Genomic DNA, 57671 nt, shown 5'->3' with positions numbered 1-57671 from the left:
TTATTGATAAACAAGAATACAACATTCAACCTATTATTAATAAATTGTATTTAGGACAAACATTAACCCAAAATGAGAGTAAAATTCTATTTAATCTTATTATTCAAGGCAAAATTGAACCAACCGTTTTAGCAACTGCGGTGATTAGCATGAAAGTAAGGGGTGAAAAACCTGATGAAATTGCTGGCGCTGCTCAAGCCTTGCTGGAAAATGCGGATAGTTTTGATATTCCCGATTATGACTTTACCGATATTGTGGGAACCGGTGGCGATGGCACCAATAGTATTAATATCTCCACAGCAAGCGCTTTTGTTGCAGCAGCATTAGGCTATAAAGTGGCTAAGCATGGTAATCGTGGTGTATCAAGTAAATCGGGATCGTCCGATGTATTATCCGCTTTAGGGATAAAGTTAAATATGCCTGCGGAAGCATCTCGTAAAGCATTAGATGAATTGGGGGTCTGTTTTTTATTTGCTCAACAATATCATTCAGGCTTTCGTCATGCTGCGCCCGTACGTCAGCAATTAAAAACAAGGACTATTTTCAATGTGCTTGGGCCGTTGATAAATCCGTCCAGACCAAAACGTATTTTATTAGGAGTTTATCATCCCGATTTAATCAAACCAATTGCTGAAACGCTAAAAATGCTCGGTTATACTCATGCTTATGTCGTTCATGGCTCTGGAATGGATGAAGTTGCTATTCATGGTGAAACCCAAGTGGCTGAAGTTCGAAATGGCGAAATTCGCTATTTTACTTTGATGCCACAAGATTTTGGGCTAAAACAGTATACCTTAAAAGACATTGAAGGCGGCACACCAGAAATGAATCGTGATATGTTAATTGCCATTTTACAAGGGCATGGTAAACCGGCGCATGAAGCAGCCATTGCTGCTAATGTCGCCATGTTAATGAGCCTGTTTGGTCAGTCAGATTTAAAACAAAATGCGCAGCAAGCAATTGATATGATGCATAGTGGCAAAGCCTATACGCTGTTACAACAATTAGCAGCAAGGTAAAATGGAGAGTAACATGGTTGTAAATACATTAACCGAAAATGTTGAAATGGCGACTGTTTTAAAACAGATCATTGATGATAAAAAGCAATGGCTAATCGAACAAAAAAAACAAAAACCACTAGACACATTTCAATCAGAAATTAAACCAAGTGATCGTGATTTTTATCAAGCCTTAAATCAGCCTAAAACGGTGTTTATTTTAGAGTGTAAAAAAGCGTCGCCTTCAAAAGGCTTAATTCGTAACGATTTTGATCCAGCGAGTATTGCTAAAGTCTATAAAGATTATGCTTCGGCTATTTCTGTACTGACTGATGAAAAATACTTTCAAGGTCGTTTTGAATTTTTGCCAATTGTTCGCAACGAAGTGACACAACCCGTTCTATGTAAAGATTTTATTATTGACGAATACCAAATCTATTTAGCGCGTTATTATCAAGCAGATGCTATTTTATTAATGCTATCTGTTGTTACCGATGATGAATATCGTCATTTAAGTCAGATTGCTCATCAACTTAATATGGGTGTACTAACTGAAGCGAGTACTGAAAAAGAAGTCGAACGAGCCATTGAACTTGGTGCTAAAGTCATCGGTATAAATAATCGTAATTTACGTGATTTAAGTGTCGATTTAAATCGGGTCAAGAATTTGTCTAAAACAATTCCGACGGATCGCATCATTATCAGTGAATCAGGTATATACACCCATAATCAGGTGAAAGAACTCAGTCAATTTGCTAATGGTTTTTTAATTGGAAGTGCATTAATGTCGGAATCTAACTTAGCGATAGCGATTCGAAAAGTTATGCTAGGTGAAAATAAAGTATGTGGTTTGACGCGAACAGAAGATGCTATTGCGGCTTATCAAGCTGGCGCTGTTTATGGTGGATTAATTTTTGTCCCCCAATCACCACGCTATATTTCACCCATTAAAGCGCGTTCGCTTATGTCAGTGGCTCCACTTAATTGGGTCGGTGTTTTTAAAAATGAAGACATCGAAAAAGTAAGTCAAATTGCAAAACAAATATCACTTTATGCCGTTCAATTGCATGGCGATGAAAACGAAGAGTATCTACAAACCTTACATCAACAGCTGCCTCAATCCTGTCAAATCTGGAAAGCGCTAAGTATTAGCGATGTCATCCCAGAACATCATCATCCGCTAATTAGTCGCTATATCTTTGATCATGGAGCAGGGGGAACAGGACAACGTTTTGATTGGTCATTACTAAATGGACTGGATTTAAATAATGTGATTTTAGCGGGTGGTATAAATCCACAAAATGTCAAATCTGCATTAGCCACTAAAGTTATTGGCGTTGATATTAATTCCGGTGTGGAAATGTCTGCTGGTATTAAAGATAAACAGAAAATTAAAGCCGTATTTGAACAAATTTAATTAATTTTAAAAAGGAATGGTTATGTCTAAATTAAATCCTTATTTTGGTGAATTTGGCGGGCAATATGTCCCTCAAATATTGATGCCTGTACTTGAACAACTTGAGGATGCTTTTATCTCTGCGATCAACGATCCCAGCTTCCAAAAAGAGTTTAACAATTTGTTAGTTAACTATGCAGGTCGACCTACAGCACTCACATTATGTAAAAATTTAACGGCGGGTACGAAAACCAAACTCTATTTAAAACGAGAAGATCTTGTGCATGGTGGGGCACACAAAACAAATCAAGTATTAGGGCAAGCTTTACTAGCCAAAAGAATGGGAAAAACGGAAATAATCGCCGAAACCGGTGCAGGGCAACATGGCGTTGCGTCGGCTTTAGCGTGCGCACTATTAGGTCTAAAATGCCGCATTTATATGGGGGCAAAAGATGTTAAGCGCCAAGCACCCAATGTTTTTAGAATGCGTTTAATGGGCGCAACAGTCATTCCTGTTGAAACAGGTTCTGCAACATTGAAAGATGCTTGTAACGAAGCATTACGAGACTGGTCAGGTAGTTATGAAAAAGCACATTATATGTTAGGCACAGCTGCCGGACCGCATCCGTTTCCGACCATTGTCCGAGAGTTTCAACAAATGATCAGCCGTGAAGCAAAACAGCAAATTTTAGAAAAAGAAGGTCGCTTGCCTGATGCTGTCATTGCTTGTGTTGGAGGGGGGTCAAACGCTATTGGAATGTTTGCCAATTTTATTGAAGATAAATCGGTCAGATTAATTGGTGTTGAACCGGGAGGTCATGGTATTGATAGTGGCGAGCATGGCGCATCATTAAAACATGGTAAACTAGGCATTTATTTTGGGATGAAATCGCCAATGATGCAAACCGATGAAGGACAAATTGAAGAATCTTACTCGATATCTGCGGGTTTGGATTTTCCGTCGGTAGGGCCTCAACATGCATATTTAGACAGTATTGGACGGGCTGATTATGTATCGATTACTGATGACGAAGCATTAGCGGCCTTTAAAGCTCTATCACGTAGTGAAGGCATAATCCCCGCATTAGAGTCATCGCATGCCTTAGCGTACGCTATTAAGATGATCAAAGAAAATCCAAACAAAGAACAGTTATTAATTGTCAATTTATCTGGTCGTGGGGATAAAGATATCTTTACTGTTTATGATATTTTAAAAGCAAAAGGAGAAGTTGAATGAGCCGCTATCAAAAACTATTTGATAAGTTAAAGCAAGAAAAACGAGGTGCATTTGTTCCTTTTGTTCCCGTTGGTGATCCCAATCCAAAGCTCTCATTACAAATAATTCAAACATTAATTGATGCGGGTGCTGATGCGTTGGAACTTGGTATTCCATTTTCAGATCCTATGGCGGATGGACCCACCATTCAAAACGCTAATATACGAGCATTTCAAGGTGGTATCACCGTTGATAAATGCTTTGAAATTTTAACCAAAATTCGACATGATAATACTCATATTCCTATTGGATTACTCATCTATGCTAACTTAGTGTTCAAAAATGGTATTGATAACTTCTATGCCAAGTGCGCTAAAGCAGGGATAGATTCAGTATTGATTGCAGATTTACCTGTTGAGTATGCGCAAGAGTTTATAGGCTCAGCTGAAAAAAATGGTATTGCCCCTATATTTATTTGTCCACCTAATGCCGATGATGAAGTGATTAAAAATATTGCTAAATATGGTAAAGGGTATACTTATTTGGTGTCTCGCGCTGGTGTTACAGGAACTGAAAATCGTGCCAATAAACCCCTTACCCATTTATTGAAAAAACTCATTGAATTTAATGCACCTCCTGCTATTCAAGGATTTGGTATATCTGATCCTAACCAAGTAAGTGAAGCAATTAAATCGGGAGCAGCGGGAGCAATTGCTGGTTCTGCGACAGTCAAAATTATTGAGCAACATTTGGATAACCCTCAAAAAATGTTGCATGAATTAGCTATTTTTGTCAATAAAATGAAAAATGCAACTATAAAATAGCCTCCAAAAATCGTTATTTAATATTAATCACAAAAACACGTTTTTCCGCTGAAAAATCAGCGGAAATCCTTATGATTTCATTAGAAAATATTATAATGTAATTTAATGTGAGTAATTAAAAAAATAAGACAAAATGACTATCTGAAATATTTCAATAACTTCAAGTAAAACTGTTAAAAAAGCGTGATTTTCAGTTGCATTTTTTTCAAAATATAGTATACTCATCAACCATCTATCGCGGGGTGGAGCAGCTTGGTAGCTCGTCGGGCTCATAACCCGAAGGTCGTTGGTTCAAATCCAGCCCCCGCAACCACTTAACTTTTCATCCATAACCATTTATCCTGTTATTATTGCATGAAAGTTCGAAACAAGTGGCTTCATTATAGTTAGTTTTAAATGTAAGCCTCGCATGTCGAGGTTTTTTTACGTTTTGATTTAAGCGTAAGTTTTTAAGGAATGTTGGGCTTCATGCCCTTTTTTATTTTCTGCAGTGGAGGTTTGTTTGGCTAATATAGAGCAACAATTGACCGATATCATTCAAGAGCCTGTTAATGCGCTTGGTTTTGAATTAGTCGGTATTGAATATATCCGTGGCCGTTACCCAGTGTTACGAGTTTATATTGATAGTGAAGAGGGTATTTCTGTTGATGATTGTGCTGATGTTAGCCGACAAATTAGTGCGGTACTTGATGTCGAAGATCCTATCAAAGATGCCTACAATCTTGAAGTCTCATCGCCAGGTATGGACAGACCATTATTCACGCTTGAGCATTATAAACGTTTTATTGGTGAAGAAATTACGATGAGTTTACGTATCCCTGTTGCTAATCGTCGTAAATGGAAAGGACATATTAAATCCATTGATAATGAGATGATTACATTAACAGTTGATAATAATGATGAGGTATTTGCTTTTAGTAATATACAAAAAGCAAACATTGTACCTAATTTTAACCTTAAATAGAGTACGGGTGTAAAGGATGAATAAAGAAATTTTAGCTGTTGTTGAAGCGGTATCAAATGAAAAAGCACTTACGCGAGATAAAATTTTTGAGGCGTTAGAAACCGCATTAGCGACGGCAACCAAAAAGAAACATACAGTTGATATTGATGTTGTCGTTAAGATTGATCACAAAACGGGTGATTATGACACATTCCGTCGTTGGCTTGTTGTGAACGAAGTTACTCAACCGACGAAAGAAATGACTTTAGAAGCTGCGCAATACGAAGATCCTTCAGTAAAAATTGGTGATTACGTTCAAGAGCAGATAGAATCGGTTGCCTTCGACCGTATTACTACGCAAACAGCCAAACAAGTGATTGTGCAAAAAGTTCGTGAAGCTGAACGTGCGATGGTTATCGACATGTTTAGAAATCGAATTGGAGATATCGTAACAGGTATTGTTAAAAAGACTAATCGTGATAGCGTTATCCTTGACTTAGGAAATAATGCTGATGCGATGATGTCCCGCCATGATATGTTACCACGTGAAAACTTTCGTATAGGCGATAGGGTTCGCGGGATCTTATATTTAGTTGAACAAGATAATAAACCGGCACAACTTTGTATCAGTCGTTCAAATCCACAAATGATGGAAGAGTTATTCCGCATTGAAGTACCAGAAATTGGTGAAGAAATGATTGATATTAAAGGTGTTGCTCGTGATCCAGGCTCACGCGCTAAAATCGCAGTAAGCAGTAATGATCGTCGTATCGATCCTGTTGGTGCTTGTGTTGGGATGCGTGGTGCGCGTGTTCAGGCTGTATCCAATGAATTTGGTGGTGAGCGTATTGATATCGTTTTATGGGATGACAATCCGGCACAATTTGTAATTAATGCTATGGCGCCTGCCGATGTAGTTTCTATTGTTGTTGATGAAGATAAACATACAATGGATGTTGCTGTCAATGCCGACACTTTACCACAGGCAATTGGTCGTAACGGTCAAAATATTCGTTTAGCTTCGCAGCTGACCGGCTGGACATTAAATGTCATGAGTACCGAAGATTTGCAAGAAAAGCATCATGCAGAATCATTTGCAGCAATTAATAATCTGATTAAACATCTGGACATTGATGAAGAGTTAGCAAAACTTTTAGTAGAAGAAGGATTTACTTCACTGGAAGAACTTGCTTACGTTCCTGTTGATGAATTGCTTGAAATTGAAGAACTTGATGAAGAACTCGTTGAAGCATTAAGAAATAGAGCCAAAGATGCATTAACTACAATAGCATTAGCTAATAGTGGTGATAAACGACCTGCGCAAGATTTATTAGATTTGCCAGGTATGACACAAGAATTAGCCTATCAATTAGCCCAACATGATGTAATCACCTTGGAAGACTTAGCTGAACAAGGTACAGATGATCTAGTCGGGATTGAAGGTTTAACAAGTAATCAAGCTGGCGACTTTATTATGGCTGCTCGTAATATTTGTTGGTTTGCAAATGAATAATTGAGGGATAGTAATACATGACCAAAGTATCAATCGAAACACTGGCTCAAGAGATAAATACTCCAGTGCAAACACTTTTGCAACAGTTTGCTGATGCAGGTATTAAAAAAACTGCAACAGATACTGTTACACAAAAGGAAAAAGAAGCTTTGCTTGCGCATCTAAATCCTCAGCAAGGCCCAACAAAATTAACGTTACAACGTAAAACACATTCTACCTTGAATGTATCGAGTGGCGGTGGCAAAAGCAAAGAAATTAAAATAGAAGTACGCAAAAAACGTACAATTGTTAAGCAAGATCCTGCTGAACTTGAAAAAGCACGACTTGAAGCTGAACGCAAAGCCAAACAGGAAGCTGAATTAAAAGCACGTAAAGAAGCTGAAGCGCAAGCACAATTAGCTGCTCAAGAAGCCAAAAAACGTGAAGAGGCCGAAGCTGAAAAACGTGCACAAGAAGCAAAAGCGAAAGAAGCTGAAAAAGCAGCAGAACAATCAGTGACACCTAAGGTAAAAAAAGCACAAGAAGAAAAAGCGCGTCTTGAAGCCGAAGCTAACGAAATTAAACGTAAAGCTGAAGAAGAAAATCGTCGCAAACTAGAAGCCGAAGCTAAACGCATGGCTGAAGAAGCGCGAAAATTAGCAGAACAATATAGTGATGCTGATGATAATGACAATGACAACAATGGTGATGAAGAAGATTATCATGTTACTACGTCTAAATTTGCACGCGCAGCAGAAGACGATACAGACCGTGAAGTTGAAAGCGCACGTGGTCGAGGTCGTAATGCAAAACAGACCAAACAGAAAAAAGGCAGCAAATTATCTGAAGGTAAAGCAGAACGTGAAGAAGCACGTGCTGTTACTCGTGGTAATAATAAAAAGAAAGGTAAAAGTACCTTACAACAAAGTTTTAATAAACCTGTACAAGCGGTTAACCGAGATGTAGTTATCGGTGAAACGATTACCGTTGCTGAACTCGCTAACAAAATGGCAGTAAAAGGTTCAGAAGTTATCAAAACGATGATGAAAATGGGGGCAATGGCAACCATTAATCAGGTTATCGATCAGGAAACAGCTCAGCTAGTTGCTGAAGAAATGGGACACAAAGTCGTTCTTCGTCGTGAAAACGAACTAGAAGAATCTTTAATGAGTGATCGTGATACGGGTGCGGAAAAAGTGTCACGGGCTCCGGTTGTGACCATTATGGGACATGTAGACCATGGTAAAACTTCATTGCTTGACTATATTCGTAAAGCAAAAGTTGCCTCAGGTGAAGCAGGTGGTATTACTCAGCATATCGGTGCTTATCATGTTAAAACAGCAAATGGTGAGATCACTTTCTTAGATACACCGGGACATGCGGCATTTACTTCAATGCGTGCTCGTGGTGCAAGAGCAACTGATATTGTTGTTCTTGTCGTGGCAGCTGATGATGGCGTCATGCCTCAAACTATCGAAGCAATCCAACATGCTAAAGCTGCAAATGTACCTATGGTTGTTGCCGTAAACAAAATCGATAAACCCGAAGCCGATCCAGAACGTGTAAAAGGTGAACTTGCACAATATGGTGTCATGTCAGAAGATTGGGGTGGAGACACACAATTTGTTCATGTATCAGCTAAAGCAGGAACAGGTATAGATCAACTGCTTGAAGCCATTTTGTTACAAGCGGAAGTACTTGAACTCACAGCTTACGAAACCGGTATGGCTAGTGGTGTGGTTATTGAATCATTCCTTGATAAAGGTCGTGGTTCTGTTGCTACAGTACTTGTTCAATCAGGAACATTACGTAAAGGCGATATCGTTCTATGTGGGTTTGAATATGGTCGTATTCGTGCAATGCGCAACGAATTAGGTAAAGAAGTGACTGAAGCAGGTCCATCAATTCCTGTTGAGATTTTAGGTCTATCGGGCGTACCTTCTGCTGGTGATGAAGCAACAGTTGTACGTGATGAAAAGAAAGCACGTGAAGTGGCATTATATCGTCAAGGAAAATTCCGTGACGTTAAACTTGCTCGACAACAAAAAGCGAAACTCGAAAACATGTTTACTAACATGACTGAAGGTGATGTATCTGAACTTAATATCGTGCTAAAAGCCGACGTTCAAGGTTCGGTTGAAGCGATTTCTGACTCACTACTTAAACTCTCAACCGATGAAGTTAAAGTTAAAATTATTGGTTCGGGTGTTGGTGGAATTACCGAAACGGACGCATCGCTTGCAGCAGCATCGAATGCCATAATTTTAGGCTTTAACGTACGTGCCGATGCTTCAGCTCGTAAAGTGATTGAAACAGAAAATTTAGACCTTCGCTACTATTCAGTTATTTATGATCTGATTGATGAAGTGAAACAAGCCATGAGTGGTATGCTAGCTCCAGAGTACAAACAAGAAATTATTGGTCTTGCCGAAGTCCGTGATGTGTTTAAATCACCTAAATTTGGTGCAATCGCTGGTTGTATGGTTACTGAAGGTGTGGTTAAACGTCATAATCCAATCCGTGTTTTACGTGATAACGTGGTTATTTATGAAGGCGAACTTGAATCACTACGTCGCTTTAAAGATGACGTTAATGAAGTTCGTAACGGAATGGAATGTGGTATTGGTGTACGTAACTATAATGATGTTCGTGTTGGGGATTCAATCGAAGTCTTTGAAACTATCGAAATCAAGCGTACAATTTAATAACGATGACATTACCATGTTATAAGCAAGGTTTATGCCTTGCTTATTCATATTTTAAGGAAAATAGATATGGCAAAAGCATTTAATCGCTCTTCTCGTGTTGGACATGAATTGCAAAAAGAGATTGCAATCATACTACAACGCGAAATCAAAGATCCACGTCTAGGCATGGTTACTGTTTCGGGTGTTGATATCTCACGCGACCTTTCCTACGCGAAAGTATTTGTAACTTTTTTAAATGATGATGATCCGCAAGTTATTGAACAAGGTCTAACCGTACTCAATGATGCGAAAGGATATATTCGAACTTTAATAGGCAAAGCAATGCGTTTACGTATTATTCCTGAAATCAAATTCTTTTATGATGAATCATTGGTTAAAGGTATGCAAATGTCTAGTTTAGTCTCTGATGTTATCAAACAGGATAACGAACGTCATAAAGATTAACATAAAAAATGCCATGATTTTGAACTAAATCTAGTTGGTTTTATTTTTTAAGATAAAGAAATTAACAATGAATATTAAAAAAATTCGCCGTGAACTTCACGGCGTTTTGTTATTAGACAAGCCGCAAGGCATGACCTCGAATGATGCTTTGCAAAAAGTCAAAAGACTCTTTAACGCTAAAAAAGCAGGGCATACAGGTGCGCTCGACCCTTTAGCGACAGGCATGTTACCCATCTGTTTTGGTGAAGCGACCAAATTTTCTCAATATTTGTTAGATTCTGATAAACGATATCAAGTTATTGCTAAACTAGGTGAACGAACAGATACGTCAGATGCAGACGGTCAAATCATCTGTTCTAAACCTGTCAATATTACTCAATCACAAATTGATGAAGCGTTAACGCATTTTCGTGGGGATATTTTACAAGTGCCAACCATGTTTTCGGCATTAAAGCACCAAGGTAAACCACTTTATGAATATGCTCGGCAAGGCATTGTCATTGAACGAGAAGCAAGACCCATTACTGTTTACGAAAATCAATTTATCCAATTTGATGCCAATACTCATGAATTAACTTTAGAAATACATTGCTCTAAGGGAACGTATATTCGAACGATTATTGATGATTTAGGAGAATTACTGGGTTGTGGTGCACATGTCATTTATTTAAGACGTCTGCAAGTTTCTAATTATCCTATTCAACAAATGGTAACTTTAGATGCACTACACAATTTAGCTGATAAAGATGCTTTATTAATGCCAGTAGATAGCCCAATGAATGCGTACCCAAAGGTCACACTCACTGAACAACAAGGTAAGCATATTTTATTAGGTCGAACGATAGAAATAGATACGGTCATTAACGATGAGATAACTTCACCTCAAGAAACGTTAGTCAGGATTTATCAAGATCAAACATTTATCGGGGCGGGCATTCAGATAAAAAATAAACTCTCACCAAAACGATTGATATCATCATAGTCATAAAACAGAATCCAACAGAAATAAACGTTCTGCCACTATTAATAGTAGCGACGATGTTTAATTATAGACTAGTTAATAAATAGGGATTCTGTTTCAACAAGGTGGTATTGCAATGTTGATGCAGTTTTTTGTTTGAGTATGTCACAAAGTAAACGGGCTGATTTTCTTCCCATTTTAGCTAAAGGTTTATAAATTCGGCTAAGCTGGTCTAATTCATTATATTGACGATCTTTTGAATGATTAATATAAGTAATAGCGATAGGGGTCGTTAGCTGATCCTTGCTTTGATTCACTTGATGCAATATTCCCAGTACCGCAGCAAAAGGGGGGTGAGAATTTTTTCGATCATAATATTGTTCATCCAAATAATTTAAATGAATATTATCCGAGCAAATAATCGCAGTGGGTGGTTTGTTACTTTCAATTAATTTTTTGATAGCCGAACGCCCTTGCTCATAACTAAAGCAATGATGAATTAGGTAATTAGGATCAAACTTAATGTTAGACCTCAGAAGGGCTTGCTGATAACCTTGTAAAAAAAGAGTTGAACTCTTTTTATGACTGTCATTGATGATAACTGCAATTTTTTTATGTATTTGATGCACTAAATATTGAGTAATATTATAGGCTATGGTCAAGTGATCGAAATAAACGCAATTAAAATCAAGCGAAAAATGGTTAACTAAAATAATAGGTGGTAAGGTGGATTTGTAGTTTTTGAGGATATCTAAATAGGGAGCATCATTAATGATCACGATACCATCAAAAATGTTTTGGGTTGCATATCGAATTAAATGATGAATATCATTTGGGCTGGAATAGGCGAAGCGTAAATAAAAAAATTGGTATCCCGCTTCTTTTAAACCACTTTCTAAACCAATATTGATTAAACTTTGCGAGAATAATTGATTATCAATAATTAAAATTTTTTGCGTTTCACACTCTACATGATAGGGTTTAGTATTAAAGGGTGTATCAATCCCCAACTCCTCAATTGCTTTATAAACACGTGATTGTGTTAATGCAGAAGTTAAATTGGGCGTGTTTAATACTCTTGACACGGACGCAATTGATAAATTTGCCTTTTGGGCAATCACAGCTAAAGTAACTTTATTCATAAAATAGGATTTTAACGTGTAACATGGTGCATCACTTTAATCATAATTTTATAATGTGTAACGGATAAAAAATGAATTTGTCGATCTTGCTTCCAAAATTAATAGCTCTTTTTTTTCAGCTATCCTCACAAATATAATGTTATAATCTTTGATAAATTTTATTGATTGGGTTTATATATGTCAGCATGGAATATTGCCATTGTTGGTGCGACAGGACAAGTAGGTTCTGCGCTCATTGAGTTACTACAAGAGTATACTCAAAAAAATCATAGTATTGAAATTGATAATCTCTACCTAGTCGGCAGTGATAACAGTGCTGGCGAGATTATTCGATTTGCAGGTAAAAATTTAACGGTTATTGATAGTGCTCAAATGGACTTTAGTCAATGCCATTTTGCTTTTTTTGTCGCGGGTGCGAAAACCAGTGAAAAATATGCTCAACAAGCAGCACAAGCAGGATGCATTGTGATTGATGCAAGTGGCTACTTTGCTGATCAAGATCATATTCCACTGATTGTGCCACAAGTGAACAATCATGTTTTGGCTGAATACCGTAACGAAAACATTATTGCGGTAGCCAGTGCCCCCGTTTCTCAATTACTTCGCTGTGTTGCACCTTTAACGGATATCGAGTTACTCACTAATTTGCATGTAACAAGTTTCATTCCCTCTTCAATGTATGGCAAACCAGGCGTTGAAGAACTGGCTGGTCAAAGTGCTCGATTATTAAATGGAATGCCTGTTGATAATGACTTATTCGACAAACAGCTTGCTTTCAATCTGTTGCCTATTTCACATGAATCTGATAATTCATCATACGGTGAAAAATCACTGATAAATCAGATTCGTAAAGTTATCAATAATTATCAGCTGCCAATATCGATTGAATCTGTTATTGTTCCGGTATTTTATGGACTTGCTCAAGCGGTAAATGTTTCTAGCAGTTTACCGATTGAATTAGATATGGCACGTTTTAGCGAATATAGTGTTGAATTACAAGGGGATACGCTTTCAACTCCTGTTACTGAAGTTAATGCCGAATCAGAATCTAATTTGACGATTAAATTATCCAATTTAAGGCATAGTTTTGGTCATTATGAACAAATCCAATTTTGGTCGGTTGCTGATAATATTCGCTATTTAGGTGGAATAATGCTCATCCAGACGCTTGAGATGCTGATTAATGACTACCTCTAAAATTGCACTGGGTATTGAATATGATGGCAGTGGATATTTTGGTTGGCAACGCCAACAATCCGTTGATTCAGTCCAAGAAAGATTAGAGTCTGCTTTATCGGTTATCGCCGATGAGCCTATTACGGTTTTTTGTGCAGGTCGAACGGATGCGGGGGTCCATGCAACAGGACAAGTTATTCACTTTGAAACAAAAGCACAACGATCTCATAGTGCTTGGACAATGGGGGTCAATTCCCACTTACCATCAAATATTGCGGTGCGGTGGTCTCAACCTGTTGCGGAAAGTTTTCATGCAAGATTCAGCGCAACTGCTCGACGTTATCGTTATGTGATTTATAATCACCGTTACCGTCCAGCAATTTTATCAAAAGGGGTTACGCATTACTATTTACCCCTTAATGAAAAGCTCATGCATGAAGCTGCACAATATCTGTTAGGAGAAAACGACTTTTCATCATTTAGAGCCGCACAATGTCAGTCGTTAACGCCTTGGCGAAACATTCATCAAATTAGTGTAACCAGACAGGGTGACTATGTGATTGTGGATATAAAAGCGAATGCATTCGTACATCATATGGTAAGGAATATCGTCGGCAGTTTGCTAGAAGTTGGCGCTGAAAATCAAAAGCCGCAATGGATTGATGATTTATTGAAAGCTAAAGATAGAACACGGGCGGCAGCAACAGCAAAACCGGAAGGTTTGTATTTAGTTCAGGTGGATTATCCACTAGAATATCAAATACCTAATCTTGCATTAGGCCCCTTATTTTTGAGCTAGCTAAATGATAAGCTTAAATATGAATTAAATTAAAAAAGATGAATCTAATGAATACTGATGAAATCATTACCAATAAAGACGGTAATAATCAAAATGCGAAAAACGCAAAACTACATAGCTTAAAATTGCCTCCCCATTCCATAGAGGCAGAGCAAGCTGTTCTCGGTAGTTTAATGCTGGATAATCAGCGTTGGGATGTCGTTGCTGAAATGATAACCGAACGGGATTTTTATTCACGTCATCATCAACTTATCTTCGCTGAAATGCATATTTTAGTGGGTAAAGGAACACCAATAGATTTAATTACGCTTTCAGAAAGTTTAGAAAGTAAGGATTTGCTTGCTGACGTGGGGGGATTTGCTTATTTAGCTGAATTATCAAAAAACACCCCGAGCGCCATCAATGTTGTGGCATATAGTGATATTATTCGGCAACAAGCTATATTGCGTGAACTTATCAGCGCATCAAATGAGATTGCAGATAACTGTTATGCGACAGAAGGGCGAGACAGTAGTGAAATATTGGATTTAGCTGAAAGTAAAATCTTTCAAATTGCTGAAAGCCGTACCAAGCAAGGAGAGGGGCCAAAAAGCATAACTGAAGTGCTGGAAGCGACGGTTGCTAAAATCGAAGAACTTTTCCAACGCCCACATGATGGTGTCACTGGTGTTTCTACAGGTTTTCTTGATTTAGACAAAAAGACAGCTGGCTTGCAACGTTCAGATTTAATCATTATTGCCGCACGTCCTTCTATGGGAAAAACAACTTTCGCCATGAATTTGTGTGAAAATGCAGCAATGATGCAAGAAAAACCGGTATTAATATTCAGTTTAGAAATGCCTTCAGAACAAATTATGATGCGTATGCTCGCTTCACTTTCTCGAGTAGACCAAACACGTATTCGTACTGGTCAATTACAAGATGATGATTGGGCTCGTATTTCAAGTACCATGGGTATTTTGCTTGAAAAGAAAAATATTTACATCGATGACTCTTCCGGATTAACGCCAATGGAATTACGTTCACGTGCCAGACGTATTTATCGGGAACATAAAGGGTTAAGTATGATCATGGTCGATTATCTACAGCTGATGCGTGTACCGAATATGTCTGAAAATCGAACGTTGGAAATTGCTGAAATATCACGATCATTAAAAGCATTAGCAAAAGAATTACAAATTCCGGTTGTTGCACTATCACAGTTAAATCGTAGTCTTGAACAACGGGCAGATAAAAGACCAGTGAATTCGGATTTACGTGAATCCGGATCGATTGAACAAGATGCCGATGTAATCATGTTTATTTATCGTGATGAAGTGTATAACGAAGCATCTGAACACAAAGGAATTGCCGAAATTATTTTAGGTAAACAGCGTAATGGTCCAATAGGTAAAGTAAGATTAAAATTCCAAGGTCAATTTTCACGCTTTGATAATTATGCTGATTCCAGCAAATATATGGATGATGAATAGTTAAAAAATTCCAAAGCGAAAATTGCGTAAATGTCATGACGACTAACAAGTCACATTTACGCAATTTTATTAATGGTTAATTTTGACGGCTTTTAATATAGACATAACTTTGTGTAAAAACAAAAATAGTAGCTTGTAGAATCACAATGCAAGCACTGGTAGATGCATCTAAATGATAACTGATCAATGTTCCCATAACGGTTGAAAAGACAGAAATTAACACCGCAATAACTAACATTCTTTCAAATCGTTTACTGATTAAAAAAGCAGTAATACCCGGTGCAATCAACATAGCAATGACCAATATAACCCCAGCTGCTTTTAGCGATCCTACAATAGTTAAAGCTAGAATACTCAGTAATCCATAATGTAATAATCGAACGGGTAATCCAACCACTCTTGCTTGAACAGGATCAAAACAATAAAGCATGAGATCACGACGCTTAATGATAACAATAATAGACACAACAGCAGCAATAAAAATAATCTGTATTAATTCTGCATAACTTGTACCAAGTACACTACCAAATAAGATATGGTTCAAATGTTGCGACGTATCAACTTTAGAAAATATCACTAAACCGAATGCAAACATACCGGAAAACACAATTCCCATGACGGTATCTTCTTTAATTCGGCTGTTTTCTTTTATAAAACCGGTAGCGACTGAGCAAAATAAACCTGACACAAAAGCCCCGATAATAATGGGAATTCCGGCTAAGAAGGCAAGTACAATACCGGGTAATACTGCATGTGATATAGCATCGCCCATCAATGACCACCCTTTCAAAACTAAAAAGCACGATAGTAGGGCACAAACTATACCGGTTGCAAGCGCGGCTAAAATGGCTCTTTGCATAAGAGGAATCGTAAAAGGATGAAAAATAAAATACCCTATATCAGTCATACTTAATCCCCTTTACTTAAGCGAAGTTGTCTAATTTTGCGGCGATTAGAAATTAATCCTTGTTTAGGCGCAAATAAAAAAGCAAAAATAAAAACTAACGTTTGCAATGTGACAATAACACCACCTGTTTCACCATTTAAAAAGTAACTAAACCACGCTCCAATAGCACTGGTTAGTGCACCAATTATTACCGAAATAATCAATAAATGTGAAAATCGATTAGTCAGCAAATAAGCGGTTGCACCGGGCGTGACAACCATTGCAATAACTAAAATTGCCCCAACCGTTTGTAAAGCTGCAACTGTGCAAGCACTTAAAATAGTAAAAAAAAGGATTTTTAAAGGCAAAGGTCTTAAACCGATTGATCTGGCATGAATTTCATCAAAAAACACAACTAATAAATCCTTCCAGAATAATAATAAAAGTACAACCGAAACCAATATGATAATCTGTACTTGCCACATATCACTATCATCAATACCTAAAATATTACCAAAAATAATTGTCTGGGCATTAATAGAAGTCGGATTTAATGAAAGAATTAATAAACCAATCGCAAAAAAAGTAGAAAAAATAAAACCAATAATGGCATCTTCTTTTAATCGGGTCATTGCTCTTACCATGGTAATAGAAAGTGCAGCCAATAATCCCGTAAAAAAAGCGCCTACCGAATAAGGTAAACCCAGTGCATAAGCTCCGGCAACACCAGGGACCACTGAATGAGATAAAGCATCGCCCATTAATGACCAGCCCTTCAACATTAAAAAGGCAGATAAAAAAGCACAAGCTGCGCCGACAATGCTACTTACCCAGATGGCTTTTAGCATAAAGTCATAACTAAATGGTTCAAGAAGGAGTTCCATTTATTGCTGTCCTTTTGGTTCATGATCATGATGTTCAACAAGTAAATCTTGATGAGGGGAATCATCTTTACCTTCACCATAAAATATTGCTGCACGTTCATCATCGGTTAAAATAGATACCTTGCGAGGATCTTCATCTTCATGTAACTTTTCACCCGAAAGACTTAAATAACGCAAAGCACCGCCAAAAGTAGTCATTAAATTTTGAGGGGTAAACGTGGATTGGGTTGATCCAAAAGCCAGAACAGTTTGATTAATCAAAACAACTTGATCACAAAATTCAGGCACACTACCTAAATTATGGGTAGAAACTAAAATTAAATGCCCCTCATCACGAAGATCCTTCAAAAGTTCAATAATGGCATTTTCTGTTTTAACATCAACCCCAGTAAAAGGCTCATCTAATAAAAGTACTTTACCTTGTTGAGCTAACGCTCTGGCTAAAAATACACGTTTTTTTTGACCGCCAGAAAGCTCGCCAATTTGTCGATGTTTAAATTCGAGCATATCTACACGCTTTAGGGCAATATCAACTTGTCTTTTATCCTCTTTACTTGGAATACGTAAAAAAGACATATGTCCATAACGTCCCATCATTACTACGTCAGACACTAACACAGGAAAATCCCAATCAACCTCTTCCGTTTGGGGTACATAAGCAATAATATTTTGTTTTAATGCTTGTTTTACAGGCGTATTATTAAAAGTCACTTGTCCCTTAGTTGGTCGTATCATCCCCATAATGCTTTTAAACAGTGTAGATTTACCACTACCATTAACGCCAACCAGTGCACATATAGTGCCACCATGTAAGCTAAAACTTGCATCATGAATAGCAGTGTGACCATTATTATAAGTCACAGTAATATCATCAACGTTTAGGCAAATTTGAGTCATCAGTTTTCAAACCCCTTAGCTATTGTTTCAACAGTCACTTTTAATAAATCGATATAGGTTGGTACTGGGCCATCTTTAGTTGAAAGTGAATCAACATATAACACACCTCCATACTTAGCACCTGTCTCTTTACTTACCTGCTTAGCCGGTTTATCCGAAATCGTACTTTCACTAAAAACAACCGGAATATTATTTTTACGAACCGTATCAATCAGATTTTTAACTTGTTTAGGTGTGCCTTGCTGCTCAGCATTAATAGGCCACAAATACGCTTCTTTAAGATTATAATCTCTTGCCAAATAACTAAAAGCCCCTTCACTGGTGACTAACCAACGCTGAGATTCTGGAATTTTGGCTAGGCGTTCTCTTAAAGGCGCATCAAGAGCTTTAATCTTAGCAACATAATCGGCAGCATTCTTATTGTAAATATCGGCATGTTTCGGATCATATTTAACAAAAGCTGCACGAATATTTTCAATATAAGTTAAAGCAAGTGTCGGAGACATCCAAGCATGTGGATTAGGATTACCTTTATAACTTCCTTCCTGAATCGGCATAGGGTCAATTCCTTCTGTTACCGTAACCGAAGGAACATCTTTAATATCTTCAAAAAAACGCTTAAACCAAAGTTCTAAATTAAGTCCATTCCATAATACTAAATCGGCAGAAAGTGCTTTGGTAATATCTTGAGGGGTTGGATCATATTCATGAATCTCGGCACCAACTTTAGTGATTGACTCAACTATCGCTGCATCGCCCGCAATATTTTGTGCGATATCTTGAATCACGGTAAATGTCGTAACAACTTTAAATTTTTTTTCTTCAGCGATTGCAGAATTAGCCACGCCAGTAAGAATAATTAATGATGTAAAAATCAAATTTAATAAAGTTTTACGACTTTTGATAGAATTGAATTTCATTAGCAACTCCTATTTAATAATATACTCAATCATCTTCAAGATACCGAGAAATCAAGGAAAACGTGAAAGCTAAAAAGAAATCCTTTTCATAATAGCTTCCTTTAACTATCTAATAAAGTGATAAAAATAAATACACTTTAAATGTTAATGAGAATTATTATCATTTAAGTCGCTAAAGTCAAATAAATTTGTTTAATTTAGTCAATTTTTAAATTATTAGATAACGTATTTTAAATAAATATTTATTGAAAAAGGAGATAGCCTTATCTATTAAAATAATAGCCATTTTAATAATTGATTTATTGAGTTAACTATAGTTAAAAAAATTTAAAAAACATTTTAAAAATTGAATTAGCATTAAATTTAATAAAATTTATTTAAAAATGATTAAAAAACAATCCATCAGTTCACATCTGCGACATCATAAAACCCCTTTATTTTGCTAGAAAAATAAGCAAATTTTAAAAAAAATTCTTTATGAAAAAATTAATTAATTTAAGCGTTAAGATTGTAATTAATTCGTAAATCGTGTAATTTATTCACAACTTAAGGGTAATTATTTATTTTAGCCTTTAAAGGGAATGGAAATTTAGGAGAAATTATGTCAAACAGTTATCAAAATGAAGTCCCAGCTGCCCGCGTGAATATCAGTTTAGATTTACACACTGGCGGAGCCTCAAAGAAAGTTGAACTACCACTTAAAATATTGTCAATTGGCGATTATGGTCGTGGAAAAGATAAACGTTCACTTTCTGAAAAAGAAAAAGTATCGATTAATAAAAATAATTTCGATGCAGTGTTAAACGATTTTAGACCAGAAGCTAAAATAAGTGTACCTAATACACTTGCAGATGATGGTAGTGACATCAGTGTTGATTTGGTGTTTGAATCTATGAAAGATTTTTCACCAGAACAAGTCGCTAAAAAAATCCCACAACTACGTTCTTTACTTGCAATGCGCAATCTATTAAGAGATTTGAAATCAAATCTATTAGATAACGCTACTTTCCGCTATGAACTTGAAAAAATAGTGAAAGATCAACAACTCTCTGATGAGCTCCGTGCTGAATTAGAATCAATTGTATCTGAAAGTAAAAAATAAAATTTTAATCAATCAAAACTCAATTTGCACAGCAAAATATAAAGTTTGATAAAAATTAAGAGATAAAAGTAATGAACGTACAAAAACAAAGCAATGCTAGTAAAGCAACCGTAGTAGAAGAGAATGGTAGTGTTTACCAATCTTTATTCGATAAAATCAATCTAAGTCCAATCAAAAAAGCGGGTGAAATTGATAAATTTGAAGATAACGAAGTATTATTCGAAGCTTCACAAGATGAACGTGTCACAATGGCGATTGATATATTGCTAAAATTGATCCAAAGTTCATCACAAAAAATTGAAAAATTAGATAAACACCTATTAGATTATCATATCAGTCAAATAGACCAAAAATTAAGTCGCCAACTTGATGCTATTATGCATCACGAAACGTTCCAAGAAATCGAAGGAACATGGCGTGGTTTAAAATTCTTAGTTGACCGTACTGATTTCCGTCGTAATGTTAAAATTGAACTTCTAGATGTCTCAAAAGAAGAGTTACGTCAAGACTTCGAAGATGCGCCAGAAATCATCCAAACAGGTTTCTACCGTCATACCTATATTCAAGAATATGACACACCGGGTGGTGAACCAATTGGTGTAACAATTTCAAATTACGAGTTTGATCGCAATTCACAAGATATTGCTTTATTACGTAATATCTCTAAAGTTGCAGCTGCTGCACACATGCCATTTGTAAGCTCTGTTGGTCCAAAATTCTTTGGTAAAGAAACCATGGAAGAAGTTGCCGCAATTAAAGATATTGGCAACTATTTCGACCGTGCAGAATACACTAAATGGAACAGCTTCCGTGAAACTGATGATTCACGTTACATCGGCTTAACTTTACCAAGAGTACTTGCTCGTCTGCCTTATGGACCTGATACAATTCCAGTACGTAGCTTCAATTATGTTGAAGATGTTAAAGGACTTGATCACAACCGTTATTTATGGACTAATGCATCCTATGCGTTTGCAGCAAACATGACTCAAAGCTTCATTCGTAATGGTTGGTGTGTACAAATTCGTGGACCGCAAGCAGGTGGACTAGTTGAAGATTTACCAATTCACCTTTATGATTTAGGTACTGGTAATCAAGTAAAAATTCCTACCGAAGTGCTTATCCCTGAAACACGCGAATTTGAATTTGCAAATTTAGGATTCATCCCATTATCTTTCTATAAAAACAGAGATTATGCATGTTTCTTCTCTGCGAACTCAACGCAAAAACCAGCACTTTATGATACAAAAGAAGCAACAGCAAACAGCCGTATTAATGCTCGTTTACCTTATATCTTCTTATTGTCACGAATTGCTCACTACTTAAAAGTTATTCAACGTGAAAATATCGGTGCAACTAAAGACCGCCGTATGTTAGAACTTGAATTAAATAAATGGATAAGCAACCTTGTCACTGAAATGACAGATCCAAGTGATGAAGTTCAAGCGGCTCACCCATTAAGAGAAGCAAAAGTCATTGTTGAAGATATTGAAGATAATCCAGGATTCTTCCGTGTTAAAACATTCTTAATTCCTCATTTCCAAATCGAAGGAATGGATATTAATTTATCAATGGTATCACAGATGCCAAAAGCTAAATCATAAGTATTAGCTTTTACTTGATTTCATTAATATCTTTTAAGGAGTGTTAGGACACATGAAAATATTTCGTCCTTTATGGAATGAAGGCGTCTTTTTGACGCCTCAACAATTTCAACAACAAGCGTTGTGGGATCAATTCACTTCACAAAAATTAGCCACTCTAGCGGTGGCTAACCCATGGGGAATTGAAAGCCTATCTATTGATTTGCAGGCACTAACCTTCGATCGATTACAAGCAGAATCAATTAGTATCCGATTTTCTGATGGCGTTGTTATCAATACCGATATAGCAGACAAACTACCGGAAGCAAGAATATTAAATACCGATATACCGGTCGAACTTGAAGAAGTAACCGTATTTATTGGTATACCATTACTGCAAGCTAACGGCGGTAACTGTTTACAAGAAAATCAACGTCTTGAACGTCCACTACGATATAGACAAGAATGGGTAGAAGTTACCGATCTATTGGGGCAAAATGTCGAAACTATAGCTGTTGAGCATTATGCGCTAACATTCTTATTTGATTTTGAAAATCATAGTGACTACCTAACTTGTCCTGTAGCTCGTCTAAAACGAGATCTAAATGGGCGATTTGTACTTGATCAAGAATACCTTCCACCAATGTTAAATCTGCATACACAAAGCGGAACATTAGTTAAAGAACTTGAATTATTATGTGTTCAAATGCAAGCCAAACGGCAACATTTAACAGGAATGCGCCATGAGCGAAATCAACAAATGGCTGAATTTGCCACCGCTGATGTGTCATTATTCTGGTTATTAAATGCATTAAATACCTATGAACCTCAACTCAAATTTTTACGAGATAATCCAACGATTCATCCTGAAAAGCTTTATCAAACATTAACAGCCTTGACAGGTGCGTTATTAACATTCTCATTATTAAATAATGTGGATGGTATTCCAGCTTATCAGCATGATAATCTTAATGAAGTTTTCCCTCCATTATTTGGATTAGTACGCAACTTACTGGAAGAAAGCTTACCTTCTCGAGTAATTAAAATTGAATTAGTTCATGACAAAGACACATTATGGACTGGACGACTAAATGATTCTCGTCTAGTTGAAGATGCTGACTTCTATCTTTCAGTACGCTCAAGTATGCCAGGTCATCAATTACAATCACGATTCCCAATCTTATGTAAAGCAGGTGCACCTGATGATGTAAGGCAAATCATACATTCTGCGTTATCTGGTATTCCAATTAAAGCACTTAGCCATGTTCCGGCTGCTATACCTGTGCGTTTGGACAATCAATATTTTGCATTAGATCTTTCACATGAAGCGGCAAAAAATATGTTACTTACACGCTGTTGTGAATTTTATGTACCACGTGCAATGCCTGATATTTCGTTAGAATTGTTCGCCGTATTGCGGTCATAGGATCAAATTATGAGTATAGAATCAAAAGCAATTAATATTGACGAATTACTACGAGACTCCATCTTAGTTGTAGTGCAGTTAAAAGCAAAAGCTGATATTCCATCGGGACATAAATTGTACGAACTTTGTAAGCAACAAGTTATAACCGTACGAGACAAATTACATCAAGCGCAGTATAGCCAAGATGTAATTGATGATATCAGTTATGCTTTATGTGCTTTATTAGATGAAACTGTATTACTTTGTCATCGAGATAATCCGAAAAATCAAGACTATGATGAATGGTTAGGTTCGCCATTACAAGTTATCTATTTCAACACGCACAGCGCAGGTGATGACCTATTCGATAAAATTCGTTCTCGCTTAAGAGCTGATAGAAAAGAAGGAATTGTTTTAGCTTGTTTTGACCGAGTATTAGGACTTGGTTTCCAAGGCTGTTATCTTGATAGACCTCAAATGGAACGAGAGCACCTGATACTCGCGCTACGTGAAGCTTTACGAGAATATGAGCCAGAACAATCATATCCAATCATTGAACAGACCAAAACATATCGTTATCAGTTTAGAAAAACCATTCTACTAGCTTGTACTGTCGTATCGGTTATTGTCGTTATTGGGCTTTACTTTTTATTGGATAATCAACTAGACAACTTAGTTAAGCAACTTGTTGGTTAAAAAGGTTTATTATGAGCGATTACCCTAAGCGCATTCAAATTATATATGCAGTCGTATTGAGTTTATTATTATTGTTTGTTTTCCTACCAATAACAATTGGCTGGAAAATACTTGGATCGATTCTCGTCTTTGCTATTGCCGGAGGTTTTCTTTGGCAAATGCGACGTTATCGACGAGTGCTAGCATCATCAACAGCAAATATCCAATTTTTAACTCAAAAACTTGATTTATTACCGGCAAGACAGCGTTATCGTTTACCAATACTCATGGTTACGGGTAGCGCAGCTAAAGATTTTTTTCCTGAGGATTTATCGCTTGCCGAATCTAATGTATTAGTTTCGTCCGAAGCAGTTTGGATCTACGTTGATGAATTTTCACATCTACCGATAGTTTACGATTCATTAGTGGCGAAATGGCCTGATATGCTGGGTCGTGTAGGTATTTTTCTTGCCTTAACACCAGAAACAGAAGACAAACAGGGTTTATTTGTAGCTAAATTACAAGCATTTCGTCAATCATGGGTGGATACTTGTCGAATAGCTAAATACCAAATGCCTGTTTATCTTTCAACACATGTTGGATTGAACGACTTAATCTATGACGAAAATAACCCATTACCTGTATATTGGTTTCAATTATTAAATCAAAAATTATATTTGTTAGATCGTTATTTGTCGCCAATTACAAATTGGGTTAATGACATCAAAATTCCAACAGATGAACGTGAACGACGATTAAGACTTCGTCCATTTTTAAGTGAAACAGAAAGTTGGATTGAAGACGTAGTATTAACCACTTTAGTTAATGACAAGCAACCTATTGCTAAATGTATACCGACTGGTGTAGCAATCTATCCTACCAATCAATCGATTGTTCACGATAATCTCATGCAAAAAATATGGGAAAATGCGACAAGTTTATCATTACCAAATACGCATAAAATACAAGACGGTGTCACCCCGCCAGATGCATTAGTTAAATTTATGCCAATTGCATATCCATTTTCGCCTATTAGTTCAATGATCTGTGGATTAGTTATTATCACATCATTATTTTTAATGGGAAGTATGGGGGCGTCATATTGGAATAACATCAAATTAATCGATAGAATTCAAAATGATATTCATCATTACCATTTAGTCCCAATGGGCAATTATGATGAGAAAAAAGAGGCACTTGAAGTACTACGAAATGATAAAACCATGCTAAATGAATACTATGCTAAAGGGGAACCTATTCGTTTAGGAATGGGGTTATATCGTGGATTACAGCTAGTTGAACCGCTCAATGTAGCCATGAGTGACTACGTAGCAAAACCACCAGAGCCTGAAAAAGTAATTGTTGAAAAAACGCAGGTTATTGTTAAAGAGCCACCTCCGCCAATTCGTCTAGATAGCTTAGCGTTATTTGAAAGTGGACAAGCAAGTTTAAAATCTGGTTCAGAAAAAGTGTTAATTAACGCATTAATGGAAATACAAAAACAGATTAATGCAAATCCTGGTACAGGTTGGTTAATGATCATTACGGGTCATACCGACTCAGTTGGCGATGAAACCAAAAATCAACAACTATCATTTAATCGAGCCATGTCAGTACGTGATTGGATATTAAAAGCGAGTGACATACCAGAAACCTGTTTCGCCATCCAAGGGTATGGTGCAAAAAAACCTTTAGTGGATAACGATACTCCAGAAAATCGTGCAAAAAACCGAAGGGTAGAAATAAATTTAGTTCCTCAAGCGTCAACATGTATTTTGACGAATGAAAACTAAGAGTGTGAAACAAAAACAATAAAAGGAGATAAACAATGGCTGTACCAGCTTATATGTTTTTAAAAGATGACGGCGGTGCCGAAATCAAAGGTTCTGTAACCGTTGTTGGTCGTGAAGGAAGTGTAGAAGTGGTTGAATTCGATCACCGAGTATACATCCCAACCGATGGTAATACAGGTAAATTAACAGGAACTCGTGTACATAAAGCACTTGAATTTGTTAAAGAAGTTGATGCATCTTCACCTTACCTATACAAAGCTGTGACTACTGGTCAAAACTTAAAATCAGTTGAGATCAAATGGTACAAAATCAACGATGCAGGACAAGAAGTTGAATATTTCAATACATTAATGGACGGTGTAAAAGTCGTATCTGTTAAACCTGAAATGCACAACATCAAAGATCCAACGAAAGAACAATACAACCACTTAGAACGTATTGAACTTCGTTATGAAAAAATTACTTGGACTTATAAAGATGGCAACATCATCCACTCAGACAGCTGGGTAGAAAGCCGAGGTTAATTTTAACTTACACAGTCCCTATTTATAGGGGCTGTATTTATTTTATTAATGATTAAGGAAAGAAATAGTAATGATAGCTGATCCCTCTGTTTTATTAAGACGACTAAATCCGTACTGTGCGAAATCGCTTGAAGCTGCGGCTGGATTATGCCAAACACGAGCACATACCGAAATTACACTTGAACATTGGTTATTAAAATTACTAGAACAGGGTTCAGGTGACATAACGATAATTTCAAGACATTATCAACTCGATATGGATAAAATTTGGACTGGATTACTCAATTATCTAGACGCACTACCGCATACTATTAACACAAAACCAAGTTTATCGCCATCGTTGATAGCTGTAATGCAATCAGCATGGTTAAAAGCGTCGCTAGAAAATCATGAAGAAGTCATTCGCTCAGTTCATATATTGCAAGCATTGCAAGAAATGCCACATTGCTTAAAAGCTCAAGATGCATGGCAACTACTTAGTTTATCTCCGGTTTCATTGCAAAAAATGCGATTACAATTGGATGAAACTTCGGACGAAAACCCAGCTAACCAATATAGCTATCAATCCGATACAGCGATCACCGCTACAGACAGTTTTGGTATTGATTCAACAGCGAACTCAACAATCGCTGCAAACAAAACACAAAAAAACGATGCGAATGATGCTACAAATAATAATGATAAACAAATCGCTCAACAAAAGCATCATCAAGCGGCGCTTGAACGTTTTACCGAAAATGTCACTGAAAAAGCCAAATCAGGTAAAATTGATCCCGTTTTTGGTCGTGACAGTGAAATCAGACAAATGGTCGATATTCTATCCCGTCGTCGTAAAAATAACCCAATTCTTGTCGGTGAACCAGGGGTAGGTAAAACTGCGCTAGTTGAAGGTTTAGCACTTCGAATTGCTGAAGGAAACGTACCAAAAAATCTTGCGGATGTTAGCATCCTAACGTTAGATCTTGGATTATTACAAGCTGGAGCTGGCGTAAAAGGTGAATTTGAACAAAGATTAAAAAATGTGATTGATGCTGTTCAACAGTCTCCAACCCCAATATTGCTATTTATTGACGAAGCTCATACTATTATCGGCGCGGGTAATTCAGCCGGTGGCGCAGATGCGGCAAACTTACTAAAACCTGCATTAGCACGTGGAGAACTACGCACTATTGCAGCGACAACATGGTCTGAATACAAACAATATTTTGAAAAAGATGCCGCTTTAGAGCGTCGTTTCCAAATGGTCAAAGTAGACGAACCTGATGACGATCGAGCATGTTTAATGTTGCGTGGCTTAAAATCACGTTATGCTAAACACCATGGCGTACATATCCTAGACGAAGCTGTCAAAACAGCCGTTTCACTATCAAGACGTTATATCAGTGGACGTCAACTACCCGATAAAGCGGTTGACCTGCTTGATACAGCGTCAGCACGTGTACGTATGGGGCTAGATACGATACCAGAATCAATTACACAGCTTGAAGCTAAAATTGCCTCACTGAAAATTGAACAAGATGCAATTAACGCAGATCTGGCATTAGGTGAAAATTTAACGAGCGATCGCTTAAAAGAAATAGACATCCAGTTAGCCAAACTACAAGACAAATTAACTATTCAACAAACTCAATTTGAAAAAGAGAAAAAACAAATTGAAACATTGATAGAATTACGTCAAAAACTGACGAATAAATCAGATAGCAAGCTACTCAAAAAACTCAGCGATGCTCAGCAAGAATTAAATGAGCTACAAGGTCATAACCCATTACTTTCACTTGATGTTGACAGTCGCACAGTCTCATCCGTTATATCAGACTGGACAGGTGTTCCATTAGAAAGTTTACTAAAAGATGAGCAAAGCCACTTACTTGCGCTTGAAGATGATTTACGTCAACGTGTTGTGGGACAAGATAATGCCCTGTTTGAATTAGCTAAACGTATTCGTGCAGCAAAAACTGGACTGACATCAGAAGATGCACCAATGGGCGTATTTTTATTAGTTGGTCCGTCAGGTGTGGGTAAAACCGAAACAGCTTTAGCATTAGCAGATACCTTATTTGGTGGTGAACAATCACTTGTCACCATTAACATGTCAGAATACCAAGAAGCGCACACCGTATCACAACTTAAAGGATCACCTCCGGGATATGTAGGTTATGGTCAAGGTGGGGTATTGACCGAAGCCGTTCGCAAACGACCATACAGTGTTGTATTACTAGACGAAGTCGAAAAAGCACACCGTGATGTACTTAACTTATTCTATCAAGTCTTTGATCGTGGCTTTATGCGTGACGGTGAAGGTCGAGAAATCGATTTCCGTAATACCTTAATATTAATGACATCTAACTTAGGTAGTGATGAGCTTATGGCGCTTTTCGAAGAAATGCCAGACGCCGATATTGCGACACAACAAGAACTTCTACGTCCGATCATTCGTGAACATTTCCAACCGGCATTATTAGCACGTTTCCAAACAGTAATCTATACACCACTTGGTAAAGACGCATTACGCAAAATTGTTGAAATGAAACTCAATAAAGTTGCCAGCCGACTACAAAAACATTACAAAATTGTATTTAATGTGGGCGAAAAACTTTACGACACCTTGGTATCAGCGTGTTTACTACCAGATACAGGTGCACGAAACATTGACAGTATCTTAAATCAACAAATTTTACCTGTGGTATCAAATTTATTACTACAACGAAGCAGTACAACTAACAATCAAGTACCAACGTTAATCCTTGATTTTGACGAATCAGAAGGAATCGTACTTGAATGGGAAAGTGAGCAAACTAAAGCAAAATCTGCTAAAGCTAAAACAACAAAAGCTGACTCGGACGAACCAAAACCGACTAAAGCGAAAGTTGTTAAGTCAGCAAAAACAAAGCCAGCAGAAGAAAGCAAAGGTAAAAAAAAGGCCGTTAAAAAAGCCTAAAATGTTACAGACGTTGAATGAAAAACCTAAATAAAAGGATATAAGGAGAAAAATATGGCGAAAGAGTTAACTAACCTCATTAGTCAATTTGGCGAAGGTTTAATGAATGGGCTAACAGGTGAGGTTAGCCACAACCGTTACACGTTAAAGGTTGATGGTCTCGATTCGCCAATTTCAGTACTTAAAGTCAAGGGAGAAGAAAAACTCAATGAACCGTGGAAATACACAATCACATTTACCAGTGCTGATAAAAGTATATCAATAAACACGATTCTCAATAAAAAGGGTTCATTCTCATTCAATCCTGTAGCGAATAAAGCGCTAGGTAATGCAATCCGATCACTAAGTGATTTACCTACAGAAAGTGATTCTCGTGCTATCTATGGTATTGTCACAGAATTTAATCAGCTTTCAGTAAATAAAGACGAAGCACATTATCAGGTTGTATTATCGCCAAGATTAGCAAGACTTGCACTTAATCGTAATAGTGCCATCTATCAAAATCAAAGTATAGTAAGCGTAGTCGAAGAAGTATTACGAAGTCATGAATTCTCAGGCATTGACTACCGCTTAGAATTAAAAGACAGCTATCCGGCGAGAGAATTTATTACCCAATGGGAAGAAAGCGACCTCGAATTCATCCAACGCTTATTAGCGGATGTCGGAATCTGGTTCCGATTTGAAAGTCATGCGGAACATAATTGTGATGTCATGGTGATAAGCGATTACGAGCAAGGTTATCACCAAGTTGGTAATATCGATTACAAACAACCAAGCGGCACACTTGACGGTAATACCGAAAGTGTTTGGGATCTGTCGCTACATACACAAATTGTTGAAAAATCAGTAAAAGTTCAAGATTTCAACTATCGTAATGCAGGGGCAAATTTAAAAGGTGATGAAAATACACAACCTAAATACATCACAACTTATGGTACTGATTACCGTTATGAAGAACACTATAAAGGTTTGAATGATAACGGTCATGCCAAAAAACAAAACAATAACAACGACAATAGTCAAACCAACAACGAAAACAGTATAGAAAGTGGTAAGTGGTATGCTCGAATACGTCATGAGCATATGATCAGTAAACAAATTATCATAAAAGGTCGAACAAACCGCTACAGCCTTATACCGGGTCAATGTATTACCATTAGCGGTGCGCCAATATCGGACATTGATGATGGCATTATAATTTTAAGTGTAGAAGGACATGGTAATCGTACTGATTCTTATGAATTATCTTTTACGGCAATACCATTTAAAGTATTAATACCGTATCGACCAGCACCTATTCGTTGGCCTGAAGTGAGCGGCACCTTACCTGCCAACGTGACAAGTCCAAATAACGACACCTATGGTTACATTGACACTATGGGACGTTATCGAGTTAAATTCAATTTTGACTTAAAAAATTGGAAAAAAGGGGAAGAAAGTTTATGGCTAAGACTTGCTAAACCTTACTCTGGTGATACATATGGTTTTCACTTTCCACTAATAGACGGAACAGGGGTAATGATAGGGTTTACAAATGGTAACCCAGACAGACCTTACATAGCCCATGCAATGCATGACAGTTCGCATCCTGATCATGTGGCAACGATTAACAAACACCGCAATGTGATTCGAACACCTGCAAATAACAAGCTCCGTATGGACGACAAACGTGGTCAAGAACACATCAAATTAGCAACCGAATACGGTAAAACTCAAGTCAATATCGGTCACTTAGTTAATGAAAAGAAAGAAAAACGTGGCGAAGGGTTTGAACTACGCACTGATGAATGGGGCGCAATCAGAGCAGGCAAAGGGTTATATATAACCAGTGAAGAGCAAACACAGGCAAGTCATGTTCAATTACAAATGGACAGTGCAGTTAAACAACTAGCACAAGCGAGCGAAATGGTAAAAAGGCTTAATGAACTAGCCGAAGCCGCACAAGCTGAACTTGCTGATTTAAATGCTCAAAAACAACTTTTTGAACAAAGTTTAAAAGAGTTGAAACAACCAGGAATTCTTACATATGCGCCAGCAGGTATAGCGGATGTTAGCCCAAGCTCAATACAACAAACAGCAGGTGAAAACATTATACAAACAGCGCAAAATACTATTGATGTCAACGCATTCAAACGTTTTATGGTCACTGCTGGAAATATGATAAGTCTATTCGCAAATAAAATGGGGATAAAAATATTTGCATCAAAAGGAAATGTCGATATTCAAGCACAAAATGATGAAATGCATTTAACTGCAAAGCAAGATTTGAAAATTACCAGCACCGATAGTGAAGTCATTATATCAGCCAAGAAAAAACTGACATTAGCTTGTGATAATGTTGCAATTGTTATTGAAAATGGTTCTATAAAAGTGCTAGCTCCAGGTGATGTAACTGTACAATCGGCTAGTTTCAGCGTATTAAGTCCATCAAGTTACAATACAGCTCAAGTTGAGTTGCCTCCAGGTGAAAGTTGTTCGGAATCAGCATAATGGAGAAGCAATTACTCAACCTTTTGAACAATGAAAATGCACGTAAACAGTATCGTTATTTACTGATTGATAACTTAGTTTCGTTAAGTTATTTTCATATATTATCAATTCAAAGTTTAAAGGAAGAGTTAGGCAAAGAAGCTATTCATATTATTCCAAGACCTGATCTGACCCATGATTTAGATCATTGCCCAAAGTTAGTTGTTATTGCCAAACCTGATGAACAATTAAACGAAAAATTTGTGCATTTTATCAGTAAAGAACTTCAGAATGATGGCTCCCTTCAAAAAAGATATATTTGTTGTTGTATGGTAAGCGAAAATGAACCTGAGACATTGAGTAAACAAATAATTAATATAGGATTAAAACTAGCTACTTTGAATAAAACTCGTTTTGTCCCATTCTATGAACCATTCAAATTGTTTTTACTACAAGAAGGCAATAAAATTTGCTTCGATTGGTTACCTTATTTGTTAAATTGTTGTAGTACATATTGCTATACATCATTTACAAATCGCCTTCAAATAATTCAATCACTATCTTCTATACAAGATCCCTCAGAATTATTCATTAATGAAGAAGTCAAATTTTATCTTAAAGAATCAACAAAACTTTATCATCTAACGATTGCTTGGCAAAATATATGCGGAATGCAAAACAGACACATACAAGATTCTGACATATTATCTTTAGCAGAATGTTATCGAACAGCCAAAATAGCAGGTTTAAAAAATACAAGAGACTTATTTACTTTATCGTTATTGCTTAAAGAGTATCCAAAGTTATTAGAGCAAAAAGAAGTCAATGAAGCGGTAAATGAATCAATTGAATATCCAGGTACGTTAGATGAACTTTTAATTCAAATTGAAATTAATAATTAAAAATTTAATATATGGTATAAATTAATGGGTAAGATAGATCCAAATATTTTTACTGAAGCAAGAAATGCTTCAGCAATAGCTGACGGAGGATGTGGTACCTGTCAACGTGGTGGTATGCCATTTTTTTTAGTTCGTCAATCCGTCATTAATCCAAAAGTTTATCACTCAATCAACTGGTCAGAAAGTGTTCCTAATTTAAAAGGTAGGCAACCATCGGCAGCGTTAACTCAACACAAATATGCTTTAAGAATGTTGCGTAAAGGATATGTGTATGTATTGATGGAACAAAATGGAAATCGAAAATTACTGGGATATGAGGTGACTTCTAAAGGGGCACTAAGGCATCGCTCCATAGCTCACATGAAAAAATATGAAATAGAAGATTTAGCAGAATCCTGCACAGCCATAAATCACTATATACCTGCTATATTTGCAAATATTGATGTGTTGAATGCTACCGTTTGGATAGCTTATAGCCGTAGGGCATGGTCCAGAACGACAGAAGATTATTATCGGTCAGTAGAGGCAGATTTAAGAAGATTTACCAAAGTTACCATAAATGATTCAACTCGTAAAAAACCAGAATTATTATCACCTGATGGTCGAAGTTTCGAATTTAGAAATTTATTAGAAAGTAACAAAGCGCCACATTTACCTGAATTTTTTTTTGGAAAAAAAGATTTTCAGATGCGATTTCCAAGTGCGCATGAATTTAATGATTATTCACACAAAGATGATATAGCGGAGATAACAAAGATAACGAATATACTTGAAGATCAGTATCAATGCAAATTGGGATGTATTGTGTTAGAGGACACTTTTGGTGTAGTTGAAGAACTTAATGCACAACGATTACAAAATTTTGACCTGATTAATAATGCGTTTTTAGAGCATGAACGGGTGATAGAAAAAAAATTGGCGGATAAATACAACGAAAAAATAGCAGATTATACACCTACAGATCAATGGTTAAATTCAGCCAAAGAACAAGAAATGCTTTATCCTTATGCTAAAAATTACCTTGATGGTTTTATTAATCAGGATATAGGTGATAATCAAAGTAATATATCGATATTACAAGTATCTTCAGAAAAATCAAAAGGTTCACAGGAACAAAAATCCGAAACAAATAATCATAAGTACTTAAATGAATATTTTTCAACTGAACGCGCTTATAAACGTAGAATATTATCTTGTATAGAAAGTTATAAAAAAGGATTAAACACTTATTATCGCAATACAATTGAAGATGATTATAAAGGAGTAAATACAGATGAAAAATACATGGATGTATATGAACCTGCAGCAAATTTTAAAGGAGCAATGGCATCGTTTAAAATGAGAATTAATGCTTTAAAATCATCAGGATGGAAAGAAGTTTCATTATCAGCAGAAGAAAAACAAGTTTTAATTGAAAAACATAAATCAACTACGAATGCCAAAGACGTACGACGATTTCATTGGTCACTTGAAAGCGCTGCGGAAAATAAATTTAATAAAAGTTGGGCAAAATTGGAAGAGAGATTAGATTTAGATAGATTAAAGAAGTTCTATGATGACGATAACCAAAAATTTAAGGAAATAATTAAAGATATTCGTAAAATATCAATTGATTATTTGATTTATGTAACATGGCTTTTTGGTTCAAAAGATAAACCATCTCAATATGCTCCCTCTGAACTCACCGATTATAATCTAGTAGAATTCTGGAAGCACGAACAGGAGAATGACTACTCAAAAGATCATTTAGGGTATTTTGAAGATTTAATCACTATGTTGCAAGGTAATATTACTATGGCTAAGTTACCGGAACAGTTTGGATTATGGGACAGCCTGTTTCGAGATGAAAATTCCATCTATTTTTACTTATTAAAAGGTCAGAATAATAACCTTTATGATATGTTATTGAAACAACGAATTGTGGAGATGGAAAAGGGCCAAGATATAGCTAACAAAGAAAAAACAATAAATAATTTGAATAATATCGTGAGTAATCTTAATTCTGTGATGAATCTACCAATTGAAGCAAAAAATACCACATTATTTGTTGACATGATGGAAAGATTATTTAATTGGGGAATAGCAGGTTTTGCTAATCGCCCAAATAATGCAAAATTAATTAATCAGGTGTTAATGGAGAATCACAGTATAGAGCAACTAAAAATCTTTTCTGGTGTTGAATATAGAAGAATGACTGTTGAAGTCAAAATTAAAAATTTGCCGAAAATTTATGAATTTATAATGGAAAAATCTAATGTGTCATCGGTTAAAATAGAACATTATAATAAAGTTTATAAACTTTCGAAGATACCAGATACAGATACACGCTGGCGATTTGAAAATGAACTGACCAAAAAGCAGCTTGAAAAAACAGTCAGTATGGATTTTATGATTGTGGCAGAAGATTTAGCCTCAATGGAAAAAATGATAAATACTTTAAAAAAAGGTGGCAAGTTAAAAGAAACAACATTAGCTAAAACCAAAACAATTTTAGGTGCCGAAATTAAGCACTCACATCAATTTGGTGGTGAGTTAACCCTACAAGATCTTGAAACAGCTTATGCTCACGTTAAAAAACGAATCCGTGTTGACTCGAGCAAGGCAATTGGCATCAATACAGTGATGATATTTTTTCAAGCTCATCTATTTAGTCAAAACTTACATACGTTAAATGAACAGGGTAAAACGCTACCGCAAGATGTAAAAGACCAAATTTCACATGATATGCTCAAATCTTGTGTAATTATGTCTTTATTATCAGCGGAAGTAATATCCCATACTATTAGGTTAGCTGGAGCACTATCGAAAATTAATATCTTTACCACTATGATACCTAGTTGTGCGACATTTATGAAAGTAACAGGGGCTGCACTAGCGATTATTACCATTCTTGACGGAGTGATATCGATGTATAAAGGAATTGGTTATGCGATAAATGGAGATATATTTGATGGAATTTTAGTAGGAACTGGTGGATTTTTAATTTTTTTCTCAGGAATTTTATTTTTTAGTGGGGTTATATTATCTTTAGCCTTGCCATTAGCTTTAACTGCTATTGTTTTAGCCATTATTGGAGCAATTTTAGTATCATTAGGTTCAGAGGCGGACAGTTGGTCACCTATGCAAATTTGGTTTAACCGTTGTTACTTCGGCAAACATGATCATCCCGAAAAAGGTCAACCATATCCTTTGACAACGGTAGGTACAAGTGTCGCGTTAAATGACTATTATGCTTATCTTTCAGGTATGTATTTATCTTTAAACTATAACTATTCTGATAGGGAATTTTTTTTAATAGAAGATTTTAATAGATATGACGAATTTGAAACAGCTGAGCATCTGAAATATTTGGGTGGCCTTCGTGTCCATATTAATTTACCAAATTTTAGTAATAAAAGTCGCTATACCTGCGTAGTTTATCTAATCGATAAAAATGGAAACATTGGTAAAGCTAAACTGAAGCAAGGTAATGATCAACAATGTCTACATGTAGCAATAGAACAAAATCAATGTGAGCGATTAGAAGTACGTTGGGTAGAAACAAAAGATTACCCAATTACTTCAAGTCCGATAGTAATAAACAAAGGCAGTGATGATAATTTATCGACTTTATTGATAAATCAAAAAGTTGCTGAATTAAGGGAACGAGCTAGAAAAGTAATTGGAATATTACATTATTGGCAAGATGAGAACGCAAAATCACCATTACGTATTGAATATATGATCGATTGAAAAAATGAAAAAGGAGATCGTAAGAATGCCCTCTAAGTACCAACCTCAAGTCTCCTGTTGGCGTGAAGATCTGCACAAAGGGATTTATACGACCCAGTTACAGTTAACTAATAAAAAGTTACGTATTATCAATGATGATTATTGTGAATTATCAAGACGCCTAACTGGGATGAGATGCTTATTTCGTTTAATTTTTATTATTATTTATTTCATATGTCTATTGATAGCAATTTCGGGATTGATTATTCAAATCCATGCAATATTTCACTTTAATAAATATAAAGCATTATTTATTTTTTTATTTTTTTTATTTTTGATTTGTAACCAAATATTAATTCAAGTTTTTATTACTACACTGTTGGCTCCTGAAGATTGCCCTGTACGTTTTAACCGTAAAACTGGTAAGGTATATATCTATGACCATTTTATTCTATATTTCGGTTCATGGGCAACCTTTATTCGTTCACCATTTAAATCTAAAGAGATAAGCATTAAAGAGTTTGATTGGGCAAATATCCAAGGTGTAGTAAGTTCGGTCTCAACACCGATTCCCAGCGGAGGTATTCTTAGAAGTTACCGTATAGAATGTTTAGTATGTAAACCAAATACAACTATAGTGGTCGATCATTTTATATTATCCATAGATAACAGTTTAAACTACGATGAATGGATGTGGTTAAATAGTTATATGATGTTTTCCGATACAAATTTAAATAATGAACTCATCATAGAATCAGGATTTGAATGGTTTATCAAAATAAAATGGCCTGAAGAGATAGATAGAAAATCCAAAGCTGGCTCAGTTGAAGCTTATCTACAAATAGATGCTGAATATAAAGAAAAAAACAAATAATCCCCGAATATCGAGAATTAAAGTTAAAGAATATTTATAAAAGTATTTAAACAATAAATTTCTTAAACTATATAAAAATTAAAAAAATATTAATTTTCATTACAAGATGGGTTAAAATATGTTAAAAGAGTAAGGAAATAATAAAGGAAATGAAAAAGTGAGCAATTTAATAGGGGTCATTCGTTTAGGTGACTCAACTGATCATGGGGGAAAAGTCATAACTGCCTCATCGACAATGATTGTTTTAGGTAAGCCTGTAGCTCGAGTAGGAGATTTAGTTAGCTGTCCTATAAAGAATCATGGGGTTAATCCTATCATTGAAGGAGAATCAAGTTTTACAGATCAAGGTAAATGTATTGCTTTGGATGGTCATAAAACTGCTTGTGGTTGTTCTTTAATTTCATCAGTATCTAAGGTTGGGAAAGCTTAATGCCAGTGGATTTAACATTACTACCAAAACCAAAACCAGAAGTTAAAAAAATAAATCGTTGGTTTTGGGTTATATTGCTTGTTGGGTTCATTTTGTGCGGAAGTATAATTACCTTTGTGCTGAGTTTTTTTTACAATATCCCAAATAATTTATTTATATCAGGTTTCTTTTTATTTCCTTTTTTTGCTTGGTTGCTTATATTTTTAAATGGTATTTATTTTCATGGTTACCGTAAAAATTATAATAAAGAATGGAATTTACATCGTGAACGCCGAAAGCAACAGTTAATCAAATATGGACAAAGAGGGTTGTATGTTTTAGAACATGCGCTTGTCACGCAACAAGGTAATACCGAAAATGTTCGTGCATTAAAAAATAAAAGTTTTCAGATGATCGCGAAACAATATGGTAATGATGGTGCTGTTATTGCTTACACATCTTTAATAAATGATTACAAAAACAATGATAGTAATTATAACTTTTTGAAATCAGTATTTGAACAATGGAAAGCAAAATTTAAGGTTAAATTTTTGACTTTAAATAGTAACATCAATATTCATGTAAGGTTATTTTTTGAATCGGAATTGGAAGAAAATAAAATGGAGGTTTTATGGTCTGAAACTTTGGGAAAAATTATCAATGACCCTGCCAGCTTTAAAATTGAAGAGCCAAAAAATTCTTCTACATTTATAGAATCGTGGTTAGATAACAGTCAGCATGATAATGAATTATTGTTAGTCATTAGTAGTCATATGTTTCAAACTCCAGTTAAAAATGAAGGTGAATTCATTTCAATGTTATTGTTAGCTGGTGAAAATGTAGATAAAAATTGTTATGCCTCTGATATTAGTAAATCAGGTGTTAAAGTCCATCGTAGTGAACAAACTAATGTATTAAATAATACTATTGATAATGCTTTATTGTGGAGCAGCGATATTGCTGCTCCATATGATATTGTTTGGTGTAACTGTATGACCACAGATATAAAAAACGACATCATGAATTATTTTAATGAAATCAGATTTGAACCAAAAGATGTTTTAGATGTAGAAAATTCAATAGGTAATGCTGGGTTATGTTCCTATTGGTTAAACCTTGCTTTGGCTATTGAAAATATAGTTCAATCAAAAAATAAACAATTAGTAATATTAGGTTCTCCTTATGTTACTGCCTCAGTTGTATCGTGTTTGCCAGAAGAAAATAATAAGAGAAGTGAAAAAAATGAAAAACTATAAACTTATTTGGATGTTTTTGTTGCTAATTGTTGCAATGATTATTGTTGTTTTGATTTGGCAGGATAATTTTTCATTTCTTGTATGGAATACCGAAAAAGTTATCGCGTCTTTATTAGTTATCATTTTTGCGTTATTCCTATCTCATTTCCATGGACTTATTAATTTGTTATCACATAAAGTGATGGAATTGGATTTTCAGCGTGGAGATAAAACGAATATTGATATTGATAACAAAAAACAAAAAAAAGAAAGCGTTACTGATTCTTTTGTGGAACCAGTCAAATTTATGCGTCATCGTCATGGTCTTTTTTGGCGTTATAAAATTAGAAAGTGTCTTGTTATTGGATCATATACTGATGTCGAGTCCGTATTCCCTAATTTACAAGACGATAAATGGCAATTATGTGATAAAACGTTAATGGTTTATGGTGGTGATATTGAACATGAGCTTGATACATCTTGGTTATTGGCATTAAAAAAACGTTTTTCTCGCTGTATTCCTTTTGCGGCTAAACCGTTGAATGCCATTATATGGGTAATGCCTAAATATTATCTTGACAGTAATCGTCAACAGCAAGTGTTGATTGAAAAAGCTTTACAGCAAATAGAAGCACGTGACAAATTATTGAAGTGGTCTGCTCCGCTCTATTTAGTTGCGCCACAAAATAGTGAATGGCATCAAGTAGGTCGTATCGAACAAAGTGTAGGCGTCATTTTCCCATCATTAAATCAAGAATCGTTGCAATCAATCGACACGTCATTGTATCAATTGTCCCAAGAGTGTTGTATACGTGGAATGCAACAAGTTAAAGGCTCAATTACTCACGATTTTTTATTAAAAATAAGTCAAAAATTAACTAAAGGTGATATTGAACACATTAAGCGTTATTTGGGAATGTTTACCGCTTTTCCGTATTCACCTTATGTTCGAGGGCTATTTTTTGTACCTCATCAAGTCTTTTCAGAAAATGAAGAATTAAATTTTGATAACTATTTAGTGATGACCCCAACTTGGCAATCAATTAGTGATGATGCCAATGCACAGTTAGGAAAACGTATGGGCATTCGTTGGGGAATGGTGTCTTGCATCTTTTTACTTGGTGTGTCTACGTTGCTTGGTTTAGGTGTTTTAAACTCGTATTTCCGAAATTCAACCCTTATCAACGATAGTATTAAATTAGTAAAAAATGCGGATAGTTCGATTCAACAAGACTTAACAACCAAATTACAAAACCAATTTGAATTACAACAACGTATTGAGCAGTTACTTTATCGTAAACAACACGGTGCGCCATTTAGCTATCGATTTGGTTTGAATCATAATAATGAGCTTTTAGAAAATTTGTGGCTTTCTTATCGAGTGACCAATTCTAGAAATATTGCCACTCCGTTTCATAATCTAATGACAGATTATTTAACCTTGCTAACAGAGCTACCACCAGATAGTCCAGAGCGTTTAAAATTAGCCGATTCAGCTTATGATTTTTTAAAGGCTTATTTAATGTTAAGTCATCCGGATAAAAGTGATGGTATTTATTTAAGTCAGTTCGCTTCACAAAAATGGCGAGCACCAGAAGGTATTAGTGATGGTGATTGGCAACGATTAATGCCAGATCTGGTCCGTTTTTGGGGACAAGTATTAAAAAGTAAGCCAGACTGGGCGCTTCAAGAAGACAAACGTTTGGTCAATGGTATACAAAAAATATTGATTAATAAAATTGGTGTTCAAAATGCCGTTAACACGCTTTATCAAGATATTATTCAGCGTGCAAGTCAACAATATACCAATCAAAATTTAAATCAATTACTTGAAGGAATTGATAGTAATATTCTCTTTATTAATGATGTTGAAGTTCCCGGTATTTTTACCCGTAAAGCATGGGAAGATACTATTAAAAATGAAATTAATAGCGCAGCTAAATCACGTAAAGAGCAAATTGACTGGGTATTGGGCGAAGATAGCCAAAGCAATTTAATTGCTTCAATATCCCCCGATGTGTTAAGACAGCAATTAAAAGATCGTTATTTTAGTGAATATGGAGCATCTTGGGCGTATTTTTTAAATAATATTCAATGGCAACCAGCTAATAATGTGTCTGATGTTATTGAGCAATTGACTTTATTGGCTGATAATCGTCAATCCCCTTTGATTGCATTAATTAATGTCGTTAAATATCAGTCTGAAGTTGATTATTCTGGCGATGGACTGTCCGATAATTTAATTCGTACTGCACAGCAAATCATAGGCAAAAAGAATCAATCTGTTATTCCTTTAGCAAATAATGAGGCTTCAGGACCTTTAACAGAAACTTTTTCACCTATCGTGAACTTAATCAAAAATGAAAATAATAATCTTTCATTACAAACCTATCTTTCACGAGTCACACAAGTCCGCTTAAAATTGCAAAATGTGACCAATAGCGCAGATCCTAAAGCAATGATGCAAGGACTTGCTAAAAGTGTATTTAAAGGCACGTCAGTTGACTTGACCGAAACACGAGATTACGGAAATTTAATTGCCGCTAATTTAGGTAATGAATGGTCTGGATTTGGACATAGTTTATTTAAGCAACCGCTTGAGCAATCGTGGCAGGTCGTATTGACCCCAGCGACTGAAAGTTTTAACGAAATTTGGCAAAATTATATTGTGCATCAATGGGAAAAGTCATTTGCGGGTCGTTATCCTTTCAAAAATAGTGAAAACGAAGCGTCGTTTGCTGAACTTGCTCGTTTTTTACGTAGTGATACAGGCATTATCGACAATTTTATTATAAATGAATTAGGTGGCGTCTTAGAAAAGAAAGGGGGCAGATGGGTTGTTAATACGGTGAACGCTCAAGGACTTAATTTTTCACCGAAATTTATCAACGCATTGGAGTTATTTAACGATTTATCATCTGAATTAATCACATCAGGTGATGTTAGTTTAGCCTTTGATCTAATGCCACGCAGTGGCAATAATATTGTCCGAACTGAATTAATCATTAATAAACAAAAATTAGAATATTATAACCAAGCACCAACTTGGCAACGATTCAATTGGCCTGGTGATGGTTATTCACCTTATTCACAGTTAAGTTGGAGTTCTGATGAAACAGGATTAAAACTCTATGATTATTTCAATGGTGATTGGTCTTTGATTAGACTACTTGAAAAAGCATCAGTTAAACCACTTGATTCAAGTCGCTATGAGCTGGTTTGGAAAGTATCTGAGGAAGGTAGATTACGATATATTTTACGTACACAGTTGGGGCAAGGACCACTAACGTTATTAAAATTGCGTAACTTTACATTACCGAATAGAGTTTTTGAAAATTAATTATATGATGGAAGATTATTATGTTTAGCCAATTGTTAAACCGTTTATTTGGATCGCAAGATTCAAGTGAATCAGCTAAAAAAAATCTAAGTTTACAGTGGGCAGATTGGCTAGAGCCAATTAGTCTTGATAAACCAACGGGTGAAGATTTAACTTACCACGATACTTTTCAGGAAATAAAAGAAGAAATCGCTAAACTTTCCGGAATTGATTACGAGTTAGTCGCGACGGAAAGTGAAAATATCTTAAAGAAGAATAGCAAAGATGTACGTGTTGTTACTTATTATTGTTTGGCTCGATTACATATTGATGGCGCCAATGGTTATGCCGACGGTGTTGAAATATTAGCAGGTTTGCTTGAAAAATTTGGAACCTCTGTTTACCCTTCACGGCATAATATTCGTAAAAATGCGATAGAATGGCTAGCAAATGCAAGGTTTCTTGAGCCGCTTACCCAATTACAGCCAATTTCAGAAGAGTGTCTTTCGCGAATTATTTTAGCGCTAAATCAGATCGATAGTATTTGTCAAACGTTGTTTGTTGGCGAAACTCCAGAGCAGAAGCTTGAAGCACCAGATCTTTCTGCGCTTGTTCACTTTTTTAGCAATAATTTAAAGCAACCCGTTAAAAGTACTCAACCAGAAAACGCATCATCTTCTATGCCTGTTTCTGAATCAATGCCAGAATCTTTTCCTAAACTATCGGATGCTAAAATTGGTTCACAACGAGACTTACTTGATCAAGCTCGCAAAATGGCTGCATTTTTAAGAGAAAAGCCAGAAGGCTATCTTGCTGCAGGTCGTTTTTTACGAATATTACGCTGGGATACCATTGTCGATTTACCTCCAGCAGATCATCGAGGACGAACTCGTTTACCTGCACCAAGAGCAGAACTTAAACAAAATATTAGTCGTTTAATCATCCAACAACAATGGTCAGAGCTTTTTGAACGGGTGGAAGCGGCTTTTATGGAAGGTGCGAACCATTTTTGGCTTGATTTACAACGAGCAACAGTAATGGCATTACAGAAAATGGGTGCACCTCATCAAGCTTGGGCAGACATATTTTTAACGGATATTGGGTTGATGCTTGAAAGATTAAACGGCATAGAACGGCTTTCATTCGATAATGGCACACCGTTTGCCGATGATGAAACGCTCAATTGGATTGCAACCAATGCGCGCATTCATCATTTAGATGAAGGTGACAGTATTGAACCAATTTCGATTTCTGGCGAAAACGATTGGAATGAAATTGAAAAACAAGCGTTAGAATTGGCGCATAGTGAAAGTATTGAAAAGGCATTTCAGTGGTTGCAACATTTACCTACTTTACGCTCACCTAAACAACGTTATTTGCTGCAATATACGCAAGCAAGAGTCGCTGAGCAAATGGGTAAACAAGATATCGCTATGAAATTATTGCTTGGTCTCAATAGTCAGCAGCAAACAATGACACTTTTACAGTGGGAACCAGAATTAATATTTGATGTTAAACGTTTTTTATTAAAACTAATGAAGCAAAAAAATCAACTGAAAGATGGCTTTAAACCCGAGCTTTCAGAAAAAATTGATTTGTTACAGCACGAATTAATGCAACTCGATCCAGCTAGAGCATTAAGTGTTATGTAGCGTTAATCAAGCACCTTATTTATGGGGTAGTTAGTTTCAATAACGATATTACTAAACAGAATATACAAAAAAATAAAGAGATGAAAAATGGATGATTTAATTTTACGCTATTACGAATCAGAAATGCGGTATTTGCGAGAAGCAGGAAAAGAATTCGCCAAAATACATCCTGATAGAGCTAGTTTGTTAAACTTAGATCGTGTCGGTGATCGTGATCCTTATGTAGAGCGTTTATTTGAAGGGTTTGCCTTTCTAACTGGTCGTTTACGTCAAAAAATTGATGATGACTTACCCGAATTAACGGAAAGTTTAGTGACATTACTTTGGCCTCACTATTTACGACTGATCCCATCATTATCGATCGTGGAACTAACGCCAAATTATACGACATTATCACGTGAAGAAGTCATTCCAAAGGGATTGCAAGTGCAATCTGAGCCATTGGGGCATGTCGGTACACGGTGTCCATTTAGAACAACACAAGACGTCACTTTACGACCTATTAAAATAAGTCAAGCTAGATTAGGGCTAAGCCATGATGGTCGTAGCATGATTACTATTCGGTTGAGTATTACTGAACTGGCAGACTTTGAACAGTTGGATTTATCATGTTTACGCCTTTATTTAAATGCAGATGCCCCCATCGCATCAACACTACATCATGTTTTAACGCAGAAAGTTGGCTCAATTCACGTTCGTTACTCTGATGATCCTGAAACAAGAGTTTCGTTAAATGGTCATATTACCCCCGTTGGATTCAGCGAAGACGATCGCTTATGGTTAAAACCAGATAATGCATTTTCTGGCTATCAACTTTTACTAGAATATTTTGCATTTCGTGAAAAATTTATGTTTGTTGACTTGCATGGTTTAAAAACAAGCAATATATCAGAAGCATGTACTTATATTGATATTGAATTGACACTCAATCAATCATGGCCAACCGATATGCCTTTTGGCGATGATAATATTCGTTTGCATTGCGTGCCAGTCATCAACTTGTTTGATATGGAAGCCGATCCAATTGTGGTAAATCAGCTAGAAAGCGAATATTTACTTCGACCTTTATTACGCCAAGATGGGCATGTTGAAGTTTATTCTGTTGAACATGTAGAAGCTATTACGCGTGATGGACGTTATCGATATGTTCCATTCACGAGTTTTAAACACCGTGGAGGTATGTTACGTCATGATGCGCCAGAAAGGTATTATCATACACGAGTGAGAAGAGGTGCTTCCGGTTTACATGACACATGGCTGATTTTGGGCGGTAAAATTTGGGATAAAAACGAAATGCTCGAAACCGAGACTTTATCGTTACGTATAACAGGTACTAATGGTATGTTACCTCGTAAAGCTTTACGTAATGCTCGAATTCATGATCTTTCTGACTCAAATGGTAATATTGCTAAAGTACGAAATCTTTGTTCTCCAACAATACCTTGCTATCCACCAACTGAGGATCGCTTTTATTGGCGTGTTCTTTCGCATCTTGCCCCGAATTATTTGTCACTAATGAATGCTGAAGTTCTACGTGGAACACTCGCATTATATGATTGGACAGATAACGAACTTAATCGTAGACGCTTAGAAGGTATCGTTGAAGTTTCTCATCGAATGATTAAACGCACAGTTAAAGGTATGCTGCAACGAGGTATTGAAATAGAAGTCACTATCAATAGTTTTCAATTTACCGGGGAAGGTGATGTAATGCTGTTCGGCGAATTATTACATCAGTTTTTTGCTTTATATGCCGATGTTAATCTATTTACACAATTGGTTATTATTAGTCTACCTACAGGAAATAAAATTGTATGGAACCAGAGCAAAACATCGAAAACAGCCCTTTAATGCAGATGCTTGAAAAGCAACTGCCAAAAATTAATTTTTATCGTTTTTGTCAGTTACTTGAACAGTTATATGCAGACGAGCCTATATTGGGTAAAAGCGAATCACCAGCTGCAGATCCGTTGCGTTTTGCACCTTCGGTGGATATGTCTTTCCCAGCAAGTGAACTGAAATATATAGAAAAAGCACCCTACATAAATCGTCCAACAACAGTTAGAACACGTTTTTTAGGGTTGTATGGGGTTGATGCTGTATTACCGCTTGGTTTGCTTGATAAGATTATTCGGCGAGACGAAAATTATCAATCGATGACTGATTTTTTGGATATGTTCAATCATCGGGTCATTACTCAATTTTATCGTATTTGGTTGAAGTATCATTATCCAGCATGTTATTTAAGTGGTGGGCGTGATCCAGTATCAAAATGTTTGTCTGGTTTAATAGGATTAGGTGTAAAAGGTACTATTGAACAAATAGGTACGCCACTATCTCGATGTTTTGCATTATTAGGATTAATGTCTCAAAAAACACGTACAGCAGAAGGCATTATCGGATTAGTGCGTGTGATGGTCGATGATGCTCAAGTGAGTGTAAGCGAATTTTATCCTATTTGGCAGTCAATTGATTATCCAGCAAAATTAGGCGGTCAAGGGCCACATCGAATCGGATTAGATGGTGGTGCTGCATTGGGTTCACGTTTTAAAGAGTGTAATCAAAGTATTCATCTTGTTATCACGCCTCAACACGAACATCAAATTGCTGAGCTATTGCCCGACGGACAATTATTTCATGATATTTTAGCTTTATTACGGGCTTATTTAGGCTATCGTGTAGATGCCAAAATAACGCTGTGTATTAAGCGAATTTTTCTACCAAGAAGCCAACTAAAATCAAGAAATAGCAGATTAGGATTAACTGCTTCATTTAATAAAACTGACGAAAATAATCAACCTGTTGAAGACGAAATCAAAGTGAATTTGGGTAGCTATTCTGGTGTTGATTATCAAGTATATCAATCAAGGGACTAAAAATGAGAATAATGAAAACATTACTTGCTAGTTTATTAATCATTTCGCTAATGGGTTGTGGTATAGCTCAGAGTGTAAGTGAAACAGCGGTTGAAATCACGGATTCTGTCTTTAAATGGAATGTCAGAACATTACATTTAGATCTAAAAGCAAGGGCTGAATTAAATACAGATGATGATGGACGCTCATCACCCGTTGTGATCCGAATTTATCAATTAAAAGATGCTGATAATTTTAACGCTGCTTCTTATCAGGAACTCGTTGATAATGACAGCGAAATATTACAAGAATCACTCATTGAAAGCAAAGAAGTTGTACTAAAACCCGATACATCTATTTCAATTGATACACCATTTGATAAAAAAGCAGATGTAGTAGGCGTGATAGCGCTTTTCAAAGAACCAAATCTAAAAGATAACAGTTGGCGAATAGTATTGGAACGAGGCGATCTTTATATCACTGAACCACGCGAAATTATCGCGAGCCAATATAGCATTAAACTTGTGGAAGAAAAGTAAATGAGTGCTTCATTATATGACATCTTATATGGCTATTTTGAGTCTGGTATCCCGATAGATGAAATAGCCGAAAATGAACAAACCATTATAAGTGTAATGGATAATATCGAGCGTATTTTAAATAGTCGGGCAGGGGCTATCAACCATATGCCTGATTATGGGCTACCGGACATGTCCACTATCTTTCAGGCATTACCGTCATCAGCTTACGTATTAATGAGAGCCATAGAACAAACATTACTCATTTATGAGCCACGACTTGAATCAATAAATATCAATATTGATGAGAAAAATAAAGATTCTATGGTGCTTAGCTATGAATTAGTCTGTTATTTTAAAGAAGGTGGACTAGTCAAATACGGTACTTATTTTATGCCCGATGGTAAAGCACAATTAAGATATACCAAAAAAACAGCTCGAAATTAATGAAGGATAGATAAATAAAAAGCATAACAAATTAGTTAATAATAAAATAAAAATAAACCGTTTATATCTGTGTTAACAATGAACAGCATATCGGAGTAAAAATGCTTGGAGAACGAATAAAAATAGCTAGATGTAAACGGGGATTGAGCCAGGCAGAGATCGGAAAAAAAATGGGTAACATTTCAAGGGCAGCGGTTTCTAAATGGGAAAACGGAACCAACAAGCCAAAAGAGCTCGATTTATTGGCACATATCTTAAGGGTGGATATCAACTGGCTACGGTATAATAAAGGAGCAATGGAATCTAATGGCGTTTCAAAATACAAACTGAATAATAACAATTCTAAAACGTCCGATATCAGTACTAACTTAAACGATAGCGAAGTCGAAGTTGTTTTATATAAATCAATCGAGCTAGCTATAAATAATGAAGCACAAACAATCAACCCCAATTATAAAAAGGAACAATTGAGATTTTCCCGATCTTTATTAATAAAACAAAATATAGACGAGAATAATATATTCTGTTTTCTCGTTAACGATAATGGAATGAAGCCAGTTATACCTAAGGGCGCTATTGTTGCAGTTAATAAAGGCAAGCAGCAAATAAATGATGGTTCTGTTTACGCAATATGTCAATCTGATTTCTGTAGACTAAGACGTTTATACAGATTGTCGAATAATAGAATTAGGATAGTCTCTTACAATTCGTTGGAATATCCCGATGAAATAGAAGATTCAGAAAAAATAAAAATTATTGGTAAAGTTTTTCATTGCGCATTTGAGTTGGATTAAATGAGTGTTTTTAATAAATACGAGGTTAATCATTTTTTAAAAAATCTAATATGTAATACTTTGTTTAAACTCTTAACTACTTTTTCTGTTATTTTTACAACGTTTGCCAGGACAGTTAATGGTTATAACATTCGGCATAAGCCGAATAAAGCAAACACGCAAAGGCAAAATCAATATTGAATAGTTCGTCAAAATCAAACACCAAAAAATAAGATTTGATGTAGTCAACAAAATTGGTCGGTGCGCTGAAAAATTATAAAAGTGTGCGCCATTAAAAAATCGTTTTAAATATAGGTAACTATTTGATAAAATTCAAATTAAATTTAAAATTCGTCTTGAAACAAAGTGCCTAAAAAAACAACAAAAAGCCGGTAGAATTTTACATGCTCCTATTTTATTTAATAAACAATAGGTTATAATTAGAGTGTTCCCTGTATACACAGGGATAAACCGACAATTTGCACAGACGTTGGCAATCAAATGTTGTGTTCCCTGTATACACAGGGATAAACCGGGTTTTAAATGAGCATGAAAAAAATTGCCATTGTGTTCCCTGTATACACAGGGATAAACCGTTAATCAGTCAACAAGAATATGCAGACGCAGTGTGTTCCCTGTATACACAGGGATAAACCGGCGGTTAACGATGATGTTTTTGCAACAATGTAGTGTTCCCTGTATACACAGGGATAAACTGCTGTGACATTTAGGTAACATATTTAATAGAGTGTGTTCCCTGTATACACAGGGATAAACCGTTACGGGTATTAATTTTTTCCCGTTTAAAACAGTGTTCCCTGTATACACAGGGATAAACCGGATTTATAGTGACTGAATCTATTCTAGCATTACTTGTTCTCATTTAATGCGAGAGGAGCTATTAAATATTTTCCTTAGTTCAAATCCCCATTTACTGAAAAAAATACTCGGATGTATTATTAAATAAGTAATCACAACCATAATAATACTTAGTAGTTAAGGTTAGTTTGATTTGTACTAATTTATTAAATGAATTTTAGCAGAATTGAAATTTTTTGCTGAATATGAAAATCAGTAAGAATTATAAAATGAATATAATTTTTTCATAAGTACATTTATGTTTGATCCAAACGTATAGAATCGCACTATAAATTGATTATAGGTCTCGATACTGAGGCAGTCAATAAACACAGTGAAAATAATTAATAGGCTCTATATATTATATATTCTTATAAAAACAATTTATGATCAACATTACACTTTAACTATTTTAAATGTAATAAAATATTAATTTTTTAGAGAGATAATTTATGAAAGAAAAAAGTTGTAGTTTACAAGTAATCTGTGAAAACGGCATGACCCTGCACGGTACTGCCGCTATGTTAAAATTTATAAATCTTCAAGGAGGGTTTGATGCTTTTTTAAATGATTTCGCATCAAGCGTCGCTAGAAAATCTATTGATGAATACTTTAACAGAACTAAAAAAAAATAAAAGTAAAAATTAATTTCTAATACAATAAAAGCCTCTTGATTGAGGCTACTTTAATATTGAAGGGACATAATTGTACGGTTGTTGGTTTTTAATTATTTAAGTTTATTAAGTAGCAACGAACAACCTGCTACCTCATAAAATTAATGTGAATTTTTAAGAATAAATTACTTACTATTTCACTAATTTTAGCTAAGATATAAGTGTCTGTTTTTTATTTTATCAAATAAAATTATTGTGTTATTGGTGTTTTTAGCCAGCTGAAGGCATTATATTTTGATAAATATTAACAGTCTATAAAATCGCTTTAATTTATTAACTATATTTTCATGTATAATAAATGAATCTATATATCTATTTTTTAACAAAGGCTGAGTATTCTGAATAATATTCGGATTGATACCTATATTATATAACTCAAACAGAGAAATGATAATGCGATTATCTGCCCCCTAGATTGTTCAACAACTCTGTTCTTGGTTTTAGAATACTAAGCTCAAGTCCTGGTTGTTAATAAGAAAAAGAATTTTTTTTATTATTAAGCTTTTGTGTTTGATGTTTTCTGCATAAAAAATTCACTGTATTTGTTGTCAGTGCCGCCAAGTCAGATTAATAAAACTATTCCCCGTTTACACAAGAATATGCAATACTAACGCTGTGATAACAAACCCTTTCGTATCTGTATTTCTATTGATTTTATTTCATTTTTCAAATAATTGGAGTTTATTATGAAACTACGTAAAGTCATGATTATTGGAGTAGGGAATGTGGGATCCACGACGGCTTATACCTTGGTTAATCGTGGTATTTGTGAAGAAATTGTACTGGTTGATGTAAATAAAGATCGGGCTTATGGACATGCTCAGGATTTATTAGATGCGGCTGCTTATCGGCAAAACATGATTAAAGTCAGTTTACGTGATGCCAATGATTGTGCTGATATTGATATTGCCATTATTACGGTTACTTCGGGATTAGCGCAAAAAAGCCGAGCGGAGGAGCTAGCTGGTACGTCAAAAATTGTTGCAACGATTGTGCCCGATATGATGAAAAATGGTTTTAAAGGGATTTTTTTAGTGGCGACTAACCCTTGTGATGCGATTACTTACCAAGTTTGGCAATTATCAGGTTTACCTCGTCATCGGATAATTGGTACTGGGGTTTGGCTTGATACAGTAAGATTACGTCGTTTATTGGGAGAACAAATGGATATTGGTCCACAAAGTATCGATGCGTTTATTGTTGGCGAGCATGGCGATTCACAATTTCCCGTTTGGTCGCATTCATCGGTTTATGGCATTAACCTTAATCATCTCGAAAAAAATAGAATCGATTTTAATGATATTGGCAGCAAAGCGAAGAATAAAGGCTTTGAAATAGCTAAATTTAAGCATTGTACCGAATATGGTATCGCCAGTACGATTACTGAAATTTGTCAGCATATTTTTACTAACAGCCATCGTGCGTTAGCATTAAGTTGTATTTTACATGGGGAGTATGGTTATCAAGATGTGGCAATAGGTGTGCCTGCGATTTTAGATCAGCATGGTATTAAAAAAATTATTGAGTTAGATTTTTCAGATAATGAAAAGCAGTTATTTAAAAATAGTGTCGAGATTATTAAGGGTTATATTGCACATATTAAATAAGCGTGTTTGGTCGGATAGTTGTTTTATACTCAGTCAACGGATATATCACCCAGAACGCTAATATTAGTTAGCGTTCTGCTATAAAGGTTTGGCAACTTATTATTTCATTTTGTATATTTTAAAGATCTTTAAGGTTGATCGGCAGGAAACACCACACCTGTTTGCTTTCTTATTTCAGTCAAGATTGTTGATGATAGTTTCGAATAGGCTAAACCGTTATGATCTACGTTGCGTTGTCGATATAGCTTAGCGAATTCTTCTGCTTCGTAATACATATCATTATTGTGTTGTGTAAGGGTGATTTCTTTTTTTTCACCGATTCTTGGTTGATAAATAACGCGCTCACAAGTGGCAAGATTTTCAATAATAAGTGATCCATTTTCGCCTTGAATTTCACTAGGAAGGTAAGAGTTACTGACTTTTGAATGCCAAATGATGACATCAAAATCGTCATAATTAAGTAAAACACTGCCATGCGCATCGACACCAGACGCAAGTTTTGTCGCACTGGCATTTATTTTATTGGGATATCCCCATAATCCTAGTCCAAAATTGAGTGGGTAAACTCCAATATCCATTATAGAACCATTTGAAAAGGTGGGATTAAACGTGTTGGGATTATTGCCATTCAAATAACTTTCGTAACGGCTGGAATATTGACAGTAGTTGAGTAGTGCTTTGCGAATTCTTCCTAACTTTGGAAGATAATCCCGAATTAATTGATAATTGGGCAAATAAACGGTTTTAAGTGCCTCAAAAATAAGTTTTTTATGTTGTTTGGCAATATTAATTAATGTTTGGGTTTCCATCAAATTCGAGGTTAATGGTTTTTCACATATTACATCTTTATTATTTTCCAACATCAATTTGGCTTGTTCAAAATGGAGTGAGTTTGGGCTGGCAATGTAAACAACGTCGACATTGGCATATTGAGCGAGCTCGGTGAGCTTATCAAATATCGTATTAACTTGGTATTTTTTTGCCAGTTCATTGGCTTTATCGATATCACGGGAATAGATAGCGGTTAATTGATATTGTTTAGTTTGTAATGCCGCATCAATGAATTTTTCAGTGATCCAATTGGTTCCAATTGTTGCTAATTTAATCATGGTTAATCTATCTATTTTTTTGAAGGCTTAAACTATTTGATTAAGATTTAGGACTATTCACTTTAATCAATGCCCGTAAAAGTGAATAGTCTTCCTTTATTTAATTCGAATTGGTTAAAAAGAGTTTTAACGATGGATTTTCAGTTTCGTTATGGAAACCATAACCTAATTCGGTTAAGTGTTTACCAAAATCATGGCTATTGGTTTGGTCAATTTCAAATGCAGCAAGAACGCGACCATAATCAGTCCCATGGCTTCGGTAATGGAACATTGAGATATTCCAGTTAGTACCAAGTGTTTGTAAGAATTTGAGTAATGCCCCTTGCGATTCTGGGAATTCAAAACTGTAAACTTGTTCTTGAATTGGCTGACAAGGCTTGCCACCAATCATATAGCGAACATGCAATTTAGCCATTTCATCATCAGTCAGGTCAACCACGGGATAACCGGCTGAAGTGAGTTGTTGCATGATGTCATCTTTTTCACTATTTTTAGTGATTTTAACACCTACAAATATGCATGCCGATTCTTCATCATGATAGCGGTAATTGAATTCGGTGACTGAACGCCCCCCCAAGATCTGACAAAATTTTAGGAAACTGCCTTTTTTCTCTGGAATCGTCACGGCGATTAAGACTTCTCGTTTTTCACCCAATTCACAGCGTTCTGACACATAACGTAAATTATGGAAGTTTAAATTAGCTCCCGATAAGATATGAGCAAGGTTTTCACCTTGAATATTGTGTTTTTCAACGTATTTTTTCAGTCCCGCCAGTGCGACCGCACCCGATGGTTCAGCAATGGCACGAACATCATCAAATAAATCTTTGACAGCCGCACAAATTTCATCGCTATCAACAGTAATAATATCATCGATATATTGTTGGCAAAGTCTGAATGTTTCATCACCGATTCGTTTAACGGCAACCCCTTCAGCAAATAAACCTACTCGATTTAAATCAACTGGGTGACCTGCATCTAAGGCGGCTTTTAAACAGGCTGCATCTTCAGGTTCAACTGCAATGACTTTAATCGATGGCATAATTTGTTTAATTAGGACTGCCACACCTGCTGCAAGTCCACCACCGCCAACGGGGACAAATATGCGATCGAGTTTGGCATTTTGTTGCAACAGTTCCATGGCAATACTGCCTTGTCCGGCAATCACCAGTGGGTGATCAAAAGGGGGAATAAAAATGCGTCGTTGTTCTTTGGCTAATTCTAAGGCTTTGGCTTTGGCTTCGTCAAAATTCGCACCATAAAGTAAAACTTCACCACCGAATCCTTTTACTGCTTCCACTTTGATGTCCGCTGTCGTTAACGGCATAACAATGAGCGATTTTATACCTAATTTGCTAGCTGAAAATGCCACACCTTGTGCGTGGTTTCCAGCTGAAGCAGCAATAACGCCACATTGTCGCTCTTCTGGGGAAAGGCTGGCGATCATCGCTTGTGCACCTCGAATTTTAAAACTGTGCACTAGCTGACGATCTTCACGTTTGACAAATATCTGATTGTTTAGTCTGGCAGATAGTTTATCCATTTTTTCCAGCGGTGTGACTTGCGCCACATCATATACGGCACTGCAAAGCGTTGCTTTTAAATAATCAGCACCAGTCAGTATTGTTTGTTGTTTCACTTTTAGCCACCTAGTTTACTTTTATCGCGGACAGCACCTTTATCAGCACTGGTCGCTAAACTTGCGTAAGCTTTTAGGGCAAACGACACATAGCGGTCACGATTATGAGGGGTAAATGCTTTGTCGCCACGAGTGAGCTCTGCCACCCGACGACGTTCTAGTTCATCTTCAGGCACATCTAAAACTAATTTTCGATTAGGAATGTCAATATCGATAATATCGCCATCACGTACCAGACCAATTACGCCACCGTTAGCCGCTTCTGGTGAAATATGTCCAATGGATAAGCCTGATGATCCGCCTGAAAATCTACCGTCAGTAATGAGTGCACAAGCTTTACCAAGTCCCATTGATTTTAAATAGCTGGTAGGGTAGAGCATTTCTTGCATTCCCGGCCCACCTTTTGGGCCTTCATAGATGATCACAACGACATCACCTTCTACTATTTTTCCACCTAAAATGGCATCAACTGCATCTTCTTGGCTTTCAAATACTTTTGCAGGCCCTCTAAACACAAGATTTTCAGCGGCAACACTGGCCGTTTTTACGATAGCACCATCTTGGGCAACATTACCATAGAGTGTGGCAAGTCCGCCGTCTTGGCTATAAGCATGCGCTTTGTCACGAATACAACCATTTTCCCGATCGTCATCCAGTGTGTCCCAATAACAATCTTGTGAAAATGCTTTCGTTGTACGGATGCCAGCCGGCCCACTGCGATACATTTTTTTTACTTCTTCATCTTGGGTTTGCGTAATGTCATATTGTGCAAAGGTTTCTTGTAATGACAGTCCTAGCACATTGTGAACATTGCGATTTAGTAGTCCTGCTTTGTCAAGTTCTGACATGATGGATACCACACCGCCCGCCCTGTGTACATCTTCCATGTGGTATTTTGCTGTACTTGGCGCAACTTTACACAGATGCGGTACTTTACGAGATAGTCGATCGATATCTGACATCGTAAAATCAATTTCACCTTCTTGCGCTGTTGCAAGCAAGTGTAAAACGGTATTGGTCGAGCCTCCCATCGCAATATCGAGTGACATGGCATTTTCATAGGCTGCTTTGGTGGCGATGGCTCTTGGTAGATAAGATTCATCATCATGTTCATAATAACGTTTGGTAATTTCAACTATGCGTTTGGCCGCTTTTAAAAAGAGTTGTTCACGTTGCTTGTGAGTGGCAATGAGGGATCCATTACCGGGTAACGAAAGCCCTAAAGCTTCGGTTAAGCAGTTCATTGAATTCGCTGTAAACATGCCGGAACATGAGCCACACGTCGGACAGGCTGATTCTTCAATCGCTTTGCTGTCTGCGTCACTGACATTGGGGTTGGCGCTTTGAATCATGGCATCAACAAGATCAAGTTTGATGATTTGATCTGAAAGCTTGGTTTTCCCAGCTTCCATAGGGCCACCAGAGACAAAAACCGTTGGGATATTTAAACGGAGTGATGCCATTAACATACCGGGTGTGATTTTGTCACAGTTGGAGATGCAGATCATCGCATCAGCACAGTGCGCATTGACCATGTATTCTACAGAATCGGCAATAAGTTCACGTGAAGGTAACGAATAAAGCATACCACCATGCCCCATTGCAATACCATCATCTACTGCAATGGTATTAAACTCTTTAGCTATACCACCTGATGCTTCAATCTGTTTAGCCACTAGTTGTCCTATGTCTTTAAGGTGGACGTGTCCCGGTACAAACTGAGTAAATGAGTTTACGACGGCGATAATAGGTTTACCAAAATCTTCATTTTTTACGCCAGTAGCACGCCATAAAGCGCGCGCTCCTGCCATGTTTCTGCCTTCAACGGAGGTAGCTGATCGATATCTAGGCATTTGTTGCTCCCAAGTTCTTATTATACTTGCGACCGATTTAATCGGTTTATCATTTTGATGAGTCCATCATGTTTTGATGTGCATCGCATTACAAAAAGTATTTATCCGCCGTATTAGTTAGCGGATTTTTTGAGATATTATTTAATAATATCTAACCAACCATATTTATCTTCTGTTTTACCGTTAAATAACCCGAAGAATGTTTGTTGGATCTGTTTAGTGATTGGGCCACAACGTCCAATACCGACTTGAATGCGGTCAACGCTTCGTACAGGTGTAATTTCGGCAGCGGTACCGGTCATAAAGACTTCGTCAGCTAAATAGAGTGATTCGCGCGATAAAATTTGTTCACGGACTTCGATACCCAAATCACGAGCAAGCGTTAATACGGCATCACGAGTAATACCAGGAAGTGCAGAGCAAGATAATACAGGGGTGAATAGTACACCGTCTTTAATGATAAATAGATTTTCACCCGCACCTTCTGAAAGATGACCATGTACATCTAAGGCAATCCCTTCTTGGAAACCATTAGCACGAGCTTCTGAGCCAATTAATAATGATGATAAGTAGTTGCCCCCAGCTTTTGCTGCTGCCGGAATGGTATTGGATGCGACACGATTCCATGAAGAAACCATCGCATCAATTCCTTGATCTAATGCATCTTCACCTAAATAGGCACCCCAAGGGAAAGCGGCAATCATGACATCAGTTTTATAACCAGCAGGGGGATTAACGCCCATCCCGACATCACCAATAAATACAAGAGGACGAATATAGGCACTTTCTAAGTTATTTTTCTTGATAGTTTGACGCGTTGCTTCCATGATTTCTTCAATCGTGTAAGGAACAGGAAAACGGTATATTTTGGCTGAATTTAGCAATCGTTGTGCGTGTTCTTTATGACGAAAAATAGCAGGGCCTTGATGAGTTTTATAACAACGAACTCCTTCAAAAACTGAAGTACCATAATGTAGAGCATGAGACATGACATGAATTTTAGCATCTGCCCATGGAACCATTTCACCATTGAACCAAATATAATCCGATTTTGCTGTAGAACTCATTTTTATTTCCTCTTAAATTTTACTTTTGTTTAGCATAGATATAGCTCGGTGCTTTCAACAATAAACGGTCAAGCATTATACTATACTATCGATTTTGTTTAACTGCTAAAGTGTATACTTTTATAAATTTAACTTATTATTTCATCATGATTTATTATTGAAAATAACTATATTTCAATCGATATCACGTCTACCAATTTGTCGATCTGATTAAGTAGTGCTGAAATAGGGCGCTTTGTTGTTAATGCTAAAGATAATGATAGTATCTGATCATCTTTAGTCTGCATTTGCATCTGTTTAATGTGACCACCACGGTGGCGTATAACCCGTAAGATACGCTCAAGTGTTCCTAATTTATCATAAGCGGTGATAGTAAATTGATGCTGATCTTTATTACTCATCCTTTACTCCTTACTGTTGTTATCTAACATATGTTCATTGGCAGCACCGGGTGGAACAAGAGGCCACACGTTTTCAAGCTCATCGATACACACATGTAATAAATAGGCACCTGTTGAATTT

The 57671-nt window shown here is 36.2% G+C and carries 45 protein-coding genes, 1 tRNA gene and 1 CRISPR repeat array (2 of these 47 cut by a window edge); of the genes, 35 read left to right on the top strand and 11 right to left on the bottom strand.

Going from position 1 to position 57671, the window contains the following annotated elements:
* From trpD to truB, 10 genes are all read left to right on the top strand, one after another.
* On the top strand, nt 1-1019 hold the 3' portion of the coding sequence (trpD, locus tag J3U36_RS00475; protein ID WP_267379267.1) for a bifunctional anthranilate synthase glutamate amidotransferase component TrpG/anthranilate phosphoribosyltransferase TrpD. The gene continues 613 nt to the left of window position 1, outside the view; 1019 of the gene's 1632 nt are visible here — the last part of the coding sequence; its start codon lies off the left edge, out of view; its stop codon occupies nt 1017-1019.
* A gap of 13 nt (nt 1020-1032) precedes the next feature.
* Nucleotides 1033-2415 carry a bifunctional indole-3-glycerol-phosphate synthase TrpC/phosphoribosylanthranilate isomerase TrpF gene (gene trpCF / locus J3U36_RS00470; protein ID WP_324101110.1) on the top strand — a complete coding sequence of 461 codons (1383 nt, stop codon included), beginning with the start codon at nt 1033-1035 and terminating at the stop codon, nt 2413-2415.
* Nucleotides 2416-2437: 22 nt separating this feature from the next.
* The gene (gene trpB / locus J3U36_RS00465; protein ID WP_267379270.1) at nt 2438-3631 is read left to right on the top strand and encodes a tryptophan synthase subunit beta; all 1194 of its coding nucleotides are present in this window, start codon (nt 2438-2440) and stop codon (nt 3629-3631) included.
* Nucleotides 3628-4434, top strand: coding sequence for a tryptophan synthase subunit alpha (gene trpA, locus J3U36_RS00460; protein ID WP_267350520.1), 807 nt, complete (start codon nt 3628-3630; stop codon nt 4432-4434). The genes trpB and trpA overlap by 4 nt, the downstream gene beginning before the upstream one ends.
* Nucleotides 4435-4670: 236 nt before the next feature.
* Nucleotides 4671-4747 (top strand) — tRNA-Met (locus J3U36_RS00455).
* Nucleotides 4748-4936: 189 nt separating this feature from the next.
* Nucleotides 4937-5398, top strand: coding sequence for a ribosome maturation factor RimP (rimP, locus tag J3U36_RS00450; protein ID WP_065559534.1), 462 nt, complete (start codon nt 4937-4939; stop codon nt 5396-5398).
* Nucleotides 5399-5414: 16 nt separating this feature from the next.
* Nucleotides 5415-6890, top strand: a complete 1476-nt coding sequence (nusA, locus tag J3U36_RS00445) for a transcription termination factor NusA (RefSeq protein WP_065559533.1) — start codon at nt 5415-5417, stop codon at nt 6888-6890.
* A 17-nt stretch (nt 6891-6907) separates the two neighbouring features.
* On the top strand, nt 6908-9574 hold the full coding sequence (gene infB / locus J3U36_RS00440) for a translation initiation factor IF-2 (RefSeq protein ID WP_267350519.1): 2667 nt from the start codon (nt 6908-6910) through the stop codon (nt 9572-9574).
* A gap of 69 nt (nt 9575-9643) precedes the next feature.
* A complete protein-coding gene (rbfA, locus tag J3U36_RS00435) occupies nt 9644-10021 on the top strand; it encodes a 30S ribosome-binding factor RbfA (protein ID WP_065559531.1) in 378 nt (125 codons plus the stop codon).
* Nucleotides 10022-10088: 67 nt separating this feature from the next.
* On the top strand, nt 10089-11003 hold the full coding sequence (gene truB / locus J3U36_RS00430; protein ID WP_267379273.1) for a tRNA pseudouridine(55) synthase TruB: 915 nt from the start codon (nt 10089-10091) through the stop codon (nt 11001-11003).
* Between the two features lie 71 nt (nt 11004-11074).
* On the opposite strand, the gene J3U36_RS00425 is transcribed toward truB, so the two are convergent.
* Nucleotides 11075-12124: a LacI family DNA-binding transcriptional regulator gene (locus tag J3U36_RS00425; RefSeq protein WP_267379276.1), complete on the bottom strand. Its 1050-nt coding sequence runs from the start codon at nt 12122-12124 to the stop codon at nt 11075-11077.
* A 177-nt stretch (nt 12125-12301) separates the two neighbouring features.
* Between J3U36_RS00425 and J3U36_RS00420 the strand changes: the two genes are divergently transcribed.
* The 3 genes from J3U36_RS00420 (at nt 12302) to dnaB (ending at nt 15571) form a co-directional block, all read left to right on the top strand.
* Nucleotides 12302-13321 (top strand): aspartate-semialdehyde dehydrogenase, encoded by a 1020-nt coding sequence (locus J3U36_RS00420; RefSeq protein WP_267379279.1) that lies wholly within the window; start codon nt 12302-12304, stop codon nt 13319-13321.
* Nucleotides 13308-14099: a tRNA pseudouridine(38-40) synthase TruA gene (gene truA / locus J3U36_RS00415; protein WP_267350512.1), complete on the top strand. Its 792-nt coding sequence runs from the start codon at nt 13308-13310 to the stop codon at nt 14097-14099. The genes J3U36_RS00420 and truA overlap by 14 nt, the downstream gene beginning before the upstream one ends.
* Before the next feature lie 62 nt (nt 14100-14161).
* Nucleotides 14162-15571: a replicative DNA helicase gene (gene dnaB, locus J3U36_RS00410; protein WP_411597208.1), complete on the top strand. Its 1410-nt coding sequence runs from the start codon at nt 14162-14164 to the stop codon at nt 15569-15571.
* A gap of 76 nt (nt 15572-15647) precedes the next feature.
* Here dnaB and J3U36_RS00405 read toward each other — a convergent pair whose 3' ends face one another.
* The 4 genes from J3U36_RS00405 to J3U36_RS00390 are packed head-to-tail and all read right to left on the bottom strand — an operon-like array spanning nt 15648 to nt 19158.
* On the bottom strand, nt 15648-16478 hold the full coding sequence (locus J3U36_RS00405) for a metal ABC transporter permease (RefSeq protein WP_267379282.1): 831 nt from the start codon (nt 16476-16478) through the stop codon (nt 15648-15650).
* Nucleotides 16479-16480: 2 nt separating this feature from the next.
* Nucleotides 16481-17341, bottom strand: a complete 861-nt coding sequence (locus tag J3U36_RS00400) for a metal ABC transporter permease (RefSeq protein ID WP_267350507.1) — start codon at nt 17339-17341, stop codon at nt 16481-16483.
* Entirely contained in the window at nt 17342-18238 is an 897-nt protein-coding gene (locus tag J3U36_RS00395) for a manganese/iron ABC transporter ATP-binding protein (RefSeq protein WP_267350505.1), read from the bottom strand.
* On the bottom strand, nt 18238-19158 hold the full coding sequence (locus J3U36_RS00390; RefSeq protein WP_267360655.1) for a metal ABC transporter substrate-binding protein: 921 nt from the start codon (nt 19156-19158) through the stop codon (nt 18238-18240). The genes J3U36_RS00395 and J3U36_RS00390 overlap by 1 nt, the downstream gene beginning before the upstream one ends.
* Before the next feature lie 601 nt (nt 19159-19759).
* On the opposite strand from J3U36_RS00390, the gene tssB reads away from it, so the two are divergent.
* The 22 genes from tssB (at nt 19760) to J3U36_RS00280 (ending at nt 51481) form a co-directional block, all read left to right on the top strand.
* A complete protein-coding gene (gene tssB / locus J3U36_RS00385) occupies nt 19760-20260 on the top strand; it encodes a type VI secretion system contractile sheath small subunit (protein WP_065559521.1) in 501 nt (166 codons plus the stop codon).
* A gap of 71 nt (nt 20261-20331) precedes the next feature.
* Nucleotides 20332-21864, top strand: coding sequence for a type VI secretion system contractile sheath large subunit (gene tssC / locus J3U36_RS00380; RefSeq protein WP_065559520.1), 1533 nt, complete (start codon nt 20332-20334; stop codon nt 21862-21864).
* Nucleotides 21865-21916: 52 nt separating this feature from the next.
* Nucleotides 21917-23269, top strand: a complete 1353-nt coding sequence (gene tssK / locus J3U36_RS00375) for a type VI secretion system baseplate subunit TssK (protein ID WP_065559519.1) — start codon at nt 21917-21919, stop codon at nt 23267-23269.
* A gap of 9 nt (nt 23270-23278) precedes the next feature.
* Nucleotides 23279-23944, top strand: coding sequence for a type VI secretion system protein TssL, short form (tssL, locus tag J3U36_RS00370; RefSeq protein WP_267379293.1), 666 nt, complete (start codon nt 23279-23281; stop codon nt 23942-23944).
* An 11-nt stretch (nt 23945-23955) separates the two neighbouring features.
* Nucleotides 23956-25716, top strand: coding sequence for an OmpA family protein (locus J3U36_RS00365; protein ID WP_267379295.1), 1761 nt, complete (start codon nt 23956-23958; stop codon nt 25714-25716).
* Nucleotides 25717-25751: 35 nt separating this feature from the next.
* Nucleotides 25752-26240 carry an Hcp family type VI secretion system effector gene (locus J3U36_RS00360; protein ID WP_065559516.1) on the top strand — a complete coding sequence of 163 codons (489 nt, stop codon included), beginning with the start codon at nt 25752-25754 and terminating at the stop codon, nt 26238-26240.
* 70 nt (nt 26241-26310) lie between these two features.
* Nucleotides 26311-29178: a type VI secretion system ATPase TssH gene (gene tssH / locus J3U36_RS00355; protein ID WP_267379297.1), complete on the top strand. Its 2868-nt coding sequence runs from the start codon at nt 26311-26313 to the stop codon at nt 29176-29178.
* A gap of 54 nt (nt 29179-29232) precedes the next feature.
* Nucleotides 29233-31668 carry a type VI secretion system Vgr family protein gene (locus tag J3U36_RS00350; RefSeq protein WP_267379299.1) on the top strand — a complete coding sequence of 812 codons (2436 nt, stop codon included), beginning with the start codon at nt 29233-29235 and terminating at the stop codon, nt 31666-31668.
* Nucleotides 31668-32549, top strand: a complete 882-nt coding sequence (locus J3U36_RS00345; RefSeq protein ID WP_267379301.1) for a hypothetical protein — start codon at nt 31668-31670, stop codon at nt 32547-32549. Before J3U36_RS00350 ends, J3U36_RS00345 begins: the two co-directional genes overlap by 1 nt.
* A gap of 24 nt (nt 32550-32573) precedes the next feature.
* The gene (locus J3U36_RS00340; RefSeq protein ID WP_267379303.1) at nt 32574-36281 is read left to right on the top strand and encodes a toxin VasX; all 3708 of its coding nucleotides are present in this window, start codon (nt 32574-32576) and stop codon (nt 36279-36281) included.
* A gap of 25 nt (nt 36282-36306) precedes the next feature.
* Nucleotides 36307-37134, top strand: coding sequence for a DUF6708 domain-containing protein (locus J3U36_RS00335; protein ID WP_267379305.1), 828 nt, complete (start codon nt 36307-36309; stop codon nt 37132-37134).
* 157 nt (nt 37135-37291) lie between these two features.
* On the top strand, nt 37292-37564 hold the full coding sequence (locus tag J3U36_RS00330; protein WP_218837303.1) for a PAAR domain-containing protein: 273 nt from the start codon (nt 37292-37294) through the stop codon (nt 37562-37564).
* A complete protein-coding gene (locus J3U36_RS00325) occupies nt 37564-38799 on the top strand; it encodes a hypothetical protein (protein ID WP_267379309.1) in 1236 nt (411 codons plus the stop codon). Before J3U36_RS00330 ends, J3U36_RS00325 begins: the two co-directional genes overlap by 1 nt.
* Complete coding sequence (locus tag J3U36_RS00320; protein ID WP_267379312.1) at nt 38786-42118, top strand: ImcF-related family protein; 3333 nt, start codon at nt 38786-38788, stop codon at nt 42116-42118. Before J3U36_RS00325 ends, J3U36_RS00320 begins: the two co-directional genes overlap by 14 nt.
* 20 nt (nt 42119-42138) lie before the next feature.
* Nucleotides 42139-43749 (top strand): type VI secretion system protein TssA, encoded by a 1611-nt coding sequence (gene tssA, locus J3U36_RS00315; RefSeq protein WP_267379315.1) that lies wholly within the window; start codon nt 42139-42141, stop codon nt 43747-43749.
* Nucleotides 43750-43836: 87 nt separating this feature from the next.
* Entirely contained in the window at nt 43837-45600 is a 1764-nt protein-coding gene (gene tssF / locus J3U36_RS00310) for a type VI secretion system baseplate subunit TssF (RefSeq protein WP_065557841.1), read from the top strand.
* Nucleotides 45564-46625 carry a type VI secretion system baseplate subunit TssG gene (tssG, locus tag J3U36_RS00305; RefSeq protein WP_065557842.1) on the top strand — a complete coding sequence of 354 codons (1062 nt, stop codon included), beginning with the start codon at nt 45564-45566 and terminating at the stop codon, nt 46623-46625. The genes tssF and tssG overlap by 37 nt, the downstream gene beginning before the upstream one ends.
* Nucleotides 46626-46627: 2 nt before the next feature.
* On the top strand, nt 46628-47143 hold the full coding sequence (gene tssJ / locus J3U36_RS00300; RefSeq protein ID WP_267379321.1) for a type VI secretion system lipoprotein TssJ: 516 nt from the start codon (nt 46628-46630) through the stop codon (nt 47141-47143).
* Nucleotides 47144-47569 carry a type VI secretion system baseplate subunit TssE gene (gene tssE, locus J3U36_RS00295; RefSeq protein WP_065557844.1) on the top strand — a complete coding sequence of 142 codons (426 nt, stop codon included), beginning with the start codon at nt 47144-47146 and terminating at the stop codon, nt 47567-47569. It abuts the gene before it with no gap.
* A 101-nt stretch (nt 47570-47670) separates the two neighbouring features.
* Nucleotides 47671-48363 (top strand): XRE family transcriptional regulator, encoded by a 693-nt coding sequence (locus J3U36_RS00290; RefSeq protein ID WP_267379329.1) that lies wholly within the window; start codon nt 47671-47673, stop codon nt 48361-48363.
* A gap of 424 nt (nt 48364-48787) precedes the next feature.
* A CRISPR array of direct repeats spans nt 48788-49182; the repeat unit is 29 nt; unit sequence GTGTTCCCTGTATACACAGGGATAAACCG.
* 470 nt (nt 49183-49652) lie between these two features.
* Nucleotides 49653-49835, top strand: a complete 183-nt coding sequence (locus tag J3U36_RS00285; RefSeq protein WP_267379332.1) for a hypothetical protein — start codon at nt 49653-49655, stop codon at nt 49833-49835.
* Nucleotides 49836-50560: 725 nt separating this feature from the next.
* Complete coding sequence (locus J3U36_RS00280) at nt 50561-51481, top strand: L-lactate dehydrogenase (protein WP_220215396.1); 921 nt, start codon at nt 50561-50563, stop codon at nt 51479-51481.
* Between the two features lie 128 nt (nt 51482-51609).
* Here the strand turns inward: J3U36_RS00280 and J3U36_RS00275 are convergent, their stop codons facing one another.
* The 6 genes from J3U36_RS00275 to ilvG form a co-directional block, all read right to left on the bottom strand.
* A complete protein-coding gene (locus tag J3U36_RS00275; RefSeq protein ID WP_267379335.1) occupies nt 51610-52590 on the bottom strand; it encodes a Gfo/Idh/MocA family protein in 981 nt (326 codons plus the stop codon).
* 100 nt (nt 52591-52690) lie between these two features.
* Nucleotides 52691-54229, bottom strand: coding sequence for a threonine ammonia-lyase, biosynthetic (ilvA, locus tag J3U36_RS00270; protein WP_220215394.1), 1539 nt, complete (start codon nt 54227-54229; stop codon nt 52691-52693).
* A 2-nt stretch (nt 54230-54231) separates the two neighbouring features.
* Nucleotides 54232-56082, bottom strand: a complete 1851-nt coding sequence (gene ilvD, locus J3U36_RS00265; protein WP_065557851.1) for a dihydroxy-acid dehydratase — start codon at nt 56080-56082, stop codon at nt 54232-54234.
* Nucleotides 56083-56219: 137 nt separating this feature from the next.
* Nucleotides 56220-57149, bottom strand: coding sequence for a branched-chain amino acid transaminase (locus tag J3U36_RS00260; protein WP_267379341.1), 930 nt, complete (start codon nt 57147-57149; stop codon nt 56220-56222).
* Nucleotides 57150-57316: 167 nt separating this feature from the next.
* Nucleotides 57317-57550 (bottom strand): acetolactate synthase 2 small subunit, encoded by a 234-nt coding sequence (gene ilvM / locus J3U36_RS00255; RefSeq protein WP_220215391.1) that lies wholly within the window; start codon nt 57548-57550, stop codon nt 57317-57319.
* A gap of 3 nt (nt 57551-57553) precedes the next feature.
* On the bottom strand, nt 57554-57671 hold the 3' end of the coding sequence (gene ilvG, locus J3U36_RS00250) for an acetolactate synthase 2 catalytic subunit (RefSeq protein WP_267379345.1). The gene runs 1559 nt beyond the window's last position; only the last 118 of its 1677 coding nucleotides appear in the window; its start codon lies beyond the right edge, outside the window; its stop codon occupies nt 57554-57556.

Source organism: Gilliamella sp. B3817 (genome assembly GCF_026536705.1).
Lineage (GTDB): Bacteria > Pseudomonadota > Gammaproteobacteria > Enterobacterales > Orbaceae > Gilliamella > Gilliamella apicola_I.
The sequence above is the reverse complement of the archived record's forward strand: the minus strand, read 5'-3'. Positions and strand labels throughout refer to the sequence as shown.

Bases quoted from the DNA above. Each gene is read 5' to 3' on its own strand.
- J3U36_RS00340 (WP_267379303.1), top strand. From the start codon at position 32,574: ATGGGTAAGATAGATCCAAATATTTTTACTGAAGCAAGAAATGCTTCA.
- J3U36_RS00405 (WP_267379282.1), bottom strand. From the start codon at position 16,478: ATGACTGATATAGGGTATTTTATTTTTCATCCTTTTACGATTCCTCTT.
- J3U36_RS00420 (WP_267379279.1), top strand. From the start codon at position 12,302: ATGTCAGCATGGAATATTGCCATTGTTGGTGCGACAGGACAAGTAGGT.
- tssC (WP_065559520.1), top strand. From the start codon at position 20,332: ATGAACGTACAAAAACAAAGCAATGCTAGTAAAGCAACCGTAGTAGAA.
- J3U36_RS00345 (WP_267379301.1), top strand. From the start codon at position 31,668: ATGGAGAAGCAATTACTCAACCTTTTGAACAATGAAAATGCACGTAAA.
- J3U36_RS00275 (WP_267379335.1), bottom strand. From the start codon at position 52,590: ATGATTAAATTAGCAACAATTGGAACCAATTGGATCACTGAAAAATTC.
- J3U36_RS00350 (WP_267379299.1), top strand. From the start codon at position 29,233: ATGGCGAAAGAGTTAACTAACCTCATTAGTCAATTTGGCGAAGGTTTA.
- J3U36_RS00325 (WP_267379309.1), top strand. From the start codon at position 37,564: ATGCCAGTGGATTTAACATTACTACCAAAACCAAAACCAGAAGTTAAA.
- infB (WP_267350519.1), top strand. From the start codon at position 6,908: ATGACCAAAGTATCAATCGAAACACTGGCTCAAGAGATAAATACTCCA.
- truB (WP_267379273.1), top strand. From the start codon at position 10,089: ATGAATATTAAAAAAATTCGCCGTGAACTTCACGGCGTTTTGTTATTA.
- J3U36_RS00280 (WP_220215396.1), top strand. From the start codon at position 50,561: ATGAAACTACGTAAAGTCATGATTATTGGAGTAGGGAATGTGGGATCC.
- trpA (WP_267350520.1), top strand. From the start codon at position 3,628: ATGAGCCGCTATCAAAAACTATTTGATAAGTTAAAGCAAGAAAAACGA.
- tssF (WP_065557841.1), top strand. From the start codon at position 43,837: ATGGATGATTTAATTTTACGCTATTACGAATCAGAAATGCGGTATTTG.
- rbfA (WP_065559531.1), top strand. From the start codon at position 9,644: ATGGCAAAAGCATTTAATCGCTCTTCTCGTGTTGGACATGAATTGCAA.
- J3U36_RS00395 (WP_267350505.1), bottom strand. From the start codon at position 18,238: ATGACTCAAATTTGCCTAAACGTTGATGATATTACTGTGACTTATAAT.
- J3U36_RS00285 (WP_267379332.1), top strand. From the start codon at position 49,653: ATGAAAGAAAAAAGTTGTAGTTTACAAGTAATCTGTGAAAACGGCATG.
- tssH (WP_267379297.1), top strand. From the start codon at position 26,311: ATGATAGCTGATCCCTCTGTTTTATTAAGACGACTAAATCCGTACTGT.
- tssE (WP_065557844.1), top strand. From the start codon at position 47,144: ATGAGTGCTTCATTATATGACATCTTATATGGCTATTTTGAGTCTGGT.
- J3U36_RS00335 (WP_267379305.1), top strand. From the start codon at position 36,307: ATGCCCTCTAAGTACCAACCTCAAGTCTCCTGTTGGCGTGAAGATCTG.
- tssB (WP_065559521.1), top strand. From the start codon at position 19,760: ATGTCAAACAGTTATCAAAATGAAGTCCCAGCTGCCCGCGTGAATATC.
- ilvD (WP_065557851.1), bottom strand. From the start codon at position 56,082: ATGCCTAGATATCGATCAGCTACCTCCGTTGAAGGCAGAAACATGGCA.
- nusA (WP_065559533.1), top strand. From the start codon at position 5,415: ATGAATAAAGAAATTTTAGCTGTTGTTGAAGCGGTATCAAATGAAAAA.
- J3U36_RS00365 (WP_267379295.1), top strand. From the start codon at position 23,956: ATGAGCGATTACCCTAAGCGCATTCAAATTATATATGCAGTCGTATTG.
- tssA (WP_267379315.1), top strand. From the start codon at position 42,139: ATGTTTAGCCAATTGTTAAACCGTTTATTTGGATCGCAAGATTCAAGT.
- J3U36_RS00260 (WP_267379341.1), bottom strand. From the start codon at position 57,149: ATGAGTTCTACAGCAAAATCGGATTATATTTGGTTCAATGGTGAAATG.
- truA (WP_267350512.1), top strand. From the start codon at position 13,308: ATGACTACCTCTAAAATTGCACTGGGTATTGAATATGATGGCAGTGGA.
- J3U36_RS00390 (WP_267360655.1), bottom strand. From the start codon at position 19,158: ATGAAATTCAATTCTATCAAAAGTCGTAAAACTTTATTAAATTTGATT.
- J3U36_RS00360 (WP_065559516.1), top strand. From the start codon at position 25,752: ATGGCTGTACCAGCTTATATGTTTTTAAAAGATGACGGCGGTGCCGAA.
- trpCF (WP_324101110.1), top strand. From the start codon at position 1,033: ATGGTTGTAAATACATTAACCGAAAATGTTGAAATGGCGACTGTTTTA.
- J3U36_RS00290 (WP_267379329.1), top strand. From the start codon at position 47,671: ATGCTTGGAGAACGAATAAAAATAGCTAGATGTAAACGGGGATTGAGC.
- trpB (WP_267379270.1), top strand. From the start codon at position 2,438: ATGTCTAAATTAAATCCTTATTTTGGTGAATTTGGCGGGCAATATGTC.
- J3U36_RS00400 (WP_267350507.1), bottom strand. From the start codon at position 17,341: ATGGAACTCCTTCTTGAACCATTTAGTTATGACTTTATGCTAAAAGCC.
- tssK (WP_065559519.1), top strand. From the start codon at position 21,917: ATGAAAATATTTCGTCCTTTATGGAATGAAGGCGTCTTTTTGACGCCT.
- J3U36_RS00320 (WP_267379312.1), top strand. From the start codon at position 38,786: ATGAAAAACTATAAACTTATTTGGATGTTTTTGTTGCTAATTGTTGCA.
- tssJ (WP_267379321.1), top strand. From the start codon at position 46,628: ATGAGAATAATGAAAACATTACTTGCTAGTTTATTAATCATTTCGCTA.
- J3U36_RS00425 (WP_267379276.1), bottom strand. From the start codon at position 12,124: ATGAATAAAGTTACTTTAGCTGTGATTGCCCAAAAGGCAAATTTATCA.
- tssG (WP_065557842.1), top strand. From the start codon at position 45,564: ATGGAACCAGAGCAAAACATCGAAAACAGCCCTTTAATGCAGATGCTT.
- tssL (WP_267379293.1), top strand. From the start codon at position 23,279: ATGAGTATAGAATCAAAAGCAATTAATATTGACGAATTACTACGAGAC.
- ilvM (WP_220215391.1), bottom strand. From the start codon at position 57,550: ATGAGTAATAAAGATCAGCATCAATTTACTATCACCGCTTATGATAAA.